We start from the raw sequence: 57,671 nt of genomic DNA, 5'->3' as shown, positions 1-57,671 counted from the left end.
ACTCGGCGACGCTGCCTGCCTTGGCCTGTCGCCGGGTGAGGACGGAGGTGAAGACGAGAAGCGCTGCGGTGGCGACGACGCAGAGGGGACCGATCAGCCAGCCGACGAGGTTGTAGATCGTCCGATGGCTCAGGATATCGACGCGGGCGACCAGGACCCCCGGATCGAACAGAGGCAGGCTGCTGACCCTCTGGCCACGGGGGTCGATGACCTGGGTGAGACCGCTGCTCGAGGCGACCACCATCCACCGTCCATTCTCGGCGGCACGATGGCGGGCAAGCTCGGCGTGCTGGAGGTGCTGGCGGGCGCTCCAACTCTCGGCATCCATGCTGGGAATGAGGAACAGCTCGGCACCATTGGCCGTACCGCGTCGGGCGATGGACGCGTAGTCGTTGTCGAAGCAGATGGTCGTCGAGATGGTGCCAAGCGGCGTTTCAAAGGCGGGCACCTCGGTGCCGGGCTCGCCGTCGTCGAAAAAGTGGACCGGTCGGTTCTTGTCGTGCGTGCCGAGCACTCCATCCAGCCCGAGTGTAACCGCGGTGTTGCTCCAACTCCCGTCGTCGTGATCCGTTCTGCTGCCGAGGGTGAGTTGACGGGCTCCCGTGTCGGCAAGGAGCTTCTGGATCGCTTCGACCTGATTGGCATTCTCCCTGACATCCGGCGTCACGGCATACTCGGGCCAGACGAAGGCGTCGATGGATCCCTCCGCCTGTCGCGACAGCTTCAGGTAGGAGCCAAAGCCGACCATTTCCGCTTGTACTGCAGCAATCGTAGGTCCTTGGGGAGAGGGTTTGGGTCGCGGAAGATAGGTGGCGAGTGCGGCGACGGTCAGCAGGGCGGCTCCGAGTTTCGGCCGCTTCATGACCAGCGCTGACGCTCCTGTTACGACGATGAAGCTCATGCCATAGACGCCGATGAAGGGGGTCAGGTAGCCCGGCGGCAGGCCGGTGCCGGGGGTGATCCAGGGAAACCGGAGGGTGAACCATTCACTGCGGAAATACTCCAGCCCGGTCCAGATGATCCCGACGGCGAAGGGGAACCATGTCCGCGTGCCGGCGACCTTCTGAAGGGAGGCGAGGGTGGCCGCGAAGAAGGTCGGGAAGAGGGCAAGCATGACGAAGAGCAGCACCGCCATGGGACCGAAGATGAATGCCAGCCAGTTCAGGGTGCCGGCAAAAAGGGAGAGGCCGAACAACAAGCCGAGTCCGAGGGCTTTTGCCGGGCTGGTTCCGTGAAGCGCCGCGATGAGCGGGATGGCCGCCACCAGCGCCAGAGGGTGCCAGTGAAAGGGGGGGAAGCTGAGAATGGAAAGCCCCGCGGCGAGCAGTGTGAGGAGAAGACGGAACATGGAGGTTTCCGCCAGCCTTTCAGAATGGGTGGAACCTTGAAAGGACGATGCTTTCGGAATTCCGTTAGTCCTTTGGCGCGGTGTCGAGGTAGTCGAGGAAGATCTGGCGGGCCTCCTTGTCCAAGGGCGACTCGCCGAGGGCGATATCGATGGCCTCAGGAGTGTCAATGCGTTCCGGATGAGCCATCGAGACGTGATGGGATTCGATTGCCCGAAACCCGGGGACCATGGTGGCGAGAACGATCGCGACGAGCACGAGATGGCGGTTCAGCTGGCGAAGGGACGTGGCCATCTGGATTCGGCGGGCACCTGAGGAAAGGAAGACGACGACGCCTGCAAGAAAGGCAAGGAGCTCCAGCCCCAACATGCTGAACAGGCCGATCCAGATCCATTCGCGTTGTTCGGAGATGGGTCCGGAATCGAGGTGGACGAGTGTGGATGCAGCGGGAGCGACGGATAGAGCTAGAAGCCCCAGCAAGAGGATTGGGCGCGAAGTGGTGGTACTGAAGCCGATCGGGCGTGCGCGGCGGGCCAGTGCACGGAGAGTTTCCCACGAAGTGAGAAAGAGGGATCCCACGCTGAAGGCGGAGAGCTTTAGGAGCGTCGCCACCGTCGATGTGGAGTCGATGGACTTGCTTCGGGTATTGAGGAGCGGGACTTCGAGACAGAGGAGGAGAACGAGGAATGGGATGCCGGCACCGATCGCAAAGATGCGGGTATGGTCACGAATGGTGAGGAGAGAACCGAGAGGCAGGGTCAGGCCGAGGGTTCGCTTGCGGACGATCAGGCCGGCAATGGAGAAAACGAGGATGAAGCCGAGCACGAGCAGGAAGGTGCCGGTAAGGTAGAGCCCTTCGAACATCCGGTGCTCCGCGAGAATTCCGGGTTGGGGATCGAATGAGTAGCCGCGGCTGTGCATCCAATTGAGCGACGAGCCTCCCATGGCCCCCCAAGCACTCAAGAACTTGCTTTGGACACTCGATGCGGGACCGGAAGCCGCCGAGAAGAACGTCTCTTCGGCTGTCATACCGAGGGATGCGCAGGCTTCCTGAAGTGGCTTCGACGCGGTTCCGCAGAAGCTGCGCGAAGCAATCCACCCATATCCCTGGTTGCTATGAGAGGAATTGAGCAGGGCGAGATATGCCCTCCATTGATCACATAATGCCTTCATGCCGTCGACATCGCCTGCGTGCTCGAGGCGTTCGGCCCGCGCGGAGAAGAGCTTGATGACATCATGGTTGAATCGAAAGGAAGGTGCCGAGAGGTAGTGGTATCTCCAGATGACGTCTCTGGTGAGATCCGGGTAGTCGGTGGGTGCCGGCCATCCGGATAGACGTCGACGCACGATCGGCTCGATGTGTGTCTCGAGAGGGTGGAGGACGAGTGCCTCATCGAGCGTCTTCCACAGGGATTCATACAACTCGGGATCATCGATGGACCAATCAAAGGATGGCACCGGTGCTGGCTTCCTGCGGGAGTATCGGATCTCGGATAGGCAGTAGGTGGTGGCTCCGGTGAGGGTGAGCAGGTGGGGGTAGGGGTTCCCGGGGTCCAGCGTCTGGGTCGGTTCACGGAAGTTCTGATCAGGTGGCCCGGATTGAGCCGCGATGATACATGCCTTTTCGATCATGATCGGAAGGTCATCCGGATGAGTCTCCCAATAGTGGTACCAGCGCTGCGTGAGGGTGGTCGCTCCACGCTGCCCGAGGCACTCGGCATGCTTCTCGGCGGGGATTCTCTGCCTGAGATCATCCTCGATCTGCTGCGGGATGGGGTCGGTGCCACCATAGTAGGTGACATCGACTAGACTTCCCAGTGGTCCCGACAGGTCGGTCTCGGAGAGCGACCTGAAGAGCTGCCCTGTGAGGGCGATACCACGTAGGCGGTAGTGTGCGGACGGGGATGCACACAAGTTCCAGAGCAGTAAGCCCAGCGCGGTGAGCAGGATCAGATCAATGGCCAGATGACGTCGTGGGCTCGGCCGGATGGATGGAGGCGGGGTATTTCTCGAAGTGCCGTCCCAATCGGGGGGAACTGCGGTTGTGGCCTCGAGCAGAAGCTCTCGGCGTCGCGCGTTTTTTGGGTCGCCCTTGGGGAATGAATCGATGGTGGCGTCGACCCATGGATGCTCGGGTGTCATGTGGACGGCGATGGAGGCTCGGGGTGGGCGACGGCTATGGTGTGGGGATCAGGCTCAGCGGTGGTTGGAGGTTTGGAGTCGAACGTATTCCCCCTCGGCATCCAGCAGTTCCTGATGGGTGCCGGATTCGAGAATGCGCCCGTCCTTGAGGACGAGGATCTGGTCGGCGGCTTCGATGGTGCTCAGGCGGTGGGCGATGACGAAGCAGGTTCGGTCGGCGCGGAGGCGCTCGAGGGCCTGTTGGACGAGTCGCTCGGTCTTGTTGTCGAGTGCCGAGGTGGCTTCGTCGAGAAGGAGGATGGGGGGATTGCGCAGCAGTGCGCGGGCGATGGACAGGCGTTGCCGTTCACCGCCGGAGAATCGACTGCCGCGCTCGCCGGCGAGGGTATCGAGTTGATCGGGGAGTTCGCGGACGAAGGTTGCGGCGTTGGCTGCTTCGAGGGCGGCCCAGAGTTCGTCATCGCAGGCCTCTTCGCGGGCGAGCAGCAGGTTGTCGCGCAAGCTGGAGTTGAAGAGGAAACTCTCCTGGGTGACGTAGCCGAGGTGGTCGCGAAGCCATTCCTTCGACAAGTCGGCGAGCGGTTGGTCGTCGAGCAGGATGCGCCCCTGGTTGGGTTCGTAGAAGCGGGCGAGCAGGTGCAGCAGGGTGGATTTTCCGGCACCGGTCGGACCGACAAGGGCGATGGTTTGTCCGGCGCGGGCGTGGAGGGTGATGTCCTCGACCGCGGGGGAATCGTCATCGTAGGAGAAGCTGACGCTTTCGAAGCGGATGTCGCCATGCACGGCGGATGGGCGCAGGCCCTCGACGAGGTGTTCTTCCTCGGGGTGGTCGAGGATCTCAGCGACCCGCTTGGCGGATGCCTTGCCGCGGTTCAGGACCTGACTGAGGGGGTTGATCTTCGAGATCGGCTCAAACAGGAAACCCCAGGCGAAGAGGAAATAGAAGAGGATGCCGGCATCCATCTGGCCGGCGAGGACGCGCCACGAGCCGTAGGCGACCATGGTGATGATGCCGGCTTCGGCGAGGATGGAAACGCCGGGCCAGATGAGTGACTGGCCGCGCATGACGCGCATGTACTTGCTGCGGGTGTGACGGCTGGCTTCTTCGAAGCGATCGAGTGCCTCCGGTTCGCCGGTGTAGGCCTTGATCTGGCGGATGCCGGAGAGCGAGTCGTGGAGGAGGGCGTGGAGTTCGGCGGTGGCTTCGCCGGACTCGCGCCATTGGGGTTCGGCGACGAGGGAGTGGCGCCATGTGACGAGCCCGATGATGGGAAGAGGGGCGATGGTAACGAGGGCGAGCCGCCAGTCCTGATAGAACATGGCGGCGAGGACGACGAGGAACTGGAGCAGCGCCGGCAGGGCGGTGTCGAGTGCTTCGACGAGGAGCTTCTGCATCGCCGGGACGTCATCGGACACGCGGCTCATGATCTCGCCGGAACGATTGCGGTCGAACCAGCGGACGGGTTGTCTCTGCAGCTTGTCGAAGAGTTCGATCCGGAGTTCGTGGACGAGGCGGGACTCCATCGACTGCGCAACCAGTGAGCGGAGGGCGAGCAGGATCTGCCGCAGGGCGACGGCAGCAAGTCCTACAAGTGCCGTAGGTAGGACGAGGTCGGGGCGGTTCTCCCCGATGACCACGTCGGTGAAGTGTCGCGCCACGGCCGGGAGGACGAGCACGAGGGCGGTGCCGACGATGCCGAGACCGAGCACCAGCGCGACCTGTCCGCGGCGGCGGTTGAGGCGCGAGGTGAGGAGTCTGGACATGGGAATGGAGTGTCGGCGTGGCCGATCGGGGCTGGGCTCCGTTCCGACGGGGGTGTGTCGGCACTCCGTCAGGCGGGCCTTACCCGCAGCAGGGGCTCAGCGGCTTGTCGCAGTCGGCCGACGGAGCTTCGAGGGCCTGGTTGGGTGCCTGGGTGCCGAGACCGAGCTTGTCGAGCAGGGCGAGATCCTTCTCGACGGCGGGGTTCTTGGCGGTGAGGAGCTTGTCGCCGTAGAAGATCGAGTTGGCTCCGGCAAAGAAGCAGAGTGCCTGGGTTTCGTCGGACATCCGTGTGCGGCCGGCGGAGAGTCGGACCTTGCCCTTGGGCACGGCGATGCGTGCGATGGCGATCATGCGGACCAGATCGAAGACGTCGACCGGGTCGCTGCCTTCCATGGGGGTGCCGGGCATCGGCATGAGCGAGTTGATCGGCACGCTTTCGGGCTGTGGGTTGAACTCCGAGACGACCTCGAGCATGCGCAGGCGGTCTTCGGCGGTTTCTCCGAGACCGAGGATGCCACCGCAGCAGACGGACATGCCGGCGTCCTGGACGTGGCGGATGGTTCTAAGGCGATCGTCGTAGGTGTGGGTGGTGACGATGTTCGGGTAGTGCTCGGGCGAGGTGTCGACGTTGTGGTTGTAAGCCGTGACGCCGGCTTCCTTGAGCCGCTTGGCTTCGTCGGGGCCGAGTTCACCGAGGGTCACGCAGACTTCCATGCCGAGCTTGGACACGTCCTCGATGATCTCGATGACTTGTTCGAATCGCTGGGTGCCGCCACGCACGCCACGCCATGCGGCGCCCATGCAGAAGCGGGTGGAGCCGGTCGAGCGGGCGGCTTCGGCTCGCTCGAGGATGGCCTCCTTGCTCATCAGGCGTTCGACATCGACGCCCGAATTGTAGCGGGCGGACTGGGCGCAGTAGGAGCAGTCCTCCGAGCAGCCACCGGTCTTGATCGAAAGGAGGGTGCAGAGCTGGACTTCGTTCTCTTCCCAATGGGCCTCGTGGACTTCACGGGCTTTCTTGAGGAGGTCGAAGAAGGGCAGGTCGTAGAGGGCTTTGAGTTCTTGGAACTTCATGAATCGGAGTGTTGCGGGAATGAACGTGGATTAGCGGCCCCAGCGGCCCTGGACCTTGGGCATTTCACCTTTTCCGACCACGCGGTAGTCGGTCGGGCCGTGGGCGCCTTCGAGCGGCACGCCGAGTTTGCGCTTCCAGACCTTGCTCATGCTTTCGGCGGTGTGGCAGCCCCAGCTCTTGCAGTAGGCATTCTTGGCGAAGATGGAGCGCTTGATCCGGGACAGGTCGTCCTCATGCAGCCACGAGGTGGAAGCGGCCATGATCTCGTTGCCGTAGTCGAACATGAAGCAGTATTTGTTCGAGTGGCCGAAGTAGTCGAAGGTCTGGATGGAGCCGCGGGGGCGGCTGTTCATGGCGGAAATGAAGCTGCCGCTGGAGTCGAACCACTTGAGGGTGACGTTGCGTTTCCTGGCCAGATCGGAGATCCAGGTGGTGTAGGGTTTGCCATCTTCGGAGGAACGCGACTGATAGCCCGGGCGGTGGACGATCCACACGATCGGGGCGTTGCCACCGTAGGCCTTGCGGATTTCCACCATGCGCAGGGTGGAGGCGCGGACGAAGTTGGCCCACCAGCGGTCGTGTCGATCGGCTGGAACCCGGAGGTCTTCCCATTTTCTGAGCGCGGGGCCGCCACAAACGATCACATGGTCCGCCTTTGCGACGGCCGGAATCAGCAGGGCAAGAAGGAGGAAGGTCCGGAGGAGGCGACTCATGGGCGGAAGACTAGGGGAGTTTCCGGGGAAACCCCAAACCGAAAGTTTCAGTGAAAGTGGGGTCAGCCGATGGCCCTGGCGATTTTCTCGAGGCCCTCGATCATGCGTGGACGGGGGCAGGCGATGTTGAAGCGGAACCACTGAGGCCAATTGAAGTAGGCTCCGTCCGAGAGGAAGAGCCCGGCTTCTTGCTCAAGGAACTGGGCCGGATTCTTCCAGTCGTGGGCCGAGGCATCGACCCAGCACAGGTAGGTGGCTTCGGCAGAGACGGGCTTCAGGCTGGGGAGCCGCTCGGCCATGAAGGTATCGAAGGCCGCGCGATTGCCCCGCAGGTAGGCGAGCAATTCCTGGCGCCAGGGTTCGCCGTGGCGGTAGGCCGCCTCGGCCGCGTAGTAGGACAGGGCGTTGATTTCCGTGAGCGTGTGGCCGCGGGCTGCGCAGAATTTTCTCCGGATCGAGTCGTCGGGGATGACGGCGAAGGCGTAGCCAAGGCCAGCGATGTTCCAGGTCTTGCTTGGAGAGAACAGGGTAATGGTTCGCGAGCGAAGGGGCTCGGGAAGTCGCAGGGCGGATTGGTGGGGCGTCACCGATTCGTCGAGGATGAGGTCACAGTGGATTTCGTCCGAAACGAGCACGAGGTCGTGCTTGTCGCAGAACTCGGCCAGGCGGGTGACTTCGGCTTCGTCGAAAACCCGACCGAGGGGATTCTGGGGATTGCACAGGAGGAACACCTTGGTGTGTTCCGTGACCGCGCTTTCCATGGCGTCCCAGTCGAAGGTCCAGCGCTGGCCGTCCCATGCGTGGTCGACTGTGATGAGCCGGGCCTTGGCATCGTTGTGCACACCGAGGAATGGCGGATAGACCGGGGTGCAGGTCATGACGGCCTCGCCCGGTGAGCAGAATGCGCGGGCGGCGAGCGACAGGGCGGGAACCAGGCCGCCGAGGTGCACGATGTGGTCCACGGGGACGGACGACCCGTGCCGGTTGGAGAGGTTTTCGAGGATGGCTTCGTTCAGTCCTTCGTGAGGCTGAGCGTAGCCGAAGATGCCGTGGTCCACGCGCTGATGCAGGGCATCGAGGATCTCCGGAGCGGACGCGAAATCCATGTCGGCGACCCAGAATGGATCGAGCTCTGGACGGCGGTCGAACTTGATGCAGCCGGTTCCCTTGCGCGGAATGATCGTGTTGAAGTCGTAGGGCACGGGCGGGAATTAGCGCCGGTGCCGTCGAAAGGAAATGCGAAAGCGAGGATTCGTCGAGGAATCCTCCCGGGTTCAGGCATTGTCCACGGCTTCGATCGCCAGGGCGGCGGCGCCGATGGCACCTGCTTCATTGCCGAAGCGGGCGGGCAGAACCATGAGGTGCTCCCGGAATGGTGGGGAAAGCTGGGCGTAGAGGTGCTCGGTCAAGGGTCCGAAGAGGACATCCCCGGCTTTCGAAACGCCACCACCAATGATGATCGCCTTGGGATTGAGCAGCCAGCAGCAGTTCATCAAGGCCGAGGCGAGGCGCCGGGCGATCTCGTCCCAGATCTGGAGGGCGACCTCTTCGCCGCCGTGGGCGGCTGCGGAGAGTCGGGCAGGCGTGCAGTCCGAGAGGCTCCGATTCACTCCGGCCTGCGCGTAGAGCTCGAGCGCCCGGGAGGCGATCTGCTGGTTCCCGACATATTCCTCGAGGGCTCCCTTGTTGCCGTAGTGGCCCACGCGGCCTTCCCAGTCGATGGTGGTTTGGCCGACTTCTCCGGCGCCAAATTGGGACCCGCGAACCATGCGGCCGTTCGAAATGATTCCGCCTCCGACACCGGTTCCGAGCGTGATGGCGACCATGTCATCCATGCCTCGACCCGCGCCTCGTTTCCACTCGGCGTAGGCCATGCAGTTGGCGTCGTTTTCCACCACCACGGGCAGGTCGAGACGCTCTTCCATTACGTCACGCAGTGGGAAACCGTCCCAACCGGGGACATTGGTGAGGGTGTTGATGATGCCTCTTTCGAAGTTCACGAAGCCGGGCATGCCGATGCCGGCGCCGACGATCTTCGGGTGGCGATGCTTGAGTTCCTCGACCGTGCGCTGGATGGCATCAAGGAGGGGAGTGGGTCCATCGAAGTCCTGAGTGGAGATGGGTGGGGCCTGATCGATCAGACTGCTCCGAAATGCCACCCCGATCTTGACCGACGTGCCGCCAAAATCGATTCCCAATGCGAGTTCGTTCTCAGACATCACGGCATTCCTTACCGATTCGCGTGAAAGTGCGCACGCCAATTCATCCGCCATCGATCGCAAACACGCGGCGGGCCACCCGTTCGAGGCCATGGAGGGTTAGATCCGGGTCAACGGCGTCGATCTCGGTGACACCGCGGGCAATGAGTGATGCATCGCCGCCCGTTGCAACCGCCTGCACCTTCCCATCCATTTCATGGCGGAGGGCGCTCAGGATTTCCCTCACCAGTCCTCGATAGCCGATCACGGCCCCCACCTGCATGGCGGCTTGGGTGGATTTCCCGATTGCGCTCGGGGGCTCGATCAGCTCGATCTGTGGGAGAAGGGCGGTGCGCCGACCCAGGTATTCGCCCATGGCGCCGAGGCCGGGCGCGATGACTCCGCCGGCGTAGGCAGGGGTGGCGGAGATCACGTCGAAGGTCACGGCCGTGCCGAAGTCGATCACGATCGCTGGCGCCCCATGTCGGTCCGTGACCCCAACGGCGTTGGCGAGTCGGTCAGCGCCGATCTTGTCCGGTTCCGGGTAATCGATACCGAGCCCCAAAGGACTCTGGCAGCTCAGGGCATGCACCGGGCCATGCTGATTGAGGTAGTCCTCGAGAACCTTGCGTTTGAGAGGCACGACCGAGCAGATGAGGGAGGCGTCGAACTCAATTCCGTGCAGGGCATGGGTGAGCGTGTTCTCGCAGATTTCCGAGGTCGGGATCCAGAAGGTTTCGGAGAACCGGCCCTCCTGTTCGCTGAGCGCGAACTTGGTTCGCGTGTTCGAATTGTCGATCAGGAGCAGCTTCATCACCAGTCACAGGTATGATGGATGACCTCCTTGTTGGGCGGGACTTCCGGAGAACCCGAGCCGGTGCGAACGGTCAGGCTTCCATCGCCGATCTGAAGTTCCAGTGGGCCTGAAAAATCCTCGAGACCCATCCAGAACTGAGCGGTGAGTCCTTCCAGGTGGTCCAGGTGCGGGCCTTCCGCGGTGGCCTGTCCCTTGCCATGGCCTTCCAACTCGAGTCCGGCGGGGGTGAGGCGACGACCGCTGGCGGTCACAAGGGCAAGATGCGGGAGCAGCTCGGACGTGGTCTTCCCGTGGACCTCCATGCGGATGTGCATCCAGTGAAAGCTGTGATCCCGGGTCAGCCGAACGTATCGGATCTCCGCACCAGCCTGTGGATCCGGCTGGTTCTCGTAGGGTGGCTTCGGAGCGAGCCATTGCCAGGCGGTCACGAGGAGCGTGGGAATCAGCAGCGCGAGAAGGATCTTTCGGCGACGGGGCACGGCCGAACGATCCGCTGTCGCTGCTGAAATGTCGATCCCTGAACGCAAAGCAGGCGGCCCGTGAGGGCCGCCTGCAGGAAACTCCAGAGGAGTTGGAATCGAGTCGGATCAGTCCGTGTAAGCCGGAGCGCCGTGCTCTGCCACGTCGAGGCCTTCAGCTTCCTCGGAAGCATCCACCCGGACACCCATCACCAGCTTCAGGATGAAGAACACCACGAAGGAGAAGATGAAGGCGGTCGCGCCGACGGCGAGGACGCCGGTGAGCTGGCCGATGACGGTGAAGCCACTGTCGGTCGTGTCGAAGAGCGCGCAGGCAAGGATGCCCCAGATGCCGCAGACACCGTGAACCGAGATGGCACCGACTGGGTCGTCGATCTTGATCTTGTCGAACATGAGGACCGAGAGGACCACGATGACACCTCCGACGAGGCCAATGATCATCGCGCCGTTGGTGGAGACGATGTCGGCGTTGGCGGTGATGCCGACGAGGCCGGCGAGGAATCCGTTCAGGGTCATCGAGAGGTCAGGCTTCTTCAGGGTCACCCAGGAAGTGGCCATCGCTCCGAGTGCGCCGGTGCAGGCTGCGAGGGTCGTGGTGGTGAACACCAGACCAAGCGGGCCAGGATTGGCGGAAAGGACGGAACCGCCGTTGAAGCCGAACCAGCCGAAGAAGAGGAGGAAGACACCAATCGCTGCCAGTGGCAGGTTGTGGGGAAGGATGGGCTTCACGCCGTCCTTGGTGTATTTGCCGGCGCGAGGTCCGAGGACGAGCACACAGGCAAGAGCGGCGAAGCCACCGAAGGCGTGAACCACTGCAGAACCAGCGAAGTCCTTGAAGCCGTTGCCGCCGTTGAGGTCACCGAGCCAGCCACCACCCCAGTGCCAGGAACCGACAACCGGGTAGAGGAAGCCCACGAGAATCGTGGCGAAGATCATGAAGGTGGGGAGCTTCACCCGCTCAGCAACCGCACCCGACACGATGGTAGCCGCGGTGGCGGCGAACATGGCCTGGAAGATGAAGTCACCATAACCGGTCATGGCAAGGTCGAGACCGCCATAGCCAAAGGTTGCTCCGGCGCCAGCATTGAGGTCACCAATGGGTTTGCCAATGCTGATCCAGCCGTTGAAGTCGCCGGGATAGTGGGTGTTGAAGCCCACCAGCGCGTAGGTCACGATACCGATGGCGATGATGAAGCAGTTCTTGAACAGGATGTTGACCGTGTTCTTCTTCTGCGTGAGACCCGCTTCAAGCGTCGCGAAGCCAAGGTGCATGAGGAAGACGAGGGCGGCGGCAATTACCGTCCACAGCATCGACGTCGTGAAGAAGTCGAATGCGTAGGAGTAGTCGACGCCATCAACGGTCTGAGAAGCAATCAGCTCGTCGTAGCCTTCACGGTATTCATCCTCACCACGGGCCGTGGCCAGTAGAGAGAGGGGAGTTAGGAACATCAGTTTCTTTAGCATTCGCATGGTCATTCGCGGTGGTTGGTTGTGAATTCGCGAGTGATGAGCAACTGGCGTGCCAACCTCCCCAAAATGCCCCTGCACCTGAGTCATCCGGATCGCCCGACTCCTCGGGTGGGATCGGTTCCACCGGGCCCTGTGTTCGCTTTCCAGCTCAGGAGGGGGTTTGGAATATAAAGCGAAATTGAGTGCAAATGCCCTTGCTTAGACCGGCAAGGCCACGTAACTACCGCCCGGGCAGAAAGCACCCCATGTTTTTTGCTGGACATGATTTTCAAGGTTTCTTAAGTAATTCCGCGAAAAGCAGTGTCCAGTGAGCCTTTTGGCACAGGGGATGCTGAATGATCCAAGACTCTCCCGCAGTCTAGCAGTGCTAACTCGGGGGTTCGCAGCAACCGAACAAACAAAAACGATGCGCAAATACAGCAAAACCGTTGGCGCCCTGACCGCTGCCTCCACCCTTGTGGCTGGCAACGCTATGGCAGAACTTGAAGGGGAAGTGAATGTTGGCTATTCCAACATGTACGAATTCCGCTTCGTGGACCTTGGCAATGATCTGATCTACGCAGGTGCCGATATCGCATACGACATGGGCCCAATCGGCCTGAGTGCTGGTGCATGGTACGGTAGCTGGGACACTCCAGGCGTTCCAGGCAACGTCGGCTTCAACTCCGACGAACTCGATCTGTATGCTGCTGCCAGCTACTCGATCGGTGATCTGAGCCTCGAGCTTGGTTACATCTACTACTACTTCCCGGACATTCCTACCGGTGGTGTCAGCAACACCCAGGAAGTGTACCTCGGAGCCTCTTACGAGCTTCCGTTCGGTCTCGCTTTCGGTTCGACCTTCTACTACGACTTCGACCAGTTCGACGGTTGGTATTGGGACAACAACATCGGCTACACCATCGAGTTCAACGAGTGCCTGGCACTTGAGTTGGGTGCAGGTGTTGCATTCGCTGATGGTCACGGTCTCCAGGCCCGCTCCGCAGTGCGCGGTGGTACTGGCACCAAGGACGGCTTCCAAGGTTGGTATCTCACCGCTGCTCTCCCTTGGGAGTTCCGCGAAGGTGTGACCCTCACTCCTTACGTGAAGTACACCGACGGTGAAGGCGACCTTGCCACTGACCTTTACGGCAATGGCGGTCAGGAGTACCTCGTCGCAGGTGTCTCCCTTGCTGTCGGATTCTAATCCACTTCAGGTAGACTGATTCATCATGGCGACCATCCTCTGGGGTGGTCGCCATTTTTCATGCCCGCATGGTGGGATTCGCATGCCCGCCTCTCTGCGCGTATCGCAGCCTGGCAACCTATTCGCCTGCCCGCGGGTGGGCGTCGTTGTAGGCATCCCTCATCCGTTCCTTGGTGACATGGGTGTAGATCTGGGTGGTGGACAAGGAAGAGTGCCCGAGCATGGCCTGCACGCTCCGCAGGTCGGCACCCGCATCCAGTAGATGGGTTGCGAACGAGTGGCGCAGCTTGTGCGGGGAGATGTCGAAGGGAATGGATGAGAGTCGAATGTACTTCTTCAGTAGTAGATCGATGGACTGCTGGGTGATGCGGGTCCGCCTTTTACTGAGGAACAGTGCTCCTTGAGTGATCCCGGCCTCGCGGCGGTAGCGCTGGATGGCCGAGAGTGCGGGTGAACCGATCGGAATCATCCTTTCTTTCGAGCCTTTTCCGACCACGCGGAGGCTCTCGCCGAGGAAATCGATGTCCCGGATCTCAAGGCTGATCAGCTCCGAAATGCGCAGCCCGCACGAGTAGAAGAGTTCGAGGATGGCGGTGTCCCGGAGGGGAAGCCATGACGGGCTGTTGGCGGCGACTGGGGTCTGGAGCGGCAGGGCAAGCAGTTCGTCGATCTGCTTGGTGGACAGCACGACGGGCAACTTCTTCTCGGGCTTTGGCAGTTCGACCTCGGCGACCGGACTTTTCGGGTGTCCGCGGCGAAGGACGAGGAACTTGTAGAAGGAGCGGAGCGCTGCAAAGCGCAGCCGGATGGTGGAGCGTGCCAGCCCCGCCTTGGTCATCTCGAAAAGCCAGAGGCGGAAGTGATCGGCCGTCAGGTCGCGCCAGCCGGGAAAGTCCGGTTCCAGGCGAAGACGGAAGCCTTCGATGGCACTCCGGTAGTTGTCGATGGTGCGGGGTGAGGCGTTTCGCTCGACATCCATGAAGCGAAGGAACTCGTCTGTGAGCTCATCCTCCATGGTCGTTCAGCGCTTTGCGACGGCTCTTCACCATGCTGATGATGACCAGCGTGAATCCACCGACGGCAAGCAAGCCTGCCAGAATCAGCCCATAGGCAATCATCTGGGACTCCTCCCTCGCGACTTCTTCGGCGAGCTCACCGGTCAGACTCTGCAGGTCGTTCTGCAGCTTGATGGCACGCTGTCGGATCAGGAGAACCAGGATCGTGGATGAGGCGAACAGGGTGAGGGCGATTCGGATGGGGCGTGGCATGGGACCGGGAAGTTTGAACTAATCCTTCGATTGGCTGGGCCGTTCGCGCAACCGCTTAGTGGGTTTGACCTCAGGCCGGGGGTCTTGGAAAACCCTGCCAGCCTTACAGACAGGCGGGACAGGTTCCGAAGAACTCGAGTTCGTGATAGAGGTTCTTGTAGCCGGTTTTCTCCCGGATTTCGTCTTCGAGGCGATGGACCGGACAGGGAGCCTGAACGGCTTCGATGGATCCACACTCGGTGCAGATCAGGTAGTCCTGATGTCGATCGGGAAGCAGAAGCGTGAAATAGGCGGCCCTCTCGTGCAGGCCAAGACGGCGGACGATTCCCTTTTCGGACAGGCGCTGGAGGAGGCGGAATACGGTGGCCTTGTCGCATTGGGTGGACAGGCGTTCGGACTCGGCAAGCTCAGCGAGGGTCATCGGGCGTTCTGACTCCAGAAGCGTGGTGATGAGCTGCTCGAGCGCCTTGGTACGTCGCATGCCTTGGGAGCGGCAGCGATCAATCGTGTGCGAGACAACGTCGATCATCGTGGGGTCAGTGTAGTCCGGGAACAGGTGTGGAGGAAATCCTATTTCGGGAGCGCTTTGGGCTAGAGAAGGGAGGGTTGCTCGCCAGGCGGAGGTGGCGGAGCGCCGATTTTTTCGTAGGCGGCGGGAAGGGCGATGCGGCCGCGTGGGGTGCGCTGGAGGAATCCCTGAAGAATCAGGAAGGGCTCGTGAACCTCTTCCAGCGTGGAGGCGTCCTCGCCCACGGCAACCGCGACGGAACCGAGTCCGACCGGGCCACCCTGAAACTTGTAGATGATGGCCTCGAGCAGTCGTTTGTCCATCTCGTCGAGGCCATCGTCGTCGATGTCGATCATGGCGAGCGCCTTGTCGGCCAGATTACCGGTGATCCTGCCGTCGGCCTTCACCTGGGCGTAGTCGCGGACCCAGCGAAGCAGAGCGTTGGCGACACGGGGGGTTCCCCGCGAGCGGGAGGCAATCTCGAGGGCTCCATCGGGTTCGATGGGGATATCGAGCAGGCCCGCGGAGCGCTCGATGATCTGACTGAGTTCGTCGTGGGTGTAATAGTCGAGGCGGTTGACAAGTCCGAAGCGCGAACGCAGCGGGGCGGTCAGCATGCCGGACCGGGTGGTGGCACCGACGAGGGTGAAGCGGGGCAGGTTGAGTTGGATCGAGCGGGCCGAGGGTCCTGAGTCGATGATGATGTCGAGGCGGAAGTCTTCCATCGCGGGGTAGAGGTATTCCTCGATGGCGGGATGGAGTCGATGGATCTCGTCGATGAACAGGACATCGCCCTTTTGCAAATTGGTGAGGACGCCTGCGAGATCCCCGGCCTTCTCGATCTGTGGGCCGGAAGTGGTGTGGAGCTGTGAGTCGGAGGCTTTCGAGATGATGTTGGCGAGCGTGGTCTTGCCGAGTCCGGGAGGGCCCGACAACAGGACATGATCCAGCACATCCCCCCGGTTCGTGGCGGCTTCAACCATCAACAGGAGGCGCTCCTTGACCTTTTCCTGTCCGATGAATTCGGAGAAGGCGGGCGGGCGCAGGGAGACCTCGAATGAGGACTCGGGGGCCGTGGTGGTCTGTTGATAAAAGTTCTCGCTCATCCTTGGGTGCGGGCTTCATCGAACAGCAAGGGGAGGGGTGAGACACGCCCTTTTTTGCTCCAGATTCTCCTCCGGAATCGGGCGGGCCTCATTTTGGATCGTATGGGCGCTGGCGTCATGTGACGCTACCGCTTCTTTCAGGGCTCCGCCCGATAGGCGTGGGCTCCGACCTTGTTCAGGCGGGGATGGGTTGGGGGCGATGAGGCGGGATCTTCAGCGTTCAGGTCGATGCCGGGGTTCTCTCCATGGACTTCGTCGATGACTTTTCCGGGGAGCACCGGCTTCCTTGGCGGGTTGGAAAGGTCGAACCACACGTTGTTCCGGAAGGTAAAGGTTTCAGCTGCAGTGCCGGGGCCGATGTTGACGTGGGTGCGCACTCGCTGATCGAGGATGATCAGGTTGGACTCAAACACTCCGTCGCAGACCGGCTTGAATGGATGATCGGCATTCTCCTGCAAGATGCGCAGGACCCACTTCTCCGGGAGGTGAATCGTGTTGTGGTGCACGTGCCCTGCGCGGCTGGTGACGAATGCGATGGCAGCATCGCTGCCACGGATGCGGTTGCCCGCGACCTCGATGTCCTCCGCTTCGTGTTCGCCGACATGTGGACGGAAAAACTGGAGTCCCGTACTTCCCCCGAGGTTGATGGCCCGCAGGCCTGCGTCGTGAAAATCGTTCGCGAGCACGGCGACGTCGCTGGTGCCACCCTTGAGTTGGATGCCGCTGTTCTGTGAGAATCCCTCCTTCCCCTCGAAGTGACAGGACTCGATGAGTCCGTGGTGGCAGCCGACCATGTCGATGGCGGATCCTCCCCAGCCCGTGAACCGGCACCGGCGGATCACGAAGTGATCGAGACCGGAAAGTTTGAGGGCATCGAAGTTCCCCTTCGGACCGATGGAGCGAATGGAGCAATCGGTGATGGTGATGTGGTGTGCCGGTTGATCCCTGTTTCCTCCGTCGTCGATGTTGATTCCGTTCCACTGTGCTCCGTGAATGTCGAGGAATCGGAGCTCAAGCCATTGGCATCGAGAGAGTTGGATGCCGGTCTTCCCTCCACGGAACGATGCCGGCTGTTGGGCGGACCCTCCCTGAAGGATGATGGGTTGGTCGCGGGTTCCGCGGAGGCCCTGCAGGTGGATGTCCCGAAAGGGACCGCCACTGAGGATCAAGCGATCACCCGGTTCCGCGTTCGCGGCGGCTTTGTGAAGCTCATGCGAAGTCGTGACTTTGACGTCGCGCGCCGGGCACAAGGTGACAAGCAGTAGGAGCGTGAGGCATCGGAGTTTCATTGAGCAGGAGACATACAGGCTCAGCGAGAAGTGGCTTCATCGAAAGGAGCCAGTGCCACCCATGTGGCGCCCCAGCCACCCGAGCCTTCTCCGGCGGGGTAGTGGAACTCGGTGACTTCGGGAAGTCGGCGGAGCAGGGCGTGGACACCTTCGCGAAGAGCTCCCGTGCCCTTCCCATGGATCACCCTGACGCGGTGAATGCCCTCGATCCGGCATTCCCTGAAGTATTCCGGGAGCAGCTCACCCAGCTCCGAAGGGCGGAAGGTGTGGAGGTCGATTTCGGGTTCGATGGGGACTCGATGCGGGGTCTCTTCCATGCAGATCATCATTTTTGCAGAATGTCGGCGATGCGAGGTCATTTTTCGCTTCCCAAGAACGCCAGACCGTCCTAATTCTCCCGCCCGCCAACAATGGTGGCCGTAGCTCAGTTGGTAGAGCCCCGGATTGTGATTCCGGTTGTCGCGGGTTCGAGCCCCGTCGGTCACCCCACCTTTTCCCTCGGAGAATCTCCGGTTCTTCGAGGCAAGAGGCGGACGACAGAAATGCCATGGAAAGCCTCGAAAGCCGTCTGGGATACAAGTTCCGCAACTCGCTTCTTCTTGCTGAAGCGATGACTCATCCGAGCCTTGCTTACGAGTCCCAGCGTCCCCACTTCGACAACCAGCGTCTTGAGTTCCTTGGGGACGCGGTGCTGCAGCTGATCCTCACCGAGGACCTGTTCAAGATGTTTCCGGACTTCCCGGAGGGCAAGCTGACCAAATTGCGTTCCCGCCTGGTTTCACGACGTGCCTTGGCACGCTTCGCCCTCACGATTGATCTGGGTGCCTACGTGTTGCTGGGTAAGGGCGAGGAAGCCACGGGAGGTCGCCGTCGGGTTTCCACACTTGCGGATGCCTTCGAGGCGCTGATTGGTGCCGTTTACATGGACGGCGGCTACGAAGAGTCCCGTGAGCTGGTTCTTCGCTTGTTCCAGTCCGAGATCGAAGCACTGGCAGGCAGCCCGGAGGAGCGGAATCCGAAAGGCGAACTCCAGGAGTGTCTCCAAGCCATCCAACCCGAGCCGCCTGAGTACGAGGTCCTTAGTGAATCCGGCCCCGACCACCGGAAGGTCTTCCTGTCGCAGGTTTCCTGGAGAGGGATGGTTCTCGCGGTCGGCCGGGGTAAAAGCAAGAAGGAGGCGGAAGCACGAGCCGCCGCCGAAGCACTTCGCGCGCGCGAGTGGGAGTCGGCCGACAAGAAGTCGTCGGATCAGGAAGCTCCGATCGAGTCGGACGTTTCCACGGCCGATTGAACGGCCGATCAGGCCCTCATTTTCGAATAGGCTCTGAGGTAGCCGGCGCATTGCGCGATTTCCGGCTGGGAGACCTTCCAGTTGTGCTCGTACTCGATCGACACGTTGCCTGCAAAGCCGTGCTTCCGGACTTCGTCGAGGATGCTGATGTTGTCGATGACGCCAGTGCCGAAAGGACGATCATGGCTCCATTCGGTGATGCTTGCGCGCTCCTTCATGTGGAAGGCATGGACGCGGGGTGCGATCGACTTGATGACGGCCAGCGGGTCAAGTCCGGAAGTCGCCCAGTGGCCGATGTCGGCGCAGAACCCCAGGCGTTCGTCACGCTCCTTGATGGCGCTCATGATCTTTTCCGGATTCCAGAGCTTGGTCGGCTTCGGATGATTGTGGAAACAGACCTTCAGGTCGTATTCGGCTGCGAGCTTCTCAAGGGTGTCGATCGCTTCGATGGACTCGGTCGTCACGCCGTAGAGTCCGAGGGCTTTCGCAAAGTCGAAAATGACGCGTGCCTTGGCTTCGTCCTTCGGCACGTTGGTGACGCCGAAGTTCACAGGGCGGATGTTGTGTCGGTCGCAGTGGGCCAGGATGGCTGGCACCTGCTCGGCGGCATTCTCAGGGTTCACCTTGGCCTCGCCGAGGGGCCCACCGATTTTCTGGCCGGGGAAGATCTCGACCGCTCCGGCGCCCGCCGCAGCCGATTTTTCGATGGCTTCGAAAAGGGTGAACTCCTTGAATGACCAGCATTGGACGGAAATCGCGAATCCAGCGGCGGTGGTTGCTTGTTGGGGGATCGGCGCACCCTTGGAACGCAAGGCGAGCAGGGCTGAGGCGGCGGGGACCATGGTGAGGAGGGAGCGGCGTTTCATGGGAAAGGAGTAGCAGTGTTGGTTCCGCAGGGGAAGGGGCTTGTCAGGCAAGGATGTCCTTCACGACCTTGGCCGGTTTCACGCCGATGAGCTTCTGATCGAGCCCTTGGAACGGGAACGACAGTTTCTTGGCATCAAAGCCAAGCAGGTGGAGCAGGGTGGCGTGGAAGTCCCGGACTTGAACGGGGTTGCTCACCACATTGTAGCCCATTTCATCGGTCTCTCCGTAACTGATGCCCGGCTTCACTCCGGCGCCGGCCATCCACAAAGTGAAGGCGTTCGGGTTGTGGTCGCGACCGACGAAGGCGTTGCCCGAACCTCCCCCCCGGTTCTCCTGCATCGGGGTGCGGCCGAATTCGCCACCCCAGACGACGAGCGTTTCGTCGAGCATGCCGCGTTGTTCCAGATCCGTGAGCAGGGCGGAGATGGGTCGGTCGACCGCATCGCACTTGTTCTTGAATCCATGATTGATCGCCTCGCCCTTGTTCGATCCATGGGAGTCCCAGCCCCAGTCGAACAGCTGAATGAAGCGGACTCCGTTCTCGGCCAGTCGGCGGGCAAGCAGGCAGTTGTTGGCAAAGGACTCCTTACCAGGGCGGGTGCCGTACATCTCGTGGATGTGCGCGGGTTCCTCCTTGATCGACATGACTTCGGGCACGGAGATCTGCATGCGGAAGGCCATCTCGTACTGGGAGATGCGGGTCAGCGTCTCGGGATCACCGAAGTCATCGAGGGTCCTGCGGTTGAGCTTCTGCAGTGAGTCCAGAGCGGCGCGGCGGATGTCCCGGGTGACCCCGGGAGGATTGGCGGCGTTGAGTACGGGATCCCCCGTAGAGCGGCACTGGACTCCCTGATAGACGGAGGGGAGGAATCCGCTGCCCCACAGCGAGGCACCGACCCGCGGGACGCGTCCGCCCGAGATGAGGACCATGAAACCGGGGAGGTTCTGGTTGTCGGTTCCAAGTCCCCAGGTGGCCCATGAGCCCATCGACGGGTAGCCGAGGTTCTGGTTACCGGTGTGAACCAGCAGCTGGGCGGGACCGTGGTTGAACTGGTCGGTCTGCATCGACTTGATGATGCACAGCTTGTCAGCATGGGCGCCGAGCCTCGGGAAACGGTCGGAAATCCATGCTCCGGATTGCCCGTGCTGGGAGAAATCGAACTGGGGCCCGAGTATTTTCGGAGTCCCTTGGATGAAGGCGAAGCGCTGCCCTTCGAGGAATTCGGCGGGGCAATCCTTGCCGTCATACTTGGCGAGGGTCGGTTTGTAGTCGAAGAGTTCGAGCTGGCTGGGCGCCCCGACCATGTGCAGGTAGATCACCCGTTTCGCCTTCGGGGCGAAGGTGGGTGGGAGACTGGCGAGCGGGCTGGAGGGGTCGTGAACCGGTGTGGAGGCAACCGATCCCATCGCCTGGGATACCAACCACATGCCGCCGAGTCCGGTGGTGCAGTCCCGCAGGAAGTGCCGGCGGGTGAGGTGCTTGAGATCTTCGGCGCGGAGATGTTGGAGCAGGTTCATCGGGTGAGGGCTTCGTCGAGATTGAGGATGACGGATCCGACGACGGTGAAGGCGGCGCCATCCGGGGTGCCTGCCATCATTGCCATCGTGGCCGGGTCCGCCTTGTATTCGCTTTCCAGCCGGTTGTACAGCGAACGGAGTTCGCTCAGGCGATCGGGGGTGATGGTTCTGGATGTGGCCTGTCGGTAGCCGGCGGCCAGCTTGGCGTCGATATCACCTTCGGTGCCGTACTTCATCACCCGGGCAAGGCCCTTGGCGCACTCGTTGAATGCAGGGTCGTTGAGCACGGTGAGGGCCTGCAGGGGGGTGTTCGATACGAGCCGCCTCTTGTTGCACATTTCGCGGGTCGGAGCGTCGAAGGTCATGAAGGAGGGGTAGGGAATACTGCGTTTCCAGTAGGTGTAGACGGCCCTGCGGTAGCGGTCGGGTGCGCCTTCCTTGGGAGTGTCCCATTTGTCGTTTCCTTGGAATGGTGTCCAGACGCCGGGGGGGATCGGCGGGTGGGTCGGGGCTCCCCCGGAGCGGTGTTGGATGAGCCCGCCGGCTGCAAGTGCGTGATCGCGGACCATTTCGGCGGTGAGGCGCTGGCGCGGGCCGCGGGCGAGGAATCGGTTGCCGGCATCGAGTTTGGCGAGTTCCGGAGTGACGCTGGCGTCCTGCCGGTAGGTGGCGCTGAGGACGATCTCCCGCAGGAGGGTTTTGACGCTCCACCGCATGTCGCTGGAGAAGCGGACGGCAAGGGTATCGAGGAGTTCAGGGTGCGTGGGTTTCTCACCTGCGGATCCGAAGTCCTCGGGGGTGGGCACGATGCCGGTGCCGAAAAGCTCGAGCCAGAACCGGTTGACGGCGACCCGGGCGGTGAGGGGATTCTCGGCGGATGCGATCCAGCGGGCAAGGTCGAGACGGTCCGGCTTGTCGCTGCGGGGGTTGAGGGGTGGGAAGACACGGGGCGTGCCGGCCATTTCAACGGCCTCGCCCTTGTCGAGCCAGTTGCCGCGGATGAACTGGCGGGTGCTGCGAGCGAAAGCGGGATCCCTTTCCTCCATGACGGGGACGGTGGTGGTGGGGATGCGTTTGAGTTGGTTCCTCGCTTCCTCGATCTGACGCTGCAGGGAAACGACTTCGGTATCCGCGAGGTGATCCGCCCATTCGACGGAGTCGGTCACGGCGATCCTGCCGCGTTCGGAAACCATGGGGAAGCTGGCCAGGATGGCACCCCCCTGCCGGAGATGGACACGGATCGAACTGCCTTCAGGCAGGGCGATCGGCTCTTTTGGCAGGACGATGGCATGTCGGGGTCCGAAGGTCTTGCTGTAGGTGCCCCAGCCGCGACCTTTGCCGGTCAAAGACGCGTTCGGATTGAAAAGCGGGTGCGCTTCGTCGGCAATGACGGCAGCCAGTGGCTTCTGACTGACGCCATCGGCGTCGATGACCTCCATCCAGATCTTTTTGAGGTCCGCACCCCATTCCGGGGTGTGGATGGCGGTTTCCGGGTCGGTTGGCCAGAACTCGACCCGCAGGGCTGTCAGTGTTGTGAGTGGGTCCGGAGTCGGAAAGGTCAGTTCGAAGGTGGAGTCCTTTGTCACGTTGCCAACGGTCCGGTATTCCTCGATCCCATCGTGCTTCTTGACCTCCAATTTCGTTTTGTCGCCGACCGCCTGCATGCCGGACGGCCAGTGCCAGGTCGTGCGTGAGTCGATGGCGGTGCGGGTGGCGTGCAGTTCCTTCTCGGCGGATCGGATTTGTTCGTTGAGCTGATTGACTTCGGAGTTCCTCTTCGAGTCCACGGGCACCCTGAGCAGGGGGGAATGCTCGGCGAGGTCGGCATCCCGGGTCTGGTTGAAGAATTCGGTGAATTCATAGAACTCGTTGAACTCGATCGGGTCGTAGGGATGGCTGTGGCATTGCACGCAGCCGAAGGATACGCCCTGCCAGACTTCCCAAGTCGTATTGACCCGATCAATCACGGCGGCGACGCGGAACTCCTCGTCATCGGTTCCTCCTTCGTTGTTGGCCTGGGTCAGGCGATGGAATGCCGTGGCGATCTTTTGTTCCAAGGTCGCATCGGGAATCAGGTCGCCGGCGAGTTGGTCGATGGTGAACTGGTCGAAGGGTTGGTCGCGGTTGAATGCGTCGATCAGCCAGTCCCGATACTTCCAGATCGTGCGTCGACCATCGATGCCGAGGCCCTCGGAATCGGCATAGCGGGCGAGATCCATCCAGACGCTGGCCCAGCGCTCACCGAAGCGGGGTGAAGCCAGAAGGCGGTCGATCTCGGCTTCGTAGGCCTCTTCCGATGGGTTGATGAGAAAGGCATCGAGTTCGTTGATGGTGGGCGGCAGACCGATCAGATCGAGCGATGCCCGGCGCAGGAGGGCGGCGCGGTCGGCCGGGCCGGAAGGAGCCAGCTGGTTCGCCTCGAGCTTGGCGAGGACGAAGCGGTCGATGTCGTTGCGTGGCCAATCGGTTTGTTGGACGTCGGGTGCAGGATGGATCTTTGGTGGGGTGAAGGACCAGTGCTCACCCCACTCCGCGCCTTCGGTGATCCACTGGCGCAGGGTGTCGATTTCGGCCTGGGGAAGCGGAGGGCCGTGTTCGGGTTTCGGCATCACCTCATCGGGATCCGAGGAAAGGATGCGGGCCATCATTTCCGAGGCATCGGGATCTCCAGGAACGATCACGGGTTTACCGGAATCCCCCTTCCCGAGGGCCTTTTCCCGGTAGATGAAGGAGACGTCACCGGCCTCCTTGACCCCTCCGTGGCAGGCGGTGCAGTGGGCATTGAGAATGGGCCGGACTTCTTCCGAGAAGTCCACCTTCGCAGAGAGGTCGAGGCTCGCAGGGAAAGCGAGCAGAACGAGGCAGTGGTGGGTTTTCAAACTAGGGCGGCGCATGGGATGGGGCAGCGTCGGACTACTTGGCGTGGACCACAACGGAGGATGCCCGGATATCCATGGAATATCCGGCTTCGTCGGGGTTAGTGGGATTCTGTGACGTGCTCGCGGAGCAGGTCGCGGCCGAAATCGCCGTCGAAGTCGCGCCAGACGGTATGCACGTGATTGGCGTCGTTCTGGGTATTGGCGGTTTCGATCAGAAAGGCGGGTCCTTGGATCCGGTAGTAGTAGGCTTCTCCGGGTTTGGTTCCGCCCGCCCATCCGAAGTGGATTTTGCCAGCATCCTTGATCCGCTTGAGCTCAGGATCGGCAAGTTCCGGCCGGAAGCGATGGGTGAACTCGGAGATCAGTTCGAAGAGAGCCTTCTGCTGGCTCTCCGTCATCTCGCTGAGAGGGATCCCGACGGCCTCCAAGGGCTTCGCTACCCGGTCTTCGCCGGTCAGGATTTCCTTCGGGGGCTTCTGGCTGAACAGCACTTTCTCTTTTCCTCCGGCCTTCAGACTGATCATGAGGGCCCGGGCCAGGTCCTCTTCGCCAGCGAGCGGTCGCATTCCCTTGTGCTCGCCGGCCGGAACGACCGACGGGTTGGCTCCCATGAAGGCGGGAGTGAGAGCATACTTGTCGCCGTCGACCACGCTGAAATTCAGCGAGAGATGGTGTCCTTCGAACCTGAATCCCCATGCCTCCGGGTCGCCGGGAATGCCGAAGATGGCGATGTAGTATTTCTCCGCATCGCGGAATTCCGGGTTGTTCTCGATCACACCGAGGACGCTCTCCATCAGGATGATCTGGGCGGAGCGGAAGGCGCCTTTCTCGCTCAGCAGGGCGGTGATGATGCTGACGGCCGCATTCTTCTGGGAGTCGTTGAGGTCCTTCAATGCCACGCCCTTGCGCTCCCTGGGGGTGTAGTGCCAGTTCTCCCGTTCCTTGTCGGTGAATGCGAAGGTTGCCTTGTCTCGTTTCTCCTCCTCGAGGGTCTCGAGGAATCCGGCGGTGACCCGCTGGATTTCCTCAATGGCGGGTTTGACCTCCGCTGCAAGCGAGGCTGCAGGTAGGAGGAGAGCGACGGCAAGAGTTCTGAGCATGCGAAGACTGTGGGGGTGGGGGAGGGATTGGTGAATCACGAAATGCTCCGGCGAAGGAGTTCGTCGAGCGCTGGAGGCGGCTGCTACCTGGAGGGCTCGGCGTTCGGATTGGGAGAAGGCATGAGGGCGTCGGTCTCCTTGCGGAAGGCGTCGAGTTTGCCCATCAGCGCGGCGACTTTCTCGGGGTGCTGCTTGGCCAGATTCTTCCGCTCTCCCGGATCCTTGCTCAGGTCGAACAGCTCGAGATCCTTGCCGGTGTAATACTGGATCAGCTTCCAGGAGCCGTCCCTGACTGCCGCAGAGGGGCTTCCTCCCTGATTTCCCCAGTGGGGATAGTGCCAGAAGATGGGGCCCCGCTGGAACGCCGCCGTGGGGTTCTCAAGCAGGGGAACCAGGCTGACTCCGTCGACATGCTGCTTCGGTTTTGCTGGCAGGCCACAAGCTTCGAGCAGGGTCGGGTAGAAGTCGGTCGAGGTCACCGGAACCTCGCAGCTGGTTCCGCCCTTGGCTTTCCCGGGCCAGCGGATGATCAGTGGCTCGCGGATGCCGCCTTCATACATCCAGCCCTTGCCTGCCCGGTAGGGGAGGTTGCTGGTGGGGGAGCCTTCAGAGGTGGATAGTCCGCCATTGTCGGAGAAGAAGACGACGATGGTGTCGTCGGCGACCCCATGGTCGTCGAGTGCCTTGAGCACCCGCCCGATGGCAGCGTCCATGGCCTCCACCATGGCGGCGTAGATCGCGTGTTCCTGGATGGTTCGATTCTTCCGAGGTGGCTCTTCTTCAAAGGCGGCGGTGAGCCCGAGCTGCTTTTTCTTGGCCCGATACTTTTTGATCAAGTCATCCCGGCCGATCAAGGGCGTGTGCACCGAGTAGAACGGCAGGTAAACGAAGAAGCTGCCATCCTTGTTGGATTCGATGAATTTGCTGACCTCGCCCGCCAGTCGATCGGGCAGGTGTTCGCCTTCGGGGCCATCGGCGAGGTTCGGGTTGCCATAGGGGGAAAAGTATTTCTTTCCGCCGTAGGGGCCGCCTCGTGAGTTTCCGGCGATGTTGATGTCGAATCCGTGGTCTTCCGGGAAAGATCCTTTCGGTCCGAGGTGCCACTTGCCTGCGTGCATGGTGGCGTAGCCGGCTTCCTTGAAAGCCTCTGCCAGAGTTGTATGTCCGGCGGCCAGTTCGCCCAGATAGGGAGCCGGGTGCACTGGGAGTTTGGCCTGCCGTCCGAATTTTCCATCGGTGGCAGGATCGTAGTCGGCCGGGATGCTTCCAAAGAATTCGTTCGGTGCTCCGAAAAAGTCGGTGTTCCGGGTCCTCGCCGGATACTGTCCGGTCAGGATCGAGGAGCGGGTGGGCGAGCAGACCGGGCAGGCAGCGTATCCCGCGGTGAAACGGACGGACTCCTTCGCCAGTCCGTCGAGGTGCGGAGTGTCGTAGAAGCTGTCCGGGTTGTTGAATCCAACATCCATGTAGCCGAGGTCATCGGCCATGATGAAGACCACATTGGTTGCAGCTGCCGGGAGGATCAGAAAACTCAGCCAGGGGAGCAATTTCATGAGCCATAATGACGTGCAGGACGGCGCCCGACTTTCACCTTTGACGGGGAACCCTGACATTCCAGTGATTGAGGCTTGGCGGATGACAAAATCGGGGTTTTCTCTCAGTAAGCTGATCCGATTTTGTCATTTTCGAACATGCCCATGAAGCAAGACATCACTCTCAAGGCGCCGATCGAGTTCGGCACGCTGCCGACCTACGCCAAATTCGTCGGGACGTTGATCCCGGACGAAGAAGGCCGCTTTCCCCGCACGGATTCCGGCGAGTTTGTCGTCGTCGATGCGATTCGTCAGGTGATGGAGCGTTCCCGCGTCGCTCTGGATGCCGTGCAGGTGCCGGCGTTCGGAGGTGGCAAGGCCGAGGAATGGGACAAGATGATTCATGACCTGAAGGCGCTCGGCGTGACGGTCGACCTGGTGATGATGGTCGGTGGAGTGGATCCGATGGATCCCGCGGATGAAGAAGGCGTGGTGGAGCAATTGATGGCGGTCCTCGAGGTCGCCAAGCGCAACGGTGTGAAGCATGTGGCATCCACCTCGATCGAGCAATGGATGCAACCCGGAGCGACCCCGAAGACGGGGGCGGACTTCGACGCGGCCGTTGCCCAGAACATCAAATTGCATCTGCGCGTATTCGAGGAGGCGGGCTTGGCGGATTCATGCATCGAGGCATGGCACGTCGAGTTCCTGCGTCCCGGCGAGTTCCAGACCTTCACGGATCTCGGCAAGCTCTGGATCTTCGTCAAGGCGATCAATGAGAAGCTCGGTCAGCCGTTCTTCCGCTGCATGATCGATGCGGCCCACTGCGGTGACTCGCCGCTCGGGATCGAGGAGAATCAGGCCCTCATCGCGGAAGTGGCTGCGGGTGGCGGGCTCGGTGTGATGCATGCTTCGGCGCCGACGACCCGCGGGTGTTTGTCGACCGATGACGGCTGGGTGGCAGCCATCCTCGCGGCGGCGGCGAAGACCGGGAAAATGGAACGTGTGTTCGTCGAGATGTTCCACCATGACGATGAGGCACTGGAAGCGCTGCGTGCGCTGGTTCCCGGTCACGGCGTGGACACCAGCGACGGCCGTGATTACGTGCAGGTCGTCGTGGATGGACTCGAGAATGTGGCCCGGATCCTGAACAACCAAGTGGCCCGTGGCATCATCCCCGGAAACTGACGTTCCCATGCAAAGCAATCACGGTGCGGAAGGCTGGTGGGTGCAGAGCGATCACGTGCGCGCCCACGTCACTGCGGTCGGCGGGATGCTCGCTCCGGCGGAGTTCAAGCTCGGGGATCGGGTGGTGTCGCCCTATTCGGTGTCCCCTTGGCAACCGGATGAGTTCGGTGATGATGTTCCCGCGCTCCTTCGATTCCTGCGTGGCGATTTCTTCTGCCTGCCCTTCGGTCCTCAGGACGATGGGGCTCCCCACGGTGACCCGGCGAATGCCCGGTGGACGGGCGATGTGGGTGCGTCGGGTGCGCTCGAACTGAGTATTGATTGCGGGGACAGCGGGGCGACCGTGAGCAAGGTGATCTCCGGTGGCGAGGGTCATCCCGCCCTTTACTATGAATTTCGTATCTCTGGTCTCGAGGGAGAGTGGAGCTATGGGAATCATCCGATTCTCGATTGCTCCGGGCTTGCCGAAGGTCAGGCACGCGTGAGTGTGTCCCCGTTCCGCTGGGGTTCAGTCTATCAAGGCGTGTTCTCCAATCCCGAAGCAGGGGAACGGCAGGCTCTCGTCAATGGGGCAACCTTCGATACGCTTGATTCCGTGCCCATGCTCGACGGGGGGACGACCGACCTGACCCGCTGGCCTGACCGCCGGGGGTTTGAGGACCTGGTCATGATGGTCAATGAACCGACCACCGAGGAACGTCCATTCGCGTGGTCGGCGGTGGTGATGGACGGCTATGTGTGGTTCTCACTCAAGAACCCTGAGGATTTCCCCGCCACCTTGTTCTGGATGTCGAATGGTGGCCGGGATGAGGCGCCGTGGAATGCTCGCCACATCGGCCGACTCGGTATCGAGGAAGTGTGCTCCCATTTCTGCGACAACGTCACGCGCTCCCGGGAGAAGGCCTTGCCAGGCATCACCACCGTGAGGAAATTCAAGGCTGACAAAACGACCACCCTGAAGATCGTCCAGGCCGTGGCGGAAGTTCCCAATGGTTTCGGCAAGGTGGAGAGCATCGTCCCTGCGGGGCCCAAGCGGGTGTTGATCACGGACGACCATGGGCTCTCGGTGGAAGCCGATGTCGACTGGAATTACGTGATCTGACCCTTTCTACAACGGCTGACCAACCACCATGCGAGCTGGAGCTCCCCAGGATCTGACTACCCGCACCGGAAATGTCCGGACCGAAGCGCCGGCTCTCGCCGGGGTGGGGGGTGGGAATGCCTCCGAGACGGAAGATCTTGTCTGCCTCCGCTACTTCAATCCTAAGATCAACCCACTTGCCCCGGCAATGGGTGCCAACAAGAACCCCTAACCCAAATACCAAGAACTACCATGAAACTTCACAACGCCATGTGGCCAGGTCTGGTCGGAAAAGAACCCGACACCGATCATCCTCCGATTTCGCTCGAGCACATGCTCGACCTCACCGCTGCCGCCGAGGTGGACGGACGCAAGTACGACGGAGTCGACCTGTTCATCTTCCATCCGCACACCGACCCGGACGCCTCCGAGGACGAGATCAAGTCGATGGCCGACCTGATTGCCTCGAAGGACCTCAAGGTCGGATCGCTGGTGGCTCCGGTTTGGCCGGGGACCGTGGGCGGACCCGCCTTCGGATCCGATGAGGACCGCAAGAACTTCGTGCTCGCCGTCGAAAAGACCTGCCGCATCGCCGGCATCCTCAACGATCATGGCGTGCGCCAGTCGGGCATCATCCGTGTCGATACCGCCGGTGGCACCGAGGACTTCGCCAAGGATCCTGCTGGCAATACCGCCAAGGTGGCCGAAACCTTCCGCGAAGCGGGCAAGGTCGCCGAGCAGCACGGCGAACGCATCGCGGCGGAAGGGGAGATCTGTTGGGGCGGCTTCCATTCGTGGAAGGCGGCCATGGATACCCTTGAGGCCACCAACATGCCGGGTGTGGTCGGGTTCCAGGCGGACCTTGCCCACACCTACCTCTACCTGATGGGCTACAATGCTCCGGAAGCAGCGCTTCTGAAGGAAGGCTACTCGGACGATGAGTTCTGGGCGGCTTACAAGACCATGACGGATGCACTCCGTCCGTGGACGTTGGACTTCCACGTGGCGCAGAACGACGGCACCGTGCACGGAACCGGCAGCCACGACAAAACCGGCCGCCACTGCCCCGCCGACGACCCGAACGGCAAACTGGACATCGCCAAGTGCTCTTCCTACTGGCTCGAAGGTGCGGCGGAGCGTGGCATCAAGCACATCTGCTGGGACGGTTGCATGTTCGACAATGCGGTGCTTGAAAGCCCTGCGACCTGGAATGCCATCCTCAAGGCAATGATCGACGCCGACAACGCAAGCTAACTCCAAACTCAAGAACTACCTACCATGGCAACCAAACCAATCCGTATTGGCCTCGTCGGTTACGGCTTCATGGGCCGGACCCACTCGAACGCCTACTCGCAACTCGCTCACTTCTTCGACACCGATCACTACCCGGTCCGCCAAGCCGTCTGTGGCCGCGACGAGGAGAAGGTGAAGGCATTCGCCGAGAAGTGGGGCTTCGAGTCCTATGAAACCGACTGGCGCGAGCTGGTGAAGCGCGACGATATCGATGCGATCGACATCTGCACGCCGAACAACTCCCACGCCGAGATCGCCCTCGAGTGCATCAAGCACGGCAAGATGATCCTTTGTGAAAAGCCTCTCGCCCTGAACGGCGAGCAGGGTGAGGCCATGGTCAAGGCTGTCGAGGAAAGCGGCCTGCCGAACCTCGTGTGGTACAACTACCGCTTCCTTCCCGCCGTGACCCATGCGAAGAACATCGTGGATGCCGGCGAACTGGGACGTGTCTTCCACTACCGTGCGAACTTCCTCCAGGACTGGACGATTTCCGAAGAGCTTCCCCAAGGGGGTGCCGGACTCTGGCGTCTGGATGCAAAGGAAGCGGGCTCCGGGGTGACCGGTGACCTTCTTGCCCACTGCATCGACACTGCACGCTGGATCAACGGCAACATCGTTTCGGTGTCCGCCATGACCGAGACCTTCATCAAGGAGCGTGTCCACACCGAGACCGGCGAAAAGCAGGAAGTCACGATCGATGACGCAGCCGCCTTCCTGGCTCGTTTCGAGAATGGCTCGCTGGCGATCTTCGAATCCACCCGCTATGCCCGAGGTCACAAGGCACTCTACACCTTCGAGATCAATGGTGAGGACAAGTCACTTTTCTGGGATCTTCACGACCTCAATCGTCTGTCGTACTTCGACCACGGCGTGCCGAGTGACCGTCGCGGCTGGAGCAGCATCCACTGCTCCGATGGGGATCAACCCTACGCAGGCAACTGGTGGGTTCCCGGCCTGTGCCTTGGCTACGAGCACAGCTTCACCCACGCGCTCTACGAGTTCTTCAAGGACCTCGATGATCCACAGAAGGAGAAGCGCTATCCGGACTTCCGGGACGCGCTCGGCACCCAGTATGTCTGCGATGCCGTCCTCGAGTCGGCCAAGACCAAGCAGTGGGTCGACGTGAAGCAGTCCTGATCCGGAGCTGTCGAGTTTCATGCCTGCATCGCCCTTGAACGGCGGTGCGGGCATTCTTGTGCCGTGCCGGCCATGCCGCGCTGGCCTGCAAGCACGCGGGTTTCATCGGTGACTGACCGAGGACTTGCCATTTTGGGGCGGTCGGGGAAGTTGGTTCATGATCAAACGACTTTTGAGTTCCTTTTTTGCAGCAGTTTGCCTGCTGGCGCCAGTGGCAGCAGCAGATGGCGACTGGGTGGATCTTTTCAATGGAAAGGATGCCAGCGGATGGAAGAACCCGTATGAGTGGGGCAAGGTCGAGGTGGTCGACGGGGAGATTCATCTGACGGCGGACAAGAAGTTCTTCCTGGTGACTGAGAAGGATTACGGGGATTTCGAGTTCGAGGCAGAGATCAAGCTTCCGGAAGGTCAGGCCAACAGTGGATTCATGTTCCGTTGCCATGTTGAGAAGAACAAGGTGTTCGGGTATCAGGCGGAAGTCGATGGATCCGAGCGTTGCTGGTCGGGCGGTCTCTTTGATGAAGGTCGCCGCAAGTGGCTGTGGCCTGCCCGGGACGGGATGACGAATGTCGCTGACAAGGCGAAGCCGAAGGAGGCTGGGTTCGAGCATTTCGCGAAGCCCGAGGTGAAGAATGCCCTGAAGCGCAATGACTGGAACAAGTACCGGATCGTCTGCAAGGGCGACCACATCCAGGTCTTCGTCAACGGCGTGGCAATCACGGACGTTTACGACAGCATGGACTCCGAGGGGCCGATCGGCATCCAGCACCACGGCGAGAAAGGTCAGACCTACAAGTTCCGCAATTTGCGGATCAAGGAATTGAAGTAGTCGGGAGAACCGGGGCTCAATCGCCGAGCTTCTCCTTCACCTTCTCGATTTCATCCGAGAGAGTGCCCCAGCGGGAGTAGGCGGTTTCCAGCTTCTCGGTGATCTGTTGGACAGCGGCAGCGGTCTGCTGGAGCTTGTCCGGGTCCGAGGCAACCTCCTCGGAGGACAGTGCAGCGGTGAGGGTTGCTTGCGCCCCCTCGTATTCACCGATGCTGGCCTCGAGGGTTTCGAGTTCGCTCTCGAGGGGTTTGAGGAGTTGCGCACGTTGTTGGCGCTTCTGCGCTTCGAGCTTCCGTTGTTCCTTTCGATTGGCTCCTCCGCCGGATGGCGTGCTGCTGGAGGCGGCCTTCGGCGACTGCGTCCCGGACAGCTGGGCCTTTCCTTCCTTTTCGGCGGTGGTCTTCTCCAGATAGTAGGAGATGTTGCCGGCAAACGGACGGGGGTCGTGGTCCGGTCGGAATTCGAGGGTCTTGGTGACGAGCGGGTCGAGGAAGGAGCGGTTGTGGGATACGATGATTACCGTACCTTCGTAGCCGATGAGGGCGTTCTGCAGGACTTCCTGGCTCTGGACGTCGAGGTGGTTGGTCGGTTCGTCGAGAATCAGGAAGTTGGCCGGTTGGACCAGCATGCGCACCAGCGCGACCCGTGAGCGTTCGCCACCGGAGAGCACGCCGACCTTCTTGAATACATCGTCGCCGCGGAAGAGGAAGCACCCGAGCAGGTTCCGGGCCTGGGCGGCCGCTTCGCGGGTTGCCACGCTTTCCACGGTCTCAAGCACCGTGAGGTCGGGGTCGAGCTCGTCGGCGTGGTTCTGTGAGAAGAAGGACAGCCCGACCCGCAAACCGAGTTCGTGGACACCTGTGGTGGGTTCCTCTTGGCCGGTGATCAATCGACAGAAGGTCGATTTGCCGGCGCCGTTCGGGCCGACGATGGCGAGTTTCTCACCGCGGTTGATTTCGAAATCGAAGTCCCGGAATACCGTGAGCGGTCCGTAGGCCTTGGTCGCGTGTTCCAGCTTGGCGACGAGGTGACCGGAGGGCTTCGGCTGGGGAAAGCGGAAGTTCATTACCGCATCGTCTTCCTCCGGCTTCGGGATGCGCTCGAGCTTGTCGAGCATCTTGATCCGCGACTGCACCTGCGATGCCTTGTTTGCCTGGGCGCGGAAGCGGTCGATGAAGCGCTGGGTTTCGGCGATCTCCCGCTGTTGGGACTCGTAGCGCTTGCGGTGGATCTCCTTTCGGTGAACCGACTCCTTCAGGTAGTAGCTGTAGTTGCCGGCGTACTCTTCGGCGCGACCGTGGTGGAAGGCGATGGTGCGGGTGCACAAGGCGTCGAGAAGCGCCAGATCGTGGGAAATGATGAGGATGGATCCCGGGTAGCTGTGCAGGTACTGCTCGACCCAGCGTTGGGAATCGATGTCGAGGTGGTTGGTCGGTTCGTCGAGCAGCAGGGCTTCCGGTTCCTGAAGGAAGAGCTTGGCCATGGCGATCCGCATTTGCCAGCCACCGGAGAATTCTCCGCAGTCGCGGGTGAAGTCCTTGCGCTTGAACCCAAGGCCCTGGAGGACGGACTCCGCCTTGGGTTTGATGCTGGCCGGGTCGGCAGCTTCAAGCCGGAGTTCGAGTCCGCCGATTTCCTCGAGAAGCTCGGCGTATGGCGATGAACGAGGGTCGAGTTTGGGCAGTTCGGCGGAGAGTCGGTCGATCTTCTCCTGCAGTGCCAGCGCCTCGCCGAATGCGGAGAGTGTCTCATCCCAGAGCGTGCGGCCGTGCACGTGGATGCCCTCCTGCGGGAGATAGCCGATCCGGTAGTGCTTGGGTCGGGTGATGTCCCCGGCGGAGGCTTCGATCACGCCGGCGATGCACTTCATGAGCGTGGACTTGCCGGCGCCGTTATGGCCGGCGAAGGCAATGCGTTCCTTGGGCTGGACCGCGAAGGAGAGGTCGGAGAACAGGACGCGCGGGCCGTATTCCACCCGGAGATTTTGAATCGAAAGCATCGGAGGCGGCGGACCATGAACAGGGAAGGGCCGTCGTCCAAGCTTGCGTGTCAGGGAAATGCGGGGGCTGCCTGGGAGCTTCCGAGCCGTTCACCCGGTCACTTGGGTCGGATGGCGCGCTGGACCTTTCCGTCAATGATGGGGTGGAAGGCGCATCGGGGACCTCTCAGTTCGACCAGAGAGCCGGACGTGAACGTGCCGAATGCCGGAAGCACCAGGCAGGAATTCCACAGGTAGAACCCGGGGACCCTGATGCCGGGTCCTCTCTTGCCCCCGATCCGACAGAGCGGGTGGAGGTGCCCGGCGATGGTCGGGCGGCCGGCTTGCGCGTCGGCTGGATCGTGAATGAGGGTGATCCCCGACTTCTCTTCCTGATCCAAACAGCGGAGACCATCGAGGCTGCGGAGTTGGGCGGGCGATGGGTCGTGGTTGCCAAGGATCAGCGTGACTTCGCAGGGAAGCCGGTCGAGCCAGCCCTGAAGTTCTTCTTCGAGGGGAGCGGGAATGCTCGCATTCGAATGGAGGAAGTCGCCCACGATGTGAAGGCTCTGCGCATCAAGCTGAGCGATGAGGCGGTCGATTCGGTCGAGGTCTTCCTGACGTACGCCTTCCGGCACGGGAATGCCGTGAGCCCGAAACGTGGCGGATTTCCCGAAATGAACATCCGACAGGATCAGGCTGCCCGATGCCGGCCACCAGACGGCGCCTTCCGGGTGAAGGATGAGTTCGTGGCCATGGAAATCGATGGCAAGGGATCCGGCGATCATTGGCTCAGGGATTTGTCGGCTTCGCGTTCCAATTCGGCCAGCATTTCCTCCATCAAGGTGAGGGCGTCCTTGGTGGAAATGGTGGAGTGGAGGCGTTCGGCCCACAGCGGGAATGCCATTGGTGTGAGGCGCTCGAGCTCGATCAACCGGTAGGACTTGTCCGCCATGGCGCTGAGCACTTCCTGCATGCGGGTGAACTCGAGTTGTCCCTCGAGGATCTCGCGCTTCGACTGGTCAAGCAGCAGGTTGTCGGGGTCGTAACGGGTGAAGACCTCATAGAGCAGGCTTGCCGAGGTCTGGATGTTTCGCATGCCTTTCCTCTTGCCCGGCTGTGACTGCTGGATGAGCCCCGCGACCCGGGCGACTTCACGGAATTTCCTGCGTGCGAGCTCGTGGGTGTTGAGGCACTTGAGGAGGTCGTCGAGCAGCTGTTCGGGGCGGAGGATTTCGCGCAGGCGGGCTTCATCGAGTGGAAGTTTCCCCGTGGAGGTCAGGCAGAAACCGTAGTCGTTCTGAGTGACCTGAACGCTTTGAGGATGGCCATCGGTCAGGCGGTGGGCAGCAAGCGTGCCGATTCCTTCGTTCACGAGCCTTCCTGCGAAGGTGTAGAAGAACAAGTGTTCGCCTTGTCGCGACAGGGCGTGCTCCACCTGAAGCACCGAATCCGTGGGCACGGAAGACCAGCGAGCCTGAATGTCGAGGAGCTCGCTGACTGCCTCAACTTCGGCTCTTGGGGTGTCGACCTGACCATTGAGGCGACGCGCCACGGCGTGGGCGAGTTCTGTGGACAGCGGCATCTTGCTTCCTCCCCAGATCACGACCTCGCCCTTCACGTTTTTCTTCGAGGACGGCTGGACGGTAGCGATCAGGTCGCGGACCCGGACGAGTTCGAGCAGACGTCCGCCGAAGACGAATGGAGCCCCGGGGCGGAGTTTTGTGATGAACCCTTCCTCCACGGTTCCGAGTTTCTGGCCGTTCTTGAAGCGCAGGCTCACCGCGACATCGGAAGTGATGGTGCCGATGTTCATCCGGTGGAGTTGGATCATGCGTTTGTCGGTGAAGTGGAGCTTCCCGGCCTTGCGTTCCACCTTGCGGTAATGGGGGTAGGCTCTGAGGGCATCGCCCCCGTTGCTGACGAACCCGAGCACCCATTGCCAATCGGCATCGTCGAGCTTCCGGTAACTGTGGGTGGAGCGGATCTCCGCGGCGAAATCCGATTCGTCAAGAGCTTCGCCGATGGCGCAGGTGGCGACGTGCTGGACCAGCAGATCGAGTGGTTTTTCCTGAAGCCGTCGTGACTCGAGTTCGCGGGCATCGAGCGCATCCTGAGCTGCGGCGAACTCGAGGAGTTCCATGGCATTGGTCGGGATGCAAAGCAGGCGGGATGCCTTGCCCGGTTGGTGGCCCGAGCGACCGGCACGTTGGAGCAGGCGAGCGACTCCTTTCGGGCTGCCGATCTGGATCACCTGCTCGACGGGAGCGAAGTCGATGCCGAGATCGAGCGACGAGGTGCAAACCACGGCAAGCAAGGTGCCTTCAAGCAGGCCTTGCTCGGCGGCCAGCCGGTCTTCTCTGGAAATGGATCCGTGATGAATGGCGATGCGTGATTTCAGCGAAGGGTCGGCCTCTATCAGCGATTGGTGCCAGATCTCGCTCTGGCTCCTCGTGTTGGTGAAGACGAGACTGGAGCGTGCCCGGTGAAGTGCCTTGGCGACGCGTTTGACCAAACGGATGCCGAGGTGGCCGGCCCACGGGAAACGGTCGATTTCCCGTGGGATCATGGTTTCCACCCTCAGCGGTTTGCGCATCGTCGAGTGGACGAAGGCGGCTTCCTTGTGGCGGGCTCCGTGTAAGGACTCCTTGGCCTCGTCCAGATTGCCCAGCGTGGCGGAGACGCCCCAGACACGCAGGTCCGGTGCCCATTGCTTGAGTCGGGCAAGACAGAGTTCGGTTTGAACACCTCGCTTGGTGCCGAGTAGTTCGTGCCACTCATCGACAACCACGCACTTCAGTTTCGAGAGCTTCGTACGGGAATCGCCGTAGGTCAGCATCAGCGACAGGCTCTCCGGTGTGGTGACCAGCGCAAAGGGAAGTTTCTCCCGCAGCTTGGCCTTCCGGTAGGATGAAGTGTCACCGGTGCGGAGGGCCACTTCCAGGGGAGCGTCGAGCTCATCGAGTGGCTCTTGAAGCGACCTGGCCGTGTCCTTGGCGAGCGCGCGCAGGGGAGTGATCCACAGGACCTGGCACGAGGTCGGGATTCGGGGGGCACCAAGCGATTCATTCACCGGGCCCATCCACACTGCGAGGGTCTTGCCGAGGCCTGTGGGTGCGTGCAGGAGTCCGGACCGGCCTTCCCGGTATGCCTGCCAGGTTTCCAGTTGGAAATCGTGGGGCTTCCATTGGCGCTTGGCGAAGAAGGTCTCGGCTGCTGTGGGCGCGGTCTTCATGACGACAAGGTCCTGGCGAATTGAAGGGTGTCGATGTCGTCCGGGGTCTTGTCCCGACGAATGGCTTTGATTCGAGGGAAACGCATGGCGAGACCGCTGTCGTGGCGTTTGCTCGGGCGGATGGAGTCAAAGGCGATCTCCAGCACGGTCGTCGGTTCGACCAGATGGACCCTCCGCTGTTTCTCGATGGTGGTTTTCTTGAAGTGCTCCGTGAGTTCCTCGATCTGCTCGTCGGTGAGTCCACTGTAGGCCTTTCCGATGACCCGGAGTTGCCCGTTGTCCCGGTCGCGGACGGCGAAGGTGTAGTCCGAGAGCACGCCAGCACGTTTTCCATGTCCCTGCTGGGCCTTCACGACGACGCAGTCCAGGGTCACCTCAGCCTTCTTCAGCTTGATCCATGACTGGCCGCGTCGTCCGAACTGATAGGCGCTTGTGGGGTCCTTCGCGATCAGGCCCTCGTTCAGCCGGGCTCTGGCTTGTTTGAAATGCTCGTCAATCTCCTCAGCGCTCGTTGCCTTGAATCGAGCGGCGAGCTCGAAGGGGGGGCGGAATCCGATGGTTTCGAGGCAGGCACGTCGTTCGACGAGGGGACGCTGCCACAGCGACTCCTGCTCCAGAGCCAGCAGGTCGAAGGAGATGAAGCGCACGGGGATCTCCTGAGGATGGAACAGATCGGTCTGAGCCCGGCTCGATTTCATCTTCTTCCGTCCCAATCGCTTTTGCAGGTCGAAGAAGGTAAGTTTCCTTCCTTCTTCGTAGGCGATGATCTCGCCGTCGATGAGGCAGTCGGGAAGTCGGGTGGCAGCTTTGAGCAGTTCGGGGAACTCGTCATCAAGCGACCTTTGATCCCGCGAGAACAGGTGGACTTCGTTGCCACTCTTGTGAAGCTGGGCGCGGATGCCGTCGAACTTGTCTTCGAGCCACACTTCAGCCCGGTCGGACGAGAGCTTGTCCCAGATGGTCGACGCGTCCGGCGAGGGTGAGGCAAGCATCACCTTGATGGGGGTGCCGATGGTGAGTCGCGCTTCGGTGAGTTTCCCGTGGCGAGCCATGAGCGCGGTCGCTCCGAGGTCGCCGCCCAGCATGTGGGCGGTTGCGATCTCCTTGGCAGAGGCGCTGAACGCTTCCGCGGTGGCTTCCTCGACTAATCCCTCGCGGCTGCCGATGCGGAACTCCCGGGTGAGGACACGCATGACGAACTCGACCTCCGGTGGGGGAAGGTGGCGAAGGGTGGAGGCCAATCGGCGGATGGCATCGAGAGGGGCGGAGGTTTCCTTCAGCTCGTGCATCAAGGATGTGAGATCCTGAAACCCAAAGGGGCTGTCATCCGGGCGTCCGTGCATCCCGGCAAGAATGCGAGCGGTGCGCGCGGGGTCTTGCTGTTGATCCGAGACGGCACGGTAGTCTGCGAGGGGAATCGAGTAGGCCTCGAGGAGGGCAAGCCTCATCGAGGCGAAGCCGAATCCGAGTTTCAGAGAGCGCTCCGAGAGCCAGTCGACCAGCTGCCGGAGAGACGGATCGTCGAGGGAAGCAAGGATGGCCGCGAGGCGATCCCGTTTGAGGATTCGTGACGGGATTTGCGCGATCTCGTTGAGTTGTTCGTTGAGGATGGCAAGGGGGCGATCCCAGGAAACCTCATGTCCAAGGTCCTTGTGCGGCGTGTCCTGCTTGCCGAACAACTCCAATTGATCATCGGTGAAAAGTGACCAGGCCTCCCGTCCGGCCGCGCGCAGGGTCGCTGCGAATTCCCGGGTGGAGCCATGGATGGTATGGACGTGGCGGGGGTCGACGGCGGCGACGAAGTCGAGCAGTTGACGGTAGTCGGCGTGATCCGAAAGGGGGAAGACCTCTTCGACCTGATAGCGGTAGCGGGCGTGGGGGTGGATTCCCCAACCACTGACCATCGCGGTGACTTTTCGTTTGAGCCGTCGGATCAAGGTGGAGCGGACGGCATTCGGCGGGCAGATCACGGCATGGCGATCGGGAATGGGAGAGGCGATGCGCTCCGCGTGGGGAAGATCGATGCCGAGTTCGCGACAGGCATCATTCATTTCCAGAACGCTGGGGTGAGCTTGGAAAGCAATCCCATGCTCTCCTAACAAGGCGGAAAGCTCCTGGGCTTTTCCCAACGAGTAGGCGCAGAGAACGGGCACCTCACCGGTATCGAAGGCCGCCTCGATGAACCGCAGGATCGATGACTCGACTTCAGCTCTGGATGGGAGGACATACTCCGGCCGTCCATAGGTGGTTTCGACGATCAGGGAGTCGGCCCGGACCGCCATGGCCGCCGGGCAGGTCCGGGTGGCCTCGGTCTTGAAGTCGCCGGTGAAGAGCAGTGTCTGATCGTCCTTCATTCGCCGGATGTGAAGCATGGCGGAGCCCACGACATGGCCGGCAGGATGAAGGGTCAGCTCGAAGCCGGCCATGCGGCGGGTCTCCCCGAAGGGAATGACCTCAAAGGTTTCAGGCTTGAGGCCGAACCGGCGCTGCAGCAGGTGAGCGGTCTCCGGCGAGCAGATCACCTCGTCCGGGCGCGAAAAATGGTCGGCGTGGGCGTGGGAGATGAAAGCGCGGCCCTGACGCCCGTGAGGGTCAAGCCAGAGATCGGCTTCGGGCAGGTAGATCCCGGCCTTGCGGGCTTGAATCTGGATCTCTTCCGCAGCCATCAGGACTTCAACTTCAGGCGGATCGGACCTTTGGCAGTCGATGGATCGACCGCACGCCCTCGTTGCATGATCTCGAGACGACCTTCGCTCACCAGGCGTCGGGCGGCGCGGCGGGTTCGTTCCATCTGGCTCCTCCAATCATCGCCCGGGAACAGGACCCGAGCAGCCTCGCTCGGACAGATCGTCGAGGATGTGGCTCGGGATTCGAGGAGTTCAACGATGGTTTGCTCGATTCGGGTGTCCAAGGCACTGGGTTTCTGACGGCGGCAGGCGCTGGAACAGTAGCGCACCTCGTCCCAGTTGTCCTTCCATTTGCGGCGCCACTCGATGGTTCGTCCACAGCTGTGACAACTCTTCGGCGGCTCCATGGGGCAACGTTCGTCGAACTCCCGAGACCCGCAAGTCGCTGCTGGGAACTCCGTTGCTCTCCGAGCCCGGAAAGGGCGGGCGGGGACGATGGAAAGAAGGATGACGGCGGAATCAGAAAAAATGCGTAGGAATCATGGGCCTCGCCACGTTACATCAGGAAATGAAGTTCTGGATTTCATGGATCCTGGCGACACAGCTTGTGGTGGCGCGGGTGGATTTTTGGGATCTGGTGCCGATCAAGTATGCCGACAGTCCGGCGTCTGACCCGATTGCGGAGTTGCAGCGGGAGTTGGAGGAGACGCCGTTGGAGGTGATGCCGCCGCTTGACCGTTTGCGGTTGGTCTTGGAGCGGTTGGAGATTCCCGAGTCTTCCCAAACGCTGGTGTTTTCGAAGACGAGCAAGCAGATCGGCCTGATCGGTCCGAGAAATCCGCGGGCGTTGTATTTCTCCGAGAATGCCTACGTTGGCTACGTGCCGGGCGGGTCCATCGAAGTGATCTCGGAGGATCCGGTGCTTGGGCCGGTCTTCTACCTGATCGATGGGGGTGGGCCTCAGGGTTTGAAGATCGCACGGGACAGCAGCGATTGTTTGTCGTGCCATGGAACGACACGGACCCGTGGCGTGCCCGGTGTCCTGATTCGTTCGGTGTTTCCTGATGCGGATGGGCATTCGATCGGTCGATTCGGCTCCGAGACCGTGATCTCCAGCACGCCGATCACCAAACGGTGGGGGGGCTACTATGTGACGGGTGAAAGTGCCCATCCCCATTTCGGCAACCAGACCTATCAGGAGGACAGCGAACCGGAAGCATCCGGGGATGATCTAACGAACCTGTCCGGTGTGATTGATACCGGAAAATATCTGCGTCCTACGAGTGACATTGTGGCGCTGATGATCCTCGAGCATCAGTGCGAGGTCCACAACCTGATCAATGAGGCGACGATGCGTTATCGCCGGGCTCACTTCCTGTCCCGTGCGCTGGATCCTGATGCGGATCCCGACGCAGGCCAGGCCGGGAGGGTTGCGGATTCCTCGGCGGTTCGTCTCGTCGATGCGTTGTTGTTCAAGGACGAGGCGGATCTGGGTGAGGGGATCGAGGGCGACGAGAACTTCCAGGAGGAGTTCGTGGCGCGCTTTCCGCGGACGGAAGCCGGTGACTCACTCGCGGATCTGAGGCTCTACAAGCGGCTGTTCAAGAACCGCTGTTCGTACATGGTTTACTCAAGCGCCTTTTCGGCGATGCCTCCGCGTGTCTATCAGGCGGTGATGGATCGTCTGGCTCTCGCCCTTTCACCGGAGGATGGAGACATTGCACCCCATCTCGGGAAGTCCGAGAAACTGAGAATTGCCCGTATTCTCGAAAAAACCCTCCCGGACGAATCCGGGAGGGAATGAAGTTCAGCCGACGGTGCCGGGCGGGGGCTGTGCTACCGAGATTGCCCGGCACCGTGCGGCTGAAACTCCAGTTTTCGGGGGGATTGGTTTGGTAAGGGTTTCGGGCGAGGCCCGGGAAAGGTCCATGAAGTCCGGCCGGGGGTGCCGGGCGGGGGGCTGTGCTACCGAAGTTGCACGACACCCACCGGTCGAAACTTCAAGGTTGGGGGGAATTGTCCGAGTTGATGGTTGAGGCCGGATTGTTGGTCTCGATGGAACCGAGGTGAGCGTGCACCTCAAGTTCCCGATCGACCATGAATTCGACGTAGGAGAGGCGCTCGGTTCCGAAAGGTGTGACGGTCACAAGTTCCAGGGTATGGGTGCCATCTTCTTCGATGAGGCCGCCCCACTCGGTGATGGGGAGCACGCGGTCGGCGCTGTTGCTTTGATCGAGGACCAGAACACTGCCTTCCACGGTCTGGCCGTCGGTGCCAAGCGAGGCACTGCCCCGGTAAATCTGAAGATAGGTGGTGCTCGATGGATAGAGATCGCGCAGGTCGAGAGTGATGGTGGGTGGTTTACCACGGACGATATCTCCTGCAGACAGCCCGGTGATGGCACCGCGGGCGACCGGCCAGATCTGGACGAAGTTCGTGGCGATCTGAGTCTGGGGGATCGAGGCATCGGGCAGCGCGTGCACGACGAAGTGTTCCTCCCCGACGGCGCGCGTCGGATCACTCGCAGGCAGGCTGGAGGCCTGGAAGTTCAGCGTGTGGACACCGTTGCTGCGCAGCAGTCCTTGGCTGGCTGGGGCACCGGAAACGGCAATGCGGGGATCGATGATGCTGGTGCCTCCATTGTAGGCGGCAAGGTGATGCTCAAGCAGGACCTGCTGCGAGGCCTCCGGCAGATTCGCTCCCGAGAGCAACCCACCAACTTCAATGTGGACGGTGAAAGGTTGATCGGCACGAGTGCGGTGCACGTGCGGATAGGGATCCCCGGTTTCGATCGTGATCTCGGCGGAGGGGAGGTAGGTGCCGACGAGGCGTTGATCGAGGAGGTAGTCCTTGGTTGTGGCCTGCTCGATCGTCCACAGTTGGAAGAGCGCGCCGCCTTCTTCAAGCGAGAGCCTCGAGGCCGAGTCGCCGGTGGGTGCGACGGGCATGTCCCAGATCACTCCGCTGTCGACCTGAGTCTGACGGATGAAGTTGACCCAATCCGATGCCTGGGCGGTGGATGCCGCGAATCCGAGAAGAAGTGCAAGGGCTTTCATGATCTCAGCGGTTTTGGACGGTTTCGTTTTCCGGCTCTGGAATAGTGACGGAGATCGGGCCACCGAGATGGACGGCGACGATGACCTTCGATTGCTTCGGCCAGTAGGCGATCCGACGGGCGTCGATGGGCTGAATGCCTTCGGCCTGGCGCATGCTGACTTCCTCACCTGAGATCCAGTTGCGGTTGCGGATGACGAACTCTTTCCATGAGAGCAGGTTTCCGACCGGGCGAACGTTGATGTGAGAGCTGAGTGCTTCAGGGATGTGGAGGACAGCTCCCTTGGGAACCAAGGTCCAGTTCTGGCCATCGCTGATGATCATGGACTGCTTGATCAGACTTTGATCCTTGGCTCGGGTCACCTGCTTGTTGGGCTCCGCCTGTTGGGCGAGGGTGGCGACTGGAGAGCCAGCGGCACGGCGTGCCTGAAGGGCATCGGCGCTGATGCGGTCGGTCATGGGAGCTGCCGTGGCGGCGGTGCTCACCAGGGCGAGGATGAGGGAGGCTTTCATGGGGGGGAGGGGGAGTTTGGGGGGGAGTCGGGGGATTATTCGAAGGTGACGAGGACGACGAGGTCCTGCATGTCGAAGAAGCGTGAACCGGGTCGAGAGGTGGAGGCTTCCCAGAGGATGATGAGATCGCGGTCTCCGATTCGGACCTGACCGCGGTCATCCATGTAGGGCTTCAGGAAGCTGATGATGTTGCCCTGGTTATAAGCCGGAGCGTAGCTCGGTGCGGTGTCGCCGTTCTTGAGGACGCGCACATACTGGTCTTCCCTCGTGGTGTCATGGAAAGGGGCCCAGCTTCGTCCGAGCCATCCCCGGGCACCGAAGTCGATCACCGATCCTTTGGCGATGTTGCGTTCCTTGAGCATGACCTTGCCGGGTTCGACATCCGGGCCGGTGCCGTAGAAGAAGCGGTCCCACGAACTACCATTGATGGAGTAGTAAGCGTCGAGGGGTAGGAGCTTGTTTCCGGACTGGAAGGCGACTCCAAGCACCCGGACCTTCATGGTCACCTTTTTCTTCGGGACGATTCTCTGAGGAGGGACGATGTCGATGATGTCGGTCACCTTCGGAGTCGGATACTCGATGTTCCAATCGAGCTGGGAATTCATGCCGGTGCGGACAAGGTCGCGGTCGACATTGAGAGTGCCACGGGGCACGTCTTCGGCGGGGACGGTTGCAACAGCTCCGATGAATCCAAGGCTCAACGCCAAGAGGAAGCGTGCTGACCGACCACTGCGGGGGGAGCAGGGGGGAGTCATTGTTTGTGGGGGGTGTTCAGCGTCGTGAGGTGGGTGCCTCGGCGACGTCGTCAGAAAGCACCTGAAGACCTCGAAAATCAAGATGCGTTGATCTTGCTACGCGATCACGTGGGGGAAGACATGGGTGAATTGTGACAGTTCGTGACGGTAAATGAATTGATTGGTGATATTAGGAGACAAAAAGAGAGCGATGGGCGGGATGCCCATCGCTCTCGGATCTGTTTAGGACTGCTTAACTATCCTGCAAACTTGGTTTCGAATTCAGCGGTCGAGAATGCTGTTCCAGTGCTCGATGTTGTCCTTCTGGGCTTCGAACAGGTCCGAAGGGTCGTCGTGGATGGTGATCGAAGTGATGGCGTCTCCGGTTCCGTCCGATTTGCATCCGGGTTCGCCGGTGTTCACCTTGCCGATGATCTTGCCTACCAGGTCGAGCCCTCCGGTGACCTCACCGAAGACCGTGTGGCGGTTGTCGAGGAACGGGGTGGGCACCATGGTGATGAAGAACTGGGAACCATTGGTGCCTGGGCCGGCATTGGCCATGGAGAAGATGCCGGGCTTGTCGTGCTTCAGGTCGGGATGAAACTCATCGGCAAACTTGTAACCCGGACCACCACGACCACTTTCGGTGGGGTCTCCTCCTTGGATCATGAACTGATCGATCACCCGGTGGAAGGCGACCCCATCGTAGTAGCCGCGCTTGGCCAGGTTCAGGAAGTTGGCGCAGGTGATGGGGACCTTGTCGGCGAAGAAGGTGGCGTCGATGTTGCCCTTGCTGGTGTGCAGCGTGAGTTTGATGTCAGACATGGGCCGAGCCTCTGACACGACCACGGATGTGGCAAATGGATTCCGGCGGCGAGTGGGCTGGCTGGTGATTCCAGGACCGGGACCGGTTGCGATGTGCTGGGACGCGTGACGTCATATCCGCCGACTGTCAGCGCCGGCGGTCCGAGGCATAGAGGTTGAACTCGAATCGATTGAATGACCCGGGGGCGAATTCGGCTTCGCCGAAAGTCTGCGAGCGGCCCCGGATGACTTCGTCGTTTATCTCGAGAAGCTCGAAGGTGATGACTCCCCCATCGGGAAACCAGGCACGGATGTCCTTGGCTCGGCGGATGGGTTTCCAGCAGAGTTCGGGATCGTTGGCTTCCTCGCTCGTCCTGAGAGCGAAGGTCCGCAGCCGTGACACCGGAAGGTCGAATTCCTTGAAGCGGGTTTTCAGGCGGACCTTGCCGCCTTCGATGCCCACGGCGTCGCCGCTGATGTGGTCACCGTTGCGGAGGAAGATTCCCTCCTGATCCTGCTCGGGCTCGTCTTCTTCGGAGTCCATGTCTTCCCCCGGGAACACGCGAAGTCCCATGGGGGCTTCCTGCCACTGGCCGTCGATCAGGCCGTCCCAGGTGGTGATGCGGATGCGGGAAATTTCGATCGCACTGCTGGTGTCTCCAAGAAAGTGGACGAATGAACCCATGCCTTTGGCGTCGGGTGCCTGTTCCTTCCAGTCGGCGATGATTCTTCCTCCGAGCATGAGCCGGATGCGGCCACTGATGCGGTCGTGAAGGAATTCCACTCGGACCTTCTCCTGTTCTTGGAATTCGCGGACGCCACCGGTTGTGCCGATGGTGGTCGACTCGGTCCGGTTGTTGCGGCTCGTGCGTTTCCGCAGGTAAGCATACTGACTCTGGCACACGAGTTCGTAGCAGTTGTCGACCTGATCGAGATCCTCATGGTCCGCATGCAGGTAGAGGCGGAATCGGGCGTTCTCGCGCCACGATACATCGAAGGCGACACGCATGCGGTCCTGCTCGCCGATGTCCCGGCTGATGCTCGAATTCCGTTCGCAGATCAAACGGCCATTCTCGTATTTCCAGCCATCCTCGACCGAAGGAACCCACTCGTCCGGTCCCTTTGGGCCGCTGTAGATGAGTTCGGGGCGATCCTCAATGTCGAGACGATCGACCATGTTTCGTCGGAAAGTCATCTCCCCGCCGAAGCTGGTGGAGATGCTGATGGCCTCTTCCGTGACGCTCAGCAGGGTGCCGCGGACATTGTCTCCATTGGTGAGTTCGACCACGGCGACGTGATCGCCTGGCGGGAGTTCCTGCTCCTCGGTGGCCGGGATTCCGACTTCGCGCAGCATCTTGAGATCGAGCTCCTGGGGTTCGGGAAAGGCGCTGGAATCCCACAGCACCGTTTTTCCGTCGCTGGAAGAAACGAGCCGGCCCTTGAGAATGTCACCGTTTTCGAACTGAGCCGTCATCGGAGGCTGCGCGAGCCCGATGGATGGAATCATGAGCCACTTGAGAAACCTCATTGTTCGTCTTCGTTGGGAGTTGTTTCCTCGTCACCTTCGTCTTCGGAAGGTTCACGTTTCACCATGGTCCTGACGCTGCTGCGATTGATCTTCAGCGCTCCGAGCATCGGATGGTCGAGTTCCACGAGGTCATCGGCAAACCGACAGTCGTTGGCACTCAGGAACCCGCCCCCGGCAACACCAAGGATGAGCTCGCTGGATGAGTCCGCCTCGGTCGGGCGACTCAGGAAAATGGTGGATACCTTGCTGAGCGGGATCTCCAGGGCCTTGGGGAAGTGGGGGCTCTTGAAAAAGACGGAGGAGCCGTTGGCGGTTTCGCGCGTGTCGATCAACTCGCCGCTGAAGCGCTGACCTTCATGGTCGATGAGGGCGTCGCCATCACCTTCGCCGCGGTCCTCACTCTGATGTCGGTCTCCCACCGAGTCCCATTCGCGAACGACGATGCGGGATACCCGGTGTCCTTCGCCGGCCTTGAGGTTGCTGGTGAAGATCATGCCGTTGCCTTCCGGAGAAGTCGCGAGCGGGTCGGGGAAGCTGCCCTCCAGTTTGCCGTCGAGGTAGAGTTGGATGATCTTGTTTTCCCGGTCGACCCGGAGCTCAATGGCCACCCGGGGATCGTTGAAGCCATTGGGCTTGCGCTGGATGCTGCCGAGGGTGTGGTAGGTGGATTCGCCCGAGCTCTGGCGTTTGATTTCGAATCCAGCGGCATTGAACTGAAGGTAGTAGCGGTCGTGCTTGCCGCCGCCCGCTTCATCATGCTCCGAGCAGAAATAGATCTGGAAGTTCGGTCGCTGGGCCCAGGTCAGCAGGAAGGAAAGGGAGAACGATACCGGGAGTGATTCGAACGAGCGTGAGACGGATCCCCGGCCCTCCGAGGCCAGGGCGTCGTCTTCGAAATGCCAACCCTCGTCGACTTCCCAGTCCTCCAGCCCGGCGGGTCCCTGATAGAGGACGCGGCGCGGTCGAATCCCGAGTTGAAGGGAACTCACCCAATCCCGTTTCACCGAAAGCTCTCCCGCGGTGTCGGTGACGACGTGGACATGTTCACCATCGATCCCGACGACGTCGCAGGGCAGGCGGTCTCCATTGGTCAGGGTCAGGGTGGCGTCGCGTTCAAGAGGTTCCTCGGCTTCATGGCTGAGTGTGACCTTGCGAACCTGATCTGCCCGGATGGACAGGGGTTCGGGGGCGATCGGAACCGCGATGCGGAGTTCGCCTCCGGCATCGAGGCCGAGCACTTCGCCGGTGATGCTGCTGCCGTCCTCGAGCTTCACCTCGTCCGCGCTGATCGGGGCAATGCCGAGGCAGACGATCAGGGGCGTGATGGAAAAGGGGTGCCTCATAGATCTTCGTCCCAGTAGTTGAGGAATCCGTGGCCTGACTTGAACTCAAGCAGTACGGCGGACGAAAGGTCGACCTGCACGTCACCCAGCAGTGGTGAGTTCAAACGCATGACTCCGTTCTCGGCCCGACCTGCTTTTCCGGTGATCTGTCCAAGAGGTTGGAAGTGGATGCGGAGACCTTGATCCTGGGTCTCATCCTCTTCCTCGGTGGCTCCTGCGAAGCGGAGCTGCGCGACTTCTTCGAGCGGGATTTCCAGTTCTGCGTAGCGTCCTTCGATTTGCAGTTTGCCGTCGCTGATGGATTTCACTTCCCCCGAGAAACGGTCGGTGCCGTTGGTCAGCAGGATGGTGTCGAATTCCTCGCTTTCGAAACTCCGTGCGGAATCCGGCATGCCGTTCCACTCGGCGGCGACGATGTCCGAGATCCGGACTGGGGTGTCGCTACCCATGAGCGTGAAGCCGATTCCTCCGCCATCGGGAAGGGGTTTCGCGTCGTCGGCGAGATTCTCCTTGAGGTTCCACTGGATGGCGAACTCGCCATTCACGTGCAGGGCGATGGTGCCAGCCTCCCGATTGCTACGGATCTCGAATTCGGCGGAGCCGGTATCGGCAAAGCGCACGCTCGATGAGGACGGGCGGATTTGGTCGGAAAACGGGTTTCCCTCTTCATCGTATCCGCAGCGGAGGAGTTGGGCGTAGCTGCTTCTCAAGGTGAGTACGAGGGCGTTCCCGAAATACTGGGAGTAGTCGGAGCGTGATGGGACGCGGCGAACCTTCTTCTGCTCTTCTCCATCTTTATCGGCTTCCGCATCCTCGTCCTCTTCGGGTTCCGGACGCTCTGCAAAGTCGGCATTCAAGGCAATGGCGATGGGGGGGCGCGAGCGCCACTCGAAGTTGAAGCGGACCAGTGAGCTTGCGGTGAGGCCGACATCGCGCCGAATCACATCGTCACCGCCGGTGAAATACCATTTGGCCCCGACATGGCGCCAGGACTTGGGCTTCTCCTCTTCCTTGTCGTCACCTTCCGCGGCCTCGTCCGGCTCAGCTTTTTTCTCGTCGTCGTCCAGGCCATCATCCGCCTCTTCCGGGGGGAGCGGTGACCTGATTTCCCAGCCATCGTCGGAGAATGGGCCTGCATACAACAGGCGTCCGCCGAATGGATTGGGATGCATGCTGGTGACCGCGCTGCGCGGGATCACGACTTCTCCCGCCATGGGCGTTTCCAAGGTCAGGCTCTCGTCATCCATCGCCACGATCCGGGCGGGCAGTCGATCACCGTTGTTGAGCTTGATGTGCGAAGTGTCCGCGGAGGCTTCGAGGGTGCCGCCACCGCGAAGGACGATCTGGCGGATGTTGTCCTGCTTGAACTCCATCGTGTCGATCCCGTCGTCACGGTTCCAGAGGACGATGCCATCCGGCGTGATGCCGCCGAAGTGTCCGGCGAGTTCGCCGTCGGCCAGTCGGAGCAGGTCATCCGGCTTTTCCTTGCCGGATGCCGCGATGCAGCACGCGAGAGTGAGGGTTGAGAGGGTGCGGATCATTTTTCGTAGATGGGCAGAAAGCGATAATTGAGAGCGAGCGACAGGAGCGAGGCGGAGGTGTTGAATGCCTCACCCTTGGGACCGGGCCACGAGCCGTCGGCCCGTTGGATGGTGGAGAGGTAGCGGAGGTTCTTGTCGTTCCACTCGTTCCATGCGGCTTCGTCAGCATGGAAGAGGGCCTGGGACATGTAGTACTCGAAGTAGAAGGGGTAGTGGCGATCCCGGTAATTCATGTGATCGCGGAGGTAGCCCAAGCTGTTCTTGAATCCTTTGCCCTCCTTTTCCTTGGCAAGGGCAAGACAGGTGACGCCGATCGCAGTCAGGGTGGGTTTGCCGCCGCTCGCTGAGGTGTAGCCGTAGCCACCATCCCCGCCACGGCATCGGGCCATGTAGGCGAGTCCTTTGCGGATGGCTTCATCGGGCACGGCAAGGCCGGCATTCCGGGCCCCCAGCAATGCGACCAGCTGGCACCCTGATACGGTGGTGTCGGCGTCGCGGCTTTCCGGGGTGTAGCGCCAGGCACCCGAGGCATTCCGCGACTGGGCGTTGAGGATCAGGTCGACCGCTTTCTTGAGAGCGGGGGCGATCTTCGGGTCGTCGACGGCCCCGTAAGCCTCGGCCAGCGCCAAAGTGGCAAACCCGTGGTTGTACATCGAGCTGCCGATGTATCCGTTGCTCTCGCGCTGCTGCGAGAGGATGTAGTCGATGCCCTTCTGGATCACCTTGGCGTGGGGCCCGTGATTCGGGTCTTCGCCGTGGGCGAGGAAGGCGATCACGCAAAGCCCGACGACGCCGGGCTCACCTCCCATCGAGTCGGACCAGGCACCGGCATCCGTCTGGTTCTTGGCGAGGTAAGCCAACCCTCGTTCGTAGAGCGTGTCGAGCTGAGGAGGGATGGGGTCATCCGGACGACGCCTCAGGTCCTGCGCAGAAGCAGGCGCGACGAGGAAGCAGGCGAGGGCGGTGGAGAGTAGAAGTCGGGGAAGCATGGGCACGGGGTTCAGCGAGTGAGCTTTTCGGCTCCTTGGTTGTATGCTTTCAGGGCGTCAAGATACTCGCGCGGGAGGCTCTTGCCAGCGGTTCCAGCTCCTTTCGGAACGGTGCGTTCCTCCACTTTTCCGCCGGAGGCACCGTCGATGCCTTCGTTGGGTGCCTGGGAATCGCCACCGCTGCCTTGTCCGGCCTGCTCGCCGGGCTGTTGACCGGGTTGCTGCCCCGGTTCGCGCCCGAGCATGCGTTCCATCATTTCAAGCATGGCACTGCCCGGGCTCTGGCCCTGACCATCCTGAGGTTCGCCTTCGCCTTGCTGCTGTTGCTGTTCCTGCTGCTTGGCTTTGGCGGCTTCGAAGATCTTTTCGATGACGTCGGTTTCAGCGGCGATGGTGGGGCCGCCGGTGTCGTGTTCATAGAGGAGCTCGCTGGCTTCATCCATGGCGTCCTCGACGGCTTCGAAAAGCTCGATGACCTTGGGTGAGGTCTGTTCGATGGTCAGCTGTTGGACATCGGCGGCGAGCTCATCCTGCTCGTCCGAGAGCGTGCGGGAACCTTCCTGATGACGGCTGATCTTCTTCGCCAATTCCGGATCATCCGCCATGACCATGGCTGGAGCGAGTAGCAGGGGAAGCAGGGATTTCATCATGGGGTCTGGGCTGGAGGTTGATAGGAGCGTCGCAAGGTTTCGAGGGCTCGGGTGCGGGCGCGGAGATCCTGTTCCTTCTGCACCATCTTCATGACGCGGAGCATGAACTCGAAGTCCTCATCCTCTCCGCCGCCACCACCGCCGCCGCCGCCACCACCGCCTCCGCCTGCGGCCTCCTCGAGCTTCTTCGCCCATTCGCGGAGTTGCTCGGCCCAGCCTGAGGCATTCTCGGCGGCGCTGAAGCCGTGGTTGCGGCTGAGCTTGAGGCGCACCTCCTCGAGTCCGATGTCGATTTCGGATTCGTTCATTTCTTCGAGGATCTCGCCGAAGACTTCCTTTTCGGTACGGGTGAAGAAGTGGCCGAGGTCTTCCTTGATCCAGCGCACATCGGAGGTGGTGTCGGATTGCTGGCGGACGATGTCATTGAGGATGCCGAGGTCGGCCGGATCGAGCTGGTCGGCCCGGAGTCCAAACTGGTCGGAGCCCTCCATGGCTTCGCTTGCCACGCCATCCTGTTCGCTGGCGGCCTTTTTGAGTCGGGCGGCAAAGGTGCTGGCTTCGAAGCGTTCGTTGGCTTCGTTGGCCTTCTTGATGGTCTCCTGCATCTTCTCGAGCACCTTCTCCTGCTGCTCGACGGCTTCCTTCATGTCGCGCTCGGACTTCTCCTCGGTGTTCTTCTGGTCGCCGGCCTCGCCGAGCTTCTGTTCGAGTTCGGGCATGTCCTTGTTACCGAGTTCACGCATCGACTGCATGGTCTCGGTCATCTTGCGCAGCGTCTCCTTATCGATCGATTCGTTGCGCGCGGTGTCCTTGAGAAGTTCCTCCATTTTCTCGGCGAGCTCCTTCATGTCCTCCGCCTGCTCGCTTTCCGCCTGCTGTTGTTTCTCGAGTCGCTGGCGATTGTCGTCCTCCTGCATCTCCTCGGCATCGAGCCGTTCCAGGCGCTGGTTCTCTTCGAACAGGTTGCGTTCGCGGCGAGCCATGTCCTCGAGTTCGCTGATGGCGCGGTCGAACTGGTTCTTCAGCATCTGGGCGTGTTCTTCACGGCTCAGCACGTAGATGATGATCGGCTGGGAGTAGCTGCGCTCGCGATCCGGCAGGTAGTCTTCCGCGTAAGCGCGAAGGATGAGCTTCTGGGGTCCGATCCCGAGGGTTTTCGGTGAGAATGCGACGGGGGAGGAGGCCCTGCCGAGGTCGGGGGCTCCTTCTTCCAATCGGAGTTCACCCTTGGCGGGTTCGCCATCGCCGGGGCGGGTCAGTTGGCCCTCCCACACGATGCCGTATTCCTTCAGCCCGAAGTCATCGCTGGCGAGCACTTCAAAATCGATGGTTTCCTCGGGGAGGATGGCGCGCTGGCCAGCGAGTCCATCGAAGTAGCACACCGGGGCTTCGTCCTTCAGGGCTTCAATCCGGATGGCAAAGGTCTTGGATCCTTCGAGGCCGATATCGTCCTTCCACTGCATCGGGACGCGCAGCGATTCCGCTCCCACGTCGATCCACGGCGTGCTCGCCTGTTGGTCCCTCAGGCTCATCTCCGCTGCGTCGACCAAAGTCTCTGCCGCGGGGACGTCCGCCGGGGTGATCGGGCCGAAGCGACCTCCGGCGAGTTTGCGACTGGCTTCGACCGTCAACCGCACCTTCGAACCCTCGACCGCGGTGACCATGCCGGATGGCAGGTCTTCCGAGCGGTTTGGGAGCTGAAGATACTTGGGTAGCTCGATGTCGGCGATGCTGCGGTCGATCGTTGGCGGCAGTGAAGGGATGATGCGGATCGAGTGACGGGCGTCGCCGATTTCCAACCGGATGTTCCCGGGGTCCTGCTGGCCGGGAAACTCGAAGCGGTAGCTGCGGCCGTCGAGTGCGGCGGTGACCGGGTCCTGGCGGTTGTAGCGGGCCATGCCGCTTTCCGGCTGCCACTCTGATTGCTCGGCGAGGACGAGCTCGATTTCGAAAGCCTCGCCCTGAGCGACCGCGAGTTCGTTCGGCACGTGGTCGAGGACGGTGAAGGTGTAGCGGGGGGTGGCCGAGAGGGGGAGAAGCCAGCGCTTGAGCGAGTTCAATCCAGCATCGGGAACGAGGGTCAGAGCAGTGCCGGCGAGAAGGAACAGGGCGATGACGGCGAGCGACCAGCGACGGTGACGGGACACCGGCAGCGAATCATCGAGCTTTCGTCGCGCGGTTTCCGCGGCGACGGCTTCCATGGCGGCGGCACGCAGGCGTGGCGAGAGGGTTTCATTGCTCTCGGACTGCTCCTGCAGTTCAACCACCCCGAGCAGGCGGTCACCGAGGTTCGGGTGTTTGCGCGCGATGAGGCGGGCGAGTTGGTTCTCGCGGCGATGGCGCCAGACCCAGCGGTGCATCCAGATCGGAGCGAAGACCGCCATCAGCGAGGTGCCGGCGAGGAGGACGCCCAGACGGACGAGCGCGGGAGTCGGCCAGATCCGGTCGAGGGCGAACACCACCAGGTAGGAAAGCAGCAGGCCGAAGATGCCGGCGAAAATGGCCTCGGCGATCTTCGTCCGCCAGAGCTGGCGGCGGAAGTCCTCAAGCTGTTCCCGGAGTGATTCCGGGAGAGGGGTGGATTGAGTTGGGTCTTCGGGCATGTCAGGTGGTTGGAGCCGGGCAATTCGACGCTTTGATCAAACTCCCAGAGGAGTAGACGCAGATCCAGCGGAAATCTTTGCCAATCTTAGCGTCGGCCTCTGGTCCTCTTGCCTGATCAAACTGCACGAATTACCGGATTCGAAGCAGCCTCCACACCAACCTCCGTTTCAGGCCCGTGGCCGGGAAGGACGCGGGTGTCCGGGTCCAGCGTGTAGATCTTTTCGCGGATGCCGCGGTAGAGGAGCTCGGGGTCACCACCGGGGAGATCGGCCCGGCCCGTGGATCCGGCGAACAGGGTGTCGCCAGCGAACAAGGCGCGGGCTTCCTTTTGATGAATGATCACGCTGTCCGGCGAGTGGCCGGGGAGGTGGGATAGCGAAAAGCCGAGTCCGTCGACTTCCAAGGAGTTCTGACCTTCAAGCACATGCTCGACCGGATATTCAACCACGTCGAAAGGCATGCCCCACTCACGCACGACCTCCTCGAGAAGCAGCCCGCGGTCGAAGGCATTCCATGCGTAGATCGGCACGCCCATGGCGGCGATGCGGTGGGCGCTGAGGACGTGGTCGAAGTGCTGATGGGTGAGGATCAGGGCGGTCGGCGTGATGCCGAGCTGCTCGAGCCACTTATCGGCGTCCGCCGGCGCGTCGATCATGATCTGCCCGCCGTTGGGGGTGGGGATCAGATAGGAATTGGTCAGCAGGAATCCACCTTCGAAGCGTTGAATGTCGTCCACAGGCGTGAGCAAACCTGCCCGCTGTCGGAGTGTCAAACCACCCTCGGAAAACCCGAATCATTCCCAGCAACGGTTTTTATTGCGGGAAATTGGAAACGGGCTTTATCCTCCCGGCCCCGCATTGCGACGGCGTCCCCTGACCCATCGAGTTTTGCGGCATTCGATAGGCTTATGAATCCGGATCGCGCGACACTGAACTTCCTCAATGGATTTCCCGAGGAAGCACGCAAAAAAGGAGAATCACTTCAGGCAGAGGGAACGGTCACTCAGATTTTCGGGAACCACTTGTTCATTCAAGGCCGGGTCGAAGACGAGAGCGGCACGTTCCGGACAAGTCTGCGTTTGCAGGGCAACCGTTGGTTCGGTTCATGCACGGCCGAGGACGAGATCGTTTCCGGAGCTTGCCAATACGCGACGATGGTCGAGCGCATGCACCGGGGAGAGGATCTCCCGGAGTCGCCGAACGAGTTCGACGACACGCCGATCCTCGATGTGATCGAGGACAAGCTCGGTCGCGAACTCGATGACAAGGAGGCAGACTTCGTTTCCCGCGTGGAGAAGCGCTACCGTCGCTATGTGATCGAAGGAGAGATTCACGATCACGACATGGTCCGGTTGACGCCGCGTTGGGAGATTGCCAGCTACGAGCCGCTTGAGCTGTGGCCGATGCCTCCGGGTGACATCATCGAGTTCTGGAACTACCTCGCCTACGCTTTCTACAAGAAGAAGCTCCCTTATCCGGAGTTCATGAACGTCATCACGGATCTGAATTACGTTCAGAAGAAGATGGCGGACTGGGAACAGGAGCGCGAGGTCGCTGCCTGGTATGACCGCATCGAGCAGGTCAACGAACGCCCTCCGCAGGGTGGTTCGATCGAGGTTCAGTTCCGTCTCGTGGCGACGATCAACGAAGCCCGTGTCGAAGTGAAGGAAGGGGACAAGGAGTGGCTCCAACTTCGTGAGAAGAACGAGATCGAGCGCCTGCTTCCTCTGTTCGACGAGGCCGCGCTGAAGATGGACGCACCGAGCCAGGTGCTGTGGGAGCATTTCCTCGCCTACTACCGTCAGTACGGCGACACCACCTTCGACTTCGATCAGGAAGATGCCTGTCGCTTCATGAACCGGTTGTTCCGTCAGCCGGCACTGAATGGGTATCTGGTGAACCTCGACGAGAAGCACTTCAAGGTGGTTCAGGATCCATTGAGCTGGGTCTGCGAGGATGATCCCTATGACCCGGGAAGCTTTGCGCTCCAGCTGGTCACCGCGAGCGGCGAGAATGTGTCGCACTCCGTGCGTCTGCTGCCCGGTCGGAAGGAACTCTATCAGTCCGACGAGACGATTTTCCCCGGGCCGCCACGGTGGCTTGAGGACACCGAGGTGATGCCTCGCTATCTGATTCCGAAGCGTGTGATCGATTCCCTCGAAGGGGTCGAGTTCCTGCGCAAGATCGGTGCCACACTGCCCGAGTCGCTGAAGAAGCGGGTGATGGACCTCGAGCTGAAGCCGAAGTTCGAGCTCAAGCTGGTGGCAGGTCTGACTGCGGCTGAAACCGAGCACCTGGTCATCGACGTGACCGCGATTGAGGCCAAGGACCGCCGGACCGAAAAGCTCACCAAGGAAGGCTGGGAGGTCGTCGAGCAGAAGACGCTCAAGGGCAAACAACTGCTGCGTTTCGCCCGCGAGGACCTCTACCCGGTGCCGGGTCTCCTCGATGTCATGGGGCTGACCTATGACGAGAAGCTGGGATCATTCAAATCCCGCGTCACCAAGCAATTCCCCGAACGCTTTGCCGAGTGGATTGACTCGATGCCCGATAAGCTCGAGCTCGATATCGACACGCGTCTGAAGTCCATCCTCGCCGACCCGGTGACCGCTGCGGTCCGCTTCGAAGTCGTCAACCAGGACATCGACTGGTTCGACCTGCGGATCGTGATCGACGTCGAAGGGGTCAACCTGAGCAAGGCCCAGATCCGCCAGTTGGTGGCGGCTCGTGGTGGCTATGTGCGGATGGAAGACGGCTCGTGGATGCGTCTGGAGATCAAGCTCGATCCGGAGCAGCGCGATGCGGTGACCCGCCTCGGCCTCGACCCGTTTGACCTGTCCGGGGAAACCCACCGCATGCACGCCCTTCAGCTTGCCGATCCGAAGGCTGCCGAGGTCTTCGATCCAAAGGCATGGAAACGCATCAAGGACCGTGCCGGTGACATCACGATCGACGTGAAGCCGGACGTGCCGAAGAGCCTTCAGGCAACGCTGCGGCCGTATCAGGTCGAGGGATATCAATTCCTCGCCTACCTGGCGACGAACCGCTTCGGCGGTATCCTCGCCGACGACATGGGGCTGGGTAAGACGATCCAGTCGCTGACCTACATCCTGTGGCTGCTCGAGGCACGGGAGAAGGCCAACGAATCCCACCGTCCAGCGCTGATCGTGTGTCCGAAGTCGGTCCTCGATGTCTGGGCCAGTGAGGCGGAGAAATTCGCGCCGCACATTTCCGCCAAGATTCTCCGCAATCGCGACGACCTCGACGTGCCCGACGTGCAGGAGAATATCGACATGCTGATCCTCAACTACGCGCAGCTTCGCGTGTGTGGTGACCTGCTCAACGAGATCAAATGGCTGACCGTCATCCTCGACGAGGGTCAGCAGATCAAGAATCCGGATTCGAAAGCGGCCAAGTGTGCGCGCGAATTGGACTCGGAGAACCGTCTCGTGCTGACCGGAACGCCGATTGAGAACCGCCTGCTCGACATGTGGTCGCTGATGGCCTTTGCGATGCCGGGGGTGCTGGGAAGCCGCGCCTACTTCAAGAAGCGCTTCGACAAGCGCAAGGATCCGCTTTCCCAGAATCGACTCGCAGCACGTCTGCGTCCGTTCCTGCTCCGCCGGACCAAGCTCCAGGTGGCGCAGGACCTTCCTCCGCGGACGGAGGAAGAGGTCTACGCCACGATGGATGGCATCCAGCAGGAGCTCTACAAAGCCGAGCTCAAGCGAATCCAAAAAGCCCTTCTCGGATTGGATTCCGATGAGGCGGTGAAGAAGAATTCGTTCGCGATTCTCCAGGGGCTGATGCGTCTGCGGCAGATCTGCTGTCACCCGGGTCTGATCGATCCGAAGTATCTGAAGGAGGAGAGCGCCAAGATGGAGTCTCTCTTCTACCTGCTCGACCAGCTGCATGAGGAAGGCCACAAGGTGCTCGTCTTCTCGCAGTTCGTTTCGATGCTCGACCTGATCAAGGCGCGCCTCGAGCTCGAGGCA

Annotated in this window: 46 protein-coding genes and 1 tRNA gene (1 of these 47 running past the window's edge); 10 read left to right on the top strand and 37 right to left on the bottom strand. The window is 61.4% G+C overall.

Annotated features, from left to right (window positions below; all coding sequences use genetic code 11):
* The 10 genes from JIN81_RS13190 to JIN81_RS13145 all read right to left on the bottom strand — a co-directional run.
* Window positions 1-1,348: the 5' portion of an apolipoprotein N-acyltransferase gene (locus JIN81_RS13190; protein WP_200280441.1), read on the bottom strand. Its footprint begins 2 nt before the window's first position; the window shows 1,348 of its 1,350 coding nt (coding positions 1-1,348); its start codon is at window positions 1,346-1,348; only part of the stop codon is in view: it crosses the left edge, with 1 base visible at window position 1.
* Between the two features lie 64 nt (window positions 1,349-1,412).
* On the bottom strand, window positions 1,413-3,488 hold the full coding sequence (locus JIN81_RS13185) for a hypothetical protein (RefSeq protein ID WP_200280438.1): 2,076 nt from the start codon (window positions 3,486-3,488) through the stop codon (window positions 1,413-1,415).
* Window positions 3,489-3,542: 54 nt separating this feature from the next.
* Window positions 3,543-5,252 carry an ABC transporter ATP-binding protein gene (locus JIN81_RS13180; protein ID WP_200280435.1) on the bottom strand — a complete coding sequence of 570 codons (1,710 nt, stop codon included), beginning with the start codon at window positions 5,250-5,252 and terminating at the stop codon, window positions 3,543-3,545.
* A 79-nt stretch (window positions 5,253-5,331) separates the two neighbouring features.
* Window positions 5,332-6,327: a biotin synthase BioB gene (bioB, locus tag JIN81_RS13175; RefSeq protein ID WP_200280432.1), complete on the bottom strand. Its 996-nt coding sequence runs from the start codon at window positions 6,325-6,327 to the stop codon at window positions 5,332-5,334.
* Between the two features lie 30 nt (window positions 6,328-6,357).
* Window positions 6,358-7,041: a hypothetical protein gene (locus JIN81_RS13170; protein ID WP_200280428.1), complete on the bottom strand. Its 684-nt coding sequence runs from the start codon at window positions 7,039-7,041 to the stop codon at window positions 6,358-6,360.
* Window positions 7,042-7,103: 62 nt separating this feature from the next.
* Window positions 7,104-8,243, bottom strand: coding sequence for a MalY/PatB family protein (locus JIN81_RS13165; protein WP_200280425.1), 1,140 nt, complete (start codon window positions 8,241-8,243; stop codon window positions 7,104-7,106).
* Between the two features lie 72 nt (window positions 8,244-8,315).
* Window positions 8,316-9,260, bottom strand: a complete 945-nt coding sequence (locus JIN81_RS13160) for an ROK family protein (RefSeq protein WP_200280409.1) — start codon at window positions 9,258-9,260, stop codon at window positions 8,316-8,318.
* A gap of 43 nt (window positions 9,261-9,303) precedes the next feature.
* A complete protein-coding gene (locus tag JIN81_RS13155; protein WP_200280406.1) occupies window positions 9,304-10,053 on the bottom strand; it encodes a type III pantothenate kinase in 750 nt (249 codons plus the stop codon).
* Complete coding sequence (locus JIN81_RS13150) at window positions 10,053-10,535, bottom strand: hypothetical protein (protein ID WP_200280403.1); 483 nt, start codon at window positions 10,533-10,535, stop codon at window positions 10,053-10,055. The genes JIN81_RS13155 and JIN81_RS13150 overlap by 1 nt, the downstream gene beginning before the upstream one ends.
* A gap of 108 nt (window positions 10,536-10,643) precedes the next feature.
* A complete protein-coding gene (locus JIN81_RS13145; RefSeq protein ID WP_234044880.1) occupies window positions 10,644-12,005 on the bottom strand; it encodes an ammonium transporter in 1,362 nt (453 codons plus the stop codon).
* 406 nt (window positions 12,006-12,411) lie between these two features.
* Between JIN81_RS13145 and JIN81_RS13140 the strand changes: the two genes are divergently transcribed.
* Window positions 12,412-13,191: a TorF family putative porin gene (locus JIN81_RS13140; RefSeq protein ID WP_200280400.1), complete on the top strand. Its 780-nt coding sequence runs from the start codon at window positions 12,412-12,414 to the stop codon at window positions 13,189-13,191.
* Between the two features lie 118 nt (window positions 13,192-13,309).
* Here JIN81_RS13140 and xerA read toward each other — a convergent pair whose 3' ends face one another.
* The 6 genes from xerA to JIN81_RS13110 all read right to left on the bottom strand — a co-directional run bounded on the left by xerA (window position 13,310) and on the right by JIN81_RS13110 (window position 17,679).
* Complete coding sequence (gene xerA, locus JIN81_RS13135; RefSeq protein ID WP_200280397.1) at window positions 13,310-14,206, bottom strand: site-specific tyrosine recombinase/integron integrase; 897 nt, start codon at window positions 14,204-14,206, stop codon at window positions 13,310-13,312.
* Window positions 14,196-14,459 carry a hypothetical protein gene (locus JIN81_RS13130; protein ID WP_200280394.1) on the bottom strand — a complete coding sequence of 88 codons (264 nt, stop codon included), beginning with the start codon at window positions 14,457-14,459 and terminating at the stop codon, window positions 14,196-14,198. Before JIN81_RS13130 ends, xerA begins: the two co-directional genes overlap by 11 nt.
* A 103-nt stretch (window positions 14,460-14,562) precedes the next feature.
* A complete protein-coding gene (locus JIN81_RS13125; RefSeq protein ID WP_200280392.1) occupies window positions 14,563-14,988 on the bottom strand; it encodes a Fur family transcriptional regulator in 426 nt (141 codons plus the stop codon).
* Window positions 14,989-15,050: 62 nt separating this feature from the next.
* Window positions 15,051-16,073, bottom strand: coding sequence for a Holliday junction branch migration DNA helicase RuvB (ruvB, locus tag JIN81_RS13120; RefSeq protein WP_200280389.1), 1,023 nt, complete (start codon window positions 16,071-16,073; stop codon window positions 15,051-15,053).
* 137 nt (window positions 16,074-16,210) lie between these two features.
* Window positions 16,211-17,362 (bottom strand): right-handed parallel beta-helix repeat-containing protein, encoded by a 1,152-nt coding sequence (locus tag JIN81_RS13115; RefSeq protein ID WP_200280387.1) that lies wholly within the window; start codon window positions 17,360-17,362, stop codon window positions 16,211-16,213.
* A gap of 20 nt (window positions 17,363-17,382) precedes the next feature.
* Window positions 17,383-17,679 (bottom strand): Smr/MutS family protein, encoded by a 297-nt coding sequence (locus JIN81_RS13110; RefSeq protein WP_234044879.1) that lies wholly within the window; start codon window positions 17,677-17,679, stop codon window positions 17,383-17,385.
* A 96-nt stretch (window positions 17,680-17,775) separates the two neighbouring features.
* On the opposite strand from JIN81_RS13110, the gene JIN81_RS13105 reads away from it, so the two are divergent.
* Together JIN81_RS13105 and rnc are read left to right on the top strand one after the other, a co-directional pair.
* Window positions 17,776-17,851, top strand: a tRNA-His gene (locus JIN81_RS13105).
* Window positions 17,852-17,909: 58 nt separating this feature from the next.
* On the top strand, window positions 17,910-18,653 hold the full coding sequence (gene rnc, locus JIN81_RS13100) for a ribonuclease III (protein WP_200280383.1): 744 nt from the start codon (window positions 17,910-17,912) through the stop codon (window positions 18,651-18,653).
* 8 nt (window positions 18,654-18,661) lie between these two features.
* Here rnc and JIN81_RS13095 read toward each other — a convergent pair whose 3' ends face one another.
* From JIN81_RS13095 to JIN81_RS13075, 5 genes are all read right to left on the bottom strand, one after another.
* Complete coding sequence (locus JIN81_RS13095; protein WP_200280381.1) at window positions 18,662-19,519, bottom strand: sugar phosphate isomerase/epimerase family protein; 858 nt, start codon at window positions 19,517-19,519, stop codon at window positions 18,662-18,664.
* Between the two features lie 43 nt (window positions 19,520-19,562).
* Window positions 19,563-21,038 carry a DUF1501 domain-containing protein gene (locus tag JIN81_RS13090; RefSeq protein ID WP_200280379.1) on the bottom strand — a complete coding sequence of 492 codons (1,476 nt, stop codon included), beginning with the start codon at window positions 21,036-21,038 and terminating at the stop codon, window positions 19,563-19,565.
* Complete coding sequence (locus tag JIN81_RS13085; RefSeq protein WP_200280377.1) at window positions 21,035-23,932, bottom strand: PSD1 and planctomycete cytochrome C domain-containing protein; 2,898 nt, start codon at window positions 23,930-23,932, stop codon at window positions 21,035-21,037. Before JIN81_RS13085 ends, JIN81_RS13090 begins: the two co-directional genes overlap by 4 nt.
* A gap of 83 nt (window positions 23,933-24,015) precedes the next feature.
* Window positions 24,016-25,017 (bottom strand): DUF3500 domain-containing protein, encoded by a 1,002-nt coding sequence (locus tag JIN81_RS13080; protein ID WP_200280375.1) that lies wholly within the window; start codon window positions 25,015-25,017, stop codon window positions 24,016-24,018.
* An 83-nt stretch (window positions 25,018-25,100) separates the two neighbouring features.
* Complete coding sequence (locus JIN81_RS13075; protein ID WP_200280372.1) at window positions 25,101-26,570, bottom strand: sulfatase; 1,470 nt, start codon at window positions 26,568-26,570, stop codon at window positions 25,101-25,103.
* 144 nt (window positions 26,571-26,714) lie between these two features.
* Between JIN81_RS13075 and JIN81_RS13070 the strand changes: the two genes are divergently transcribed.
* The 5 genes from JIN81_RS13070 to JIN81_RS13050 all read left to right on the top strand — a co-directional run bounded on the left by JIN81_RS13070 (window position 26,715) and on the right by JIN81_RS13050 (window position 32,077).
* Window positions 26,715-27,737, top strand: coding sequence for a Rossmann-fold NAD(P)-binding domain-containing protein (locus JIN81_RS13070; RefSeq protein ID WP_234044878.1), 1,023 nt, complete (start codon window positions 26,715-26,717; stop codon window positions 27,735-27,737).
* A 7-nt stretch (window positions 27,738-27,744) separates the two neighbouring features.
* Window positions 27,745-28,839, top strand: coding sequence for a hypothetical protein (locus JIN81_RS13065; RefSeq protein ID WP_200280366.1), 1,095 nt, complete (start codon window positions 27,745-27,747; stop codon window positions 28,837-28,839).
* A gap of 231 nt (window positions 28,840-29,070) precedes the next feature.
* Complete coding sequence (locus tag JIN81_RS13060) at window positions 29,071-30,072, top strand: sugar phosphate isomerase/epimerase family protein (protein ID WP_234044877.1); 1,002 nt, start codon at window positions 29,071-29,073, stop codon at window positions 30,070-30,072.
* A gap of 24 nt (window positions 30,073-30,096) precedes the next feature.
* Window positions 30,097-31,248 carry a Gfo/Idh/MocA family protein gene (locus JIN81_RS13055; RefSeq protein ID WP_200280363.1) on the top strand — a complete coding sequence of 384 codons (1,152 nt, stop codon included), beginning with the start codon at window positions 30,097-30,099 and terminating at the stop codon, window positions 31,246-31,248.
* Window positions 31,249-31,405: 157 nt separating this feature from the next.
* The gene (locus JIN81_RS13050) at window positions 31,406-32,077 is read left to right on the top strand and encodes a 3-keto-disaccharide hydrolase (protein WP_200280360.1); all 672 of its coding nucleotides are present in this window, start codon (window positions 31,406-31,408) and stop codon (window positions 32,075-32,077) included.
* A 16-nt stretch (window positions 32,078-32,093) separates the two neighbouring features.
* Here the strand turns inward: JIN81_RS13050 and JIN81_RS13045 are convergent, their stop codons facing one another.
* The 5 genes from JIN81_RS13045 to JIN81_RS13025 all read right to left on the bottom strand — a co-directional run bounded on the left by JIN81_RS13045 (window position 32,094) and on the right by JIN81_RS13025 (window position 40,324).
* On the bottom strand, window positions 32,094-34,076 hold the full coding sequence (locus tag JIN81_RS13045; RefSeq protein WP_200280357.1) for an ABC-F family ATP-binding cassette domain-containing protein: 1,983 nt from the start codon (window positions 34,074-34,076) through the stop codon (window positions 32,094-32,096).
* Window positions 34,077-34,174: 98 nt separating this feature from the next.
* On the bottom strand, window positions 34,175-34,843 hold the full coding sequence (gene pdeM, locus JIN81_RS13040; protein WP_200280354.1) for a ligase-associated DNA damage response endonuclease PdeM: 669 nt from the start codon (window positions 34,841-34,843) through the stop codon (window positions 34,175-34,177).
* Window positions 34,840-37,290: a ligase-associated DNA damage response DEXH box helicase gene (locus JIN81_RS13035; RefSeq protein WP_200280351.1), complete on the bottom strand. Its 2,451-nt coding sequence runs from the start codon at window positions 37,288-37,290 to the stop codon at window positions 34,840-34,842. The genes pdeM and JIN81_RS13035 overlap by 4 nt, the downstream gene beginning before the upstream one ends.
* A complete protein-coding gene (locus tag JIN81_RS13030; RefSeq protein WP_200280347.1) occupies window positions 37,287-39,956 on the bottom strand; it encodes an ATP-dependent DNA ligase in 2,670 nt (889 codons plus the stop codon). Before JIN81_RS13030 ends, JIN81_RS13035 begins: the two co-directional genes overlap by 4 nt.
* Complete coding sequence (locus tag JIN81_RS13025) at window positions 39,956-40,324, bottom strand: DUF2256 and DUF3253 domain-containing protein (RefSeq protein ID WP_200280344.1); 369 nt, start codon at window positions 40,322-40,324, stop codon at window positions 39,956-39,958. Before JIN81_RS13025 ends, JIN81_RS13030 begins: the two co-directional genes overlap by 1 nt.
* 161 nt (window positions 40,325-40,485) lie before the next feature.
* On the opposite strand from JIN81_RS13025, the gene JIN81_RS13020 reads away from it, so the two are divergent.
* Window positions 40,486-41,721, top strand: coding sequence for a hypothetical protein (locus JIN81_RS13020; RefSeq protein WP_200280341.1), 1,236 nt, complete (start codon window positions 40,486-40,488; stop codon window positions 41,719-41,721).
* 196 nt (window positions 41,722-41,917) lie between these two features.
* Here the strand turns inward: JIN81_RS13020 and JIN81_RS13015 are convergent, their stop codons facing one another.
* The 11 genes from JIN81_RS13015 to JIN81_RS12965 form a co-directional block, all read right to left on the bottom strand.
* Window positions 41,918-42,973, bottom strand: coding sequence for a hypothetical protein (locus tag JIN81_RS13015; RefSeq protein ID WP_200280338.1), 1,056 nt, complete (start codon window positions 42,971-42,973; stop codon window positions 41,918-41,920).
* 4 nt (window positions 42,974-42,977) lie between these two features.
* Window positions 42,978-43,484 carry a hypothetical protein gene (locus tag JIN81_RS13010; protein ID WP_200280335.1) on the bottom strand — a complete coding sequence of 169 codons (507 nt, stop codon included), beginning with the start codon at window positions 43,482-43,484 and terminating at the stop codon, window positions 42,978-42,980.
* Between the two features lie 35 nt (window positions 43,485-43,519).
* Window positions 43,520-44,191, bottom strand: coding sequence for an aldo-keto reductase family protein (locus tag JIN81_RS13005; protein ID WP_234044874.1), 672 nt, complete (start codon window positions 44,189-44,191; stop codon window positions 43,520-43,522).
* Window positions 44,192-44,500: 309 nt separating this feature from the next.
* Window positions 44,501-45,043, bottom strand: coding sequence for a peptidylprolyl isomerase (locus tag JIN81_RS13000; RefSeq protein ID WP_200280328.1), 543 nt, complete (start codon window positions 45,041-45,043; stop codon window positions 44,501-44,503).
* Between the two features lie 127 nt (window positions 45,044-45,170).
* Window positions 45,171-46,529: a hypothetical protein gene (locus JIN81_RS12995; protein WP_200280325.1), complete on the bottom strand. Its 1,359-nt coding sequence runs from the start codon at window positions 46,527-46,529 to the stop codon at window positions 45,171-45,173.
* Window positions 46,530-46,546: 17 nt separating this feature from the next.
* Window positions 46,547-47,893 carry a hypothetical protein gene (locus JIN81_RS12990; RefSeq protein WP_200280322.1) on the bottom strand — a complete coding sequence of 449 codons (1,347 nt, stop codon included), beginning with the start codon at window positions 47,891-47,893 and terminating at the stop codon, window positions 46,547-46,549.
* Entirely contained in the window at window positions 47,890-49,434 is a 1,545-nt protein-coding gene (locus JIN81_RS12985; protein ID WP_200280319.1) for a hypothetical protein, read from the bottom strand. The genes JIN81_RS12990 and JIN81_RS12985 overlap by 4 nt, the downstream gene beginning before the upstream one ends.
* Window positions 49,431-50,423, bottom strand: a complete 993-nt coding sequence (locus JIN81_RS12980) for a prenyltransferase/squalene oxidase repeat-containing protein (protein WP_200280316.1) — start codon at window positions 50,421-50,423, stop codon at window positions 49,431-49,433. Before JIN81_RS12980 ends, JIN81_RS12985 begins: the two co-directional genes overlap by 4 nt.
* An 11-nt stretch (window positions 50,424-50,434) precedes the next feature.
* Window positions 50,435-51,073, bottom strand: coding sequence for a hypothetical protein (locus tag JIN81_RS12975; protein WP_200280312.1), 639 nt, complete (start codon window positions 51,071-51,073; stop codon window positions 50,435-50,437).
* The gene (locus tag JIN81_RS12970) at window positions 51,070-53,676 is read right to left on the bottom strand and encodes a hypothetical protein (RefSeq protein WP_200280309.1); all 2,607 of its coding nucleotides are present in this window, start codon (window positions 53,674-53,676) and stop codon (window positions 51,070-51,072) included. Before JIN81_RS12970 ends, JIN81_RS12975 begins: the two co-directional genes overlap by 4 nt.
* 116 nt (window positions 53,677-53,792) lie before the next feature.
* On the bottom strand, window positions 53,793-54,413 hold the full coding sequence (locus JIN81_RS12965; protein ID WP_200280306.1) for an MBL fold metallo-hydrolase: 621 nt from the start codon (window positions 54,411-54,413) through the stop codon (window positions 53,793-53,795).
* Between the two features lie 171 nt (window positions 54,414-54,584).
* On the opposite strand from JIN81_RS12965, the gene JIN81_RS12960 reads away from it, so the two are divergent.
* Window positions 54,585-57,671: DEAD/DEAH box helicase (locus JIN81_RS12960; RefSeq protein WP_200280303.1), on the top strand; the 3,087-nt coding region annotated here is incomplete at its 3' end.

The sequence above is a fragment of the Haloferula rosea genome (assembly GCF_016595525.1).
Lineage (GTDB): Bacteria > Verrucomicrobiota > Verrucomicrobiia > Verrucomicrobiales > Akkermansiaceae > Haloferula > Haloferula rosea.
The sequence above is the reverse complement of the archived record's forward strand: the minus strand, read 5'-3'. Positions and strand labels throughout refer to the sequence as shown.

What these genes read in the sequence shown, in the direction of transcription:
- JIN81_RS13185 (WP_200280438.1), bottom strand. Translation starts at nt 3,488, where the DNA reads ATGACACCCGAGCATCCATGGGTCGACGCCACCATCGATTCATTCCCC.
- JIN81_RS13180 (WP_200280435.1), bottom strand. Translation starts at nt 5,252, where the DNA reads ATGTCCAGACTCCTCACCTCGCGCCTCAACCGCCGCCGCGGACAGGTC.
- bioB (WP_200280432.1), bottom strand. Translation starts at nt 6,327, where the DNA reads ATGAAGTTCCAAGAACTCAAAGCCCTCTACGACCTGCCCTTCTTCGAC.
- JIN81_RS13170 (WP_200280428.1), bottom strand. Translation starts at nt 7,041, where the DNA reads ATGAGTCGCCTCCTCCGGACCTTCCTCCTTCTTGCCCTGCTGATTCCG.
- JIN81_RS13160 (WP_200280409.1), bottom strand. Translation starts at nt 9,260, where the DNA reads ATGTCTGAGAACGAACTCGCATTGGGAATCGATTTTGGCGGCACGTCG.
- JIN81_RS13155 (WP_200280406.1), bottom strand. Translation starts at nt 10,053, where the DNA reads ATGAAGCTGCTCCTGATCGACAATTCGAACACGCGAACCAAGTTCGCG.
- JIN81_RS13145 (WP_234044880.1), bottom strand. Translation starts at nt 12,005, where the DNA reads ATGCGAATGCTAAAGAAACTGATGTTCCTAACTCCCCTCTCTCTACTG.
- JIN81_RS13140 (WP_200280400.1), top strand. Translation starts at nt 12,412, where the DNA reads ATGCGCAAATACAGCAAAACCGTTGGCGCCCTGACCGCTGCCTCCACC.
- xerA (WP_200280397.1), bottom strand. Translation starts at nt 14,206, where the DNA reads ATGGAGGATGAGCTCACAGACGAGTTCCTTCGCTTCATGGATGTCGAG.
- JIN81_RS13130 (WP_200280394.1), bottom strand. Translation starts at nt 14,459, where the DNA reads ATGCCACGCCCCATCCGAATCGCCCTCACCCTGTTCGCCTCATCCACG.
- JIN81_RS13125 (WP_200280392.1), bottom strand. Translation starts at nt 14,988, where the DNA reads ATGATCGACGTTGTCTCGCACACGATTGATCGCTGCCGCTCCCAAGGC.
- ruvB (WP_200280389.1), bottom strand. Translation starts at nt 16,073, where the DNA reads ATGAGCGAGAACTTTTATCAACAGACCACCACGGCCCCCGAGTCCTCA.
- JIN81_RS13115 (WP_200280387.1), bottom strand. Translation starts at nt 17,362, where the DNA reads ATGAAACTCCGATGCCTCACGCTCCTACTGCTTGTCACCTTGTGCCCG.
- JIN81_RS13110 (WP_234044879.1), bottom strand. Translation starts at nt 17,679, where the DNA reads ATGGAAGAGACCCCGCATCGAGTCCCCATCGAACCCGAAATCGACCTC.
- rnc (WP_200280383.1), top strand. Translation starts at nt 17,910, where the DNA reads ATGGAAAGCCTCGAAAGCCGTCTGGGATACAAGTTCCGCAACTCGCTT.
- JIN81_RS13095 (WP_200280381.1), bottom strand. Translation starts at nt 19,519, where the DNA reads ATGAAACGCCGCTCCCTCCTCACCATGGTCCCCGCCGCCTCAGCCCTG.
- JIN81_RS13090 (WP_200280379.1), bottom strand. Translation starts at nt 21,038, where the DNA reads ATGAACCTGCTCCAACATCTCCGCGCCGAAGATCTCAAGCACCTCACC.
- JIN81_RS13085 (WP_200280377.1), bottom strand. Translation starts at nt 23,932, where the DNA reads ATGCGCCGCCCTAGTTTGAAAACCCACCACTGCCTCGTTCTGCTCGCT.
- JIN81_RS13080 (WP_200280375.1), bottom strand. Translation starts at nt 25,017, where the DNA reads ATGCTCAGAACTCTTGCCGTCGCTCTCCTCCTACCTGCAGCCTCGCTT.
- JIN81_RS13075 (WP_200280372.1), bottom strand. Translation starts at nt 26,570, where the DNA reads ATGAAATTGCTCCCCTGGCTGAGTTTTCTGATCCTCCCGGCAGCTGCA.
- JIN81_RS13070 (WP_234044878.1), top strand. Translation starts at nt 26,715, where the DNA reads ATGAAGCAAGACATCACTCTCAAGGCGCCGATCGAGTTCGGCACGCTG.
- JIN81_RS13065 (WP_200280366.1), top strand. Translation starts at nt 27,745, where the DNA reads ATGCAAAGCAATCACGGTGCGGAAGGCTGGTGGGTGCAGAGCGATCAC.
- JIN81_RS13060 (WP_234044877.1), top strand. Translation starts at nt 29,071, where the DNA reads ATGAAACTTCACAACGCCATGTGGCCAGGTCTGGTCGGAAAAGAACCC.
- JIN81_RS13055 (WP_200280363.1), top strand. Translation starts at nt 30,097, where the DNA reads ATGGCAACCAAACCAATCCGTATTGGCCTCGTCGGTTACGGCTTCATG.
- JIN81_RS13050 (WP_200280360.1), top strand. Translation starts at nt 31,406, where the DNA reads ATGATCAAACGACTTTTGAGTTCCTTTTTTGCAGCAGTTTGCCTGCTG.
- JIN81_RS13045 (WP_200280357.1), bottom strand. Translation starts at nt 34,076, where the DNA reads ATGCTTTCGATTCAAAATCTCCGGGTGGAATACGGCCCGCGCGTCCTG.
- pdeM (WP_200280354.1), bottom strand. Translation starts at nt 34,843, where the DNA reads ATGATCGCCGGATCCCTTGCCATCGATTTCCATGGCCACGAACTCATC.
- JIN81_RS13035 (WP_200280351.1), bottom strand. Translation starts at nt 37,290, where the DNA reads ATGAAGACCGCGCCCACAGCAGCCGAGACCTTCTTCGCCAAGCGCCAA.
- JIN81_RS13030 (WP_200280347.1), bottom strand. Translation starts at nt 39,956, where the DNA reads ATGGCTGCGGAAGAGATCCAGATTCAAGCCCGCAAGGCCGGGATCTAC.
- JIN81_RS13025 (WP_200280344.1), bottom strand. Translation starts at nt 40,324, where the DNA reads ATGGAGCCGCCGAAGAGTTGTCACAGCTGTGGACGAACCATCGAGTGG.
- JIN81_RS13020 (WP_200280341.1), top strand. Translation starts at nt 40,486, where the DNA reads ATGAAGTTCTGGATTTCATGGATCCTGGCGACACAGCTTGTGGTGGCG.
- JIN81_RS13015 (WP_200280338.1), bottom strand. Translation starts at nt 42,973, where the DNA reads ATGAAAGCCCTTGCACTTCTTCTCGGATTCGCGGCATCCACCGCCCAG.
- JIN81_RS13010 (WP_200280335.1), bottom strand. Translation starts at nt 43,484, where the DNA reads ATGAAAGCCTCCCTCATCCTCGCCCTGGTGAGCACCGCCGCCACGGCA.
- JIN81_RS13000 (WP_200280328.1), bottom strand. Translation starts at nt 45,043, where the DNA reads ATGTCTGACATCAAACTCACGCTGCACACCAGCAAGGGCAACATCGAC.
- JIN81_RS12995 (WP_200280325.1), bottom strand. Translation starts at nt 46,529, where the DNA reads ATGATTCCATCCATCGGGCTCGCGCAGCCTCCGATGACGGCTCAGTTC.
- JIN81_RS12990 (WP_200280322.1), bottom strand. Translation starts at nt 47,893, where the DNA reads ATGAGGCACCCCTTTTCCATCACGCCCCTGATCGTCTGCCTCGGCATT.
- JIN81_RS12985 (WP_200280319.1), bottom strand. Translation starts at nt 49,434, where the DNA reads ATGATCCGCACCCTCTCAACCCTCACTCTCGCGTGCTGCATCGCGGCA.
- JIN81_RS12980 (WP_200280316.1), bottom strand. Translation starts at nt 50,423, where the DNA reads ATGCTTCCCCGACTTCTACTCTCCACCGCCCTCGCCTGCTTCCTCGTC.
- JIN81_RS12975 (WP_200280312.1), bottom strand. Translation starts at nt 51,073, where the DNA reads ATGATGAAATCCCTGCTTCCCCTGCTACTCGCTCCAGCCATGGTCATG.
- JIN81_RS12970 (WP_200280309.1), bottom strand. Translation starts at nt 53,676, where the DNA reads ATGCCCGAAGACCCAACTCAATCCACCCCTCTCCCGGAATCACTCCGG.